The 57,671-nt window shown below is 36.6% G+C and carries 53 protein-coding genes, 2 tRNA genes and 1 pseudogene (1 of these 56 cut by a window edge); 31 read left to right on the top strand and 25 right to left on the bottom strand.

The window, feature by feature from the left end; translation table 11 throughout:
• The 4 genes from lepA to MKJ01_RS03750 form a co-directional block, all read right to left on the bottom strand.
• Nucleotides 1-1,241 carry the 5' portion of a translation elongation factor 4 gene (gene lepA, locus MKJ01_RS03765; RefSeq protein ID WP_241611855.1) on the bottom strand. 556 nt of this gene lie to the left of the window's left edge, so only the first 1,241 of its 1,797 coding nucleotides appear in the window; it begins with the start codon at nucleotides 1,239-1,241; its stop codon lies beyond the left edge, outside the window.
• Between the two features lie 312 nt (nucleotides 1,242-1,553).
• Nucleotides 1,554-2,063, bottom strand: a complete 510-nt coding sequence (locus MKJ01_RS03760) for a hypothetical protein (RefSeq protein ID WP_241611856.1) — start codon at nucleotides 2,061-2,063, stop codon at nucleotides 1,554-1,556.
• 7 nt (nucleotides 2,064-2,070) lie between these two features.
• A complete protein-coding gene (locus tag MKJ01_RS03755) occupies nucleotides 2,071-2,613 on the bottom strand; it encodes a hypothetical protein (protein ID WP_241611857.1) in 543 nt (180 codons plus the stop codon).
• A gap of 17 nt (nucleotides 2,614-2,630) precedes the next feature.
• Entirely contained in the window at nucleotides 2,631-3,182 is a 552-nt protein-coding gene (locus MKJ01_RS03750) for an RNA polymerase sigma factor (protein WP_241611858.1), read from the bottom strand.
• Nucleotides 3,183-3,508: 326 nt separating this feature from the next.
• Between MKJ01_RS03750 and MKJ01_RS03745 the strand changes: the two genes are divergently transcribed.
• From MKJ01_RS03745 to MKJ01_RS03730, 4 genes are all read left to right on the top strand, one after another.
• Nucleotides 3,509-4,258 carry a Rossmann-like and DUF2520 domain-containing protein gene (locus MKJ01_RS03745; RefSeq protein WP_241611859.1) on the top strand — a complete coding sequence of 250 codons (750 nt, stop codon included), beginning with the start codon at nucleotides 3,509-3,511 and terminating at the stop codon, nucleotides 4,256-4,258.
• A complete protein-coding gene (locus MKJ01_RS03740; protein WP_241611860.1) occupies nucleotides 4,248-4,766 on the top strand; it encodes an HAD family hydrolase in 519 nt (172 codons plus the stop codon). The genes MKJ01_RS03745 and MKJ01_RS03740 overlap by 11 nt, the downstream gene beginning before the upstream one ends.
• A 10-nt stretch (nucleotides 4,767-4,776) precedes the next feature.
• Nucleotides 4,777-5,331 (top strand): nucleoside triphosphate pyrophosphatase, encoded by a 555-nt coding sequence (locus MKJ01_RS03735; protein ID WP_241611862.1) that lies wholly within the window; start codon nucleotides 4,777-4,779, stop codon nucleotides 5,329-5,331.
• A gap of 85 nt (nucleotides 5,332-5,416) precedes the next feature.
• Nucleotides 5,417-8,017: a tetratricopeptide repeat protein gene (locus MKJ01_RS03730; RefSeq protein WP_241611863.1), complete on the top strand. Its 2,601-nt coding sequence runs from the start codon at nucleotides 5,417-5,419 to the stop codon at nucleotides 8,015-8,017.
• Nucleotides 8,018-8,073: 56 nt separating this feature from the next.
• Here the strand turns inward: MKJ01_RS03730 and tsaB are convergent, their stop codons facing one another.
• The 7 genes from tsaB to rpiB form a co-directional block, all read right to left on the bottom strand.
• Entirely contained in the window at nucleotides 8,074-8,760 is a 687-nt protein-coding gene (gene tsaB, locus MKJ01_RS03725; RefSeq protein ID WP_241611865.1) for a tRNA (adenosine(37)-N6)-threonylcarbamoyltransferase complex dimerization subunit type 1 TsaB, read from the bottom strand.
• A gap of 48 nt (nucleotides 8,761-8,808) precedes the next feature.
• Entirely contained in the window at nucleotides 8,809-9,585 is a 777-nt protein-coding gene (locus MKJ01_RS03720; protein WP_241611867.1) for an SDR family NAD(P)-dependent oxidoreductase, read from the bottom strand.
• 48 nt (nucleotides 9,586-9,633) lie between these two features.
• On the bottom strand, nucleotides 9,634-10,005 hold the full coding sequence (locus MKJ01_RS03715; RefSeq protein WP_241611869.1) for a YraN family protein: 372 nt from the start codon (nucleotides 10,003-10,005) through the stop codon (nucleotides 9,634-9,636).
• 14 nt (nucleotides 10,006-10,019) lie between these two features.
• Nucleotides 10,020-10,949: an LD-carboxypeptidase gene (locus MKJ01_RS03710; protein WP_241611872.1), complete on the bottom strand. Its 930-nt coding sequence runs from the start codon at nucleotides 10,947-10,949 to the stop codon at nucleotides 10,020-10,022.
• Nucleotides 10,946-11,632: a LysE family translocator gene (locus MKJ01_RS03705; protein ID WP_241611874.1), complete on the bottom strand. Its 687-nt coding sequence runs from the start codon at nucleotides 11,630-11,632 to the stop codon at nucleotides 10,946-10,948. Before MKJ01_RS03705 ends, MKJ01_RS03710 begins: the two co-directional genes overlap by 4 nt.
• Before the next feature lie 70 nt (nucleotides 11,633-11,702).
• Nucleotides 11,703-13,856, bottom strand: a complete 2,154-nt coding sequence (gene rnr / locus MKJ01_RS03700; protein WP_241611876.1) for a ribonuclease R — start codon at nucleotides 13,854-13,856, stop codon at nucleotides 11,703-11,705.
• 290 nt (nucleotides 13,857-14,146) lie between these two features.
• Nucleotides 14,147-14,581 carry a ribose 5-phosphate isomerase B gene (rpiB, locus tag MKJ01_RS03695; RefSeq protein WP_241611879.1) on the bottom strand — a complete coding sequence of 145 codons (435 nt, stop codon included), beginning with the start codon at nucleotides 14,579-14,581 and terminating at the stop codon, nucleotides 14,147-14,149.
• Between the two features lie 564 nt (nucleotides 14,582-15,145).
• Between rpiB and pgk the strand changes: the two genes are divergently transcribed.
• Complete coding sequence (pgk, locus tag MKJ01_RS03690; protein ID WP_241611881.1) at nucleotides 15,146-16,336, top strand: phosphoglycerate kinase; 1,191 nt, start codon at nucleotides 15,146-15,148, stop codon at nucleotides 16,334-16,336.
• Between the two features lie 357 nt (nucleotides 16,337-16,693).
• Here pgk and MKJ01_RS03685 read toward each other — a convergent pair whose 3' ends face one another.
• The 6 genes from MKJ01_RS03685 to MKJ01_RS03660 all read right to left on the bottom strand — a co-directional run bounded on the left by MKJ01_RS03685 (nucleotide 16,694) and on the right by MKJ01_RS03660 (nucleotide 25,443).
• A complete protein-coding gene (locus tag MKJ01_RS03685; RefSeq protein WP_241611883.1) occupies nucleotides 16,694-17,515 on the bottom strand; it encodes a class I SAM-dependent methyltransferase in 822 nt (273 codons plus the stop codon).
• A gap of 102 nt (nucleotides 17,516-17,617) precedes the next feature.
• On the bottom strand, nucleotides 17,618-19,480 hold the full coding sequence (gene mnmG, locus MKJ01_RS03680; RefSeq protein ID WP_241611884.1) for a tRNA uridine-5-carboxymethylaminomethyl(34) synthesis enzyme MnmG: 1,863 nt from the start codon (nucleotides 19,478-19,480) through the stop codon (nucleotides 17,618-17,620).
• Nucleotides 19,481-19,631: 151 nt separating this feature from the next.
• A complete protein-coding gene (gene ybeY, locus MKJ01_RS03675) occupies nucleotides 19,632-20,042 on the bottom strand; it encodes an rRNA maturation RNase YbeY (protein ID WP_241611886.1) in 411 nt (136 codons plus the stop codon).
• Between the two features lie 8 nt (nucleotides 20,043-20,050).
• A complete protein-coding gene (locus MKJ01_RS03670) occupies nucleotides 20,051-22,210 on the bottom strand; it encodes a patatin-like phospholipase family protein (protein ID WP_241611888.1) in 2,160 nt (719 codons plus the stop codon).
• A gap of 3 nt (nucleotides 22,211-22,213) precedes the next feature.
• A complete protein-coding gene (locus tag MKJ01_RS03665) occupies nucleotides 22,214-24,661 on the bottom strand; it encodes a bifunctional UDP-N-acetylmuramoyl-tripeptide:D-alanyl-D-alanine ligase/alanine racemase (RefSeq protein ID WP_241611890.1) in 2,448 nt (815 codons plus the stop codon).
• A 188-nt stretch (nucleotides 24,662-24,849) separates the two neighbouring features.
• Nucleotides 24,850-25,443: a thymidine kinase gene (locus MKJ01_RS03660; protein ID WP_241611892.1), complete on the bottom strand. Its 594-nt coding sequence runs from the start codon at nucleotides 25,441-25,443 to the stop codon at nucleotides 24,850-24,852.
• Nucleotides 25,444-25,504: 61 nt separating this feature from the next.
• Between MKJ01_RS03660 and MKJ01_RS03655 the strand changes: the two genes are divergently transcribed.
• From MKJ01_RS03655 to fabG, 3 genes are all read left to right on the top strand, one after another.
• A complete protein-coding gene (locus MKJ01_RS03655) occupies nucleotides 25,505-27,019 on the top strand; it encodes a hypothetical protein (RefSeq protein ID WP_241611894.1) in 1,515 nt (504 codons plus the stop codon).
• Nucleotides 27,020-27,027: 8 nt separating this feature from the next.
• The gene (gene rsmI / locus MKJ01_RS03650; RefSeq protein ID WP_241611896.1) at nucleotides 27,028-27,702 is read left to right on the top strand and encodes a 16S rRNA (cytidine(1402)-2'-O)-methyltransferase; all 675 of its coding nucleotides are present in this window, start codon (nucleotides 27,028-27,030) and stop codon (nucleotides 27,700-27,702) included.
• A 260-nt stretch (nucleotides 27,703-27,962) separates the two neighbouring features.
• Entirely contained in the window at nucleotides 27,963-28,706 is a 744-nt protein-coding gene (gene fabG / locus MKJ01_RS03645; RefSeq protein WP_241611897.1) for a 3-oxoacyl-[acyl-carrier-protein] reductase, read from the top strand.
• A gap of 130 nt (nucleotides 28,707-28,836) precedes the next feature.
• On the opposite strand, the gene MKJ01_RS03640 is transcribed toward fabG, so the two are convergent.
• Nucleotides 28,837-29,877, bottom strand: coding sequence for a GMP reductase (locus MKJ01_RS03640; protein WP_241611898.1), 1,041 nt, complete (start codon nucleotides 29,875-29,877; stop codon nucleotides 28,837-28,839).
• A 181-nt stretch (nucleotides 29,878-30,058) separates the two neighbouring features.
• Between MKJ01_RS03640 and MKJ01_RS03635 the strand changes: the two genes are divergently transcribed.
• From MKJ01_RS03635 to MKJ01_RS03625, 3 genes are read left to right on the top strand one after another with little or no spacing between them, the layout of a single operon-like run.
• Nucleotides 30,059-30,823 carry a prolipoprotein diacylglyceryl transferase gene (locus MKJ01_RS03635; RefSeq protein WP_241611899.1) on the top strand — a complete coding sequence of 255 codons (765 nt, stop codon included), beginning with the start codon at nucleotides 30,059-30,061 and terminating at the stop codon, nucleotides 30,821-30,823.
• Nucleotides 30,820-31,053: a hypothetical protein gene (locus MKJ01_RS03630; protein WP_241611900.1), complete on the top strand. Its 234-nt coding sequence runs from the start codon at nucleotides 30,820-30,822 to the stop codon at nucleotides 31,051-31,053. The genes MKJ01_RS03635 and MKJ01_RS03630 overlap by 4 nt, the downstream gene beginning before the upstream one ends.
• Nucleotides 31,054-31,064: 11 nt before the next feature.
• Nucleotides 31,065-32,474, top strand: a complete 1,410-nt coding sequence (locus tag MKJ01_RS03625) for a radical SAM protein (RefSeq protein WP_241611901.1) — start codon at nucleotides 31,065-31,067, stop codon at nucleotides 32,472-32,474.
• Between the two features lie 57 nt (nucleotides 32,475-32,531).
• Here MKJ01_RS03625 and surE read toward each other — a convergent pair whose 3' ends face one another.
• Nucleotides 32,532-33,302: a 5'/3'-nucleotidase SurE gene (gene surE, locus MKJ01_RS03620; RefSeq protein WP_241611903.1), complete on the bottom strand. Its 771-nt coding sequence runs from the start codon at nucleotides 33,300-33,302 to the stop codon at nucleotides 32,532-32,534.
• Nucleotides 33,303-33,630: 328 nt separating this feature from the next.
• On the opposite strand from surE, the gene MKJ01_RS03615 reads away from it, so the two are divergent.
• From MKJ01_RS03615 to MKJ01_RS03605, 3 genes are all read left to right on the top strand, one after another.
• A complete protein-coding gene (locus MKJ01_RS03615) occupies nucleotides 33,631-35,964 on the top strand; it encodes a TonB-dependent receptor (RefSeq protein ID WP_241611904.1) in 2,334 nt (777 codons plus the stop codon).
• Between the two features lie 3 nt (nucleotides 35,965-35,967).
• The gene (locus MKJ01_RS03610) at nucleotides 35,968-36,774 is read left to right on the top strand and encodes a DUF4249 domain-containing protein (protein ID WP_241611906.1); all 807 of its coding nucleotides are present in this window, start codon (nucleotides 35,968-35,970) and stop codon (nucleotides 36,772-36,774) included.
• Nucleotides 36,775-37,004: 230 nt separating this feature from the next.
• A complete protein-coding gene (locus MKJ01_RS03605) occupies nucleotides 37,005-39,134 on the top strand; it encodes a carboxy terminal-processing peptidase (RefSeq protein ID WP_241611908.1) in 2,130 nt (709 codons plus the stop codon).
• Between the two features lie 69 nt (nucleotides 39,135-39,203).
• Here the strand turns inward: MKJ01_RS03605 and MKJ01_RS03600 are convergent, their stop codons facing one another.
• Nucleotides 39,204-39,707 carry a superoxide dismutase family protein gene (locus MKJ01_RS03600; RefSeq protein ID WP_241611910.1) on the bottom strand — a complete coding sequence of 168 codons (504 nt, stop codon included), beginning with the start codon at nucleotides 39,705-39,707 and terminating at the stop codon, nucleotides 39,204-39,206.
• Between the two features lie 289 nt (nucleotides 39,708-39,996).
• On the opposite strand from MKJ01_RS03600, the gene MKJ01_RS03595 reads away from it, so the two are divergent.
• The 10 genes and pseudogenes from MKJ01_RS03595 to MKJ01_RS03555 all read left to right on the top strand — a co-directional run bounded on the left by MKJ01_RS03595 (nucleotide 39,997) and on the right by MKJ01_RS03555 (nucleotide 47,584).
• Complete coding sequence (locus tag MKJ01_RS03595; RefSeq protein ID WP_241611912.1) at nucleotides 39,997-40,203, top strand: hypothetical protein; 207 nt, start codon at nucleotides 39,997-39,999, stop codon at nucleotides 40,201-40,203.
• Between the two features lie 13 nt (nucleotides 40,204-40,216).
• Nucleotides 40,217-40,438, top strand: a pseudogene (locus MKJ01_RS18920) (hypothetical protein); the annotation flags it as partial.
• Nucleotides 40,439-40,512: 74 nt separating this feature from the next.
• Nucleotides 40,513-42,750, top strand: a complete 2,238-nt coding sequence (locus tag MKJ01_RS03590; RefSeq protein WP_241611914.1) for a TonB-dependent receptor — start codon at nucleotides 40,513-40,515, stop codon at nucleotides 42,748-42,750.
• A 93-nt stretch (nucleotides 42,751-42,843) separates the two neighbouring features.
• Nucleotides 42,844-43,494, top strand: coding sequence for a hypothetical protein (locus tag MKJ01_RS03585; RefSeq protein WP_241611916.1), 651 nt, complete (start codon nucleotides 42,844-42,846; stop codon nucleotides 43,492-43,494).
• A 136-nt stretch (nucleotides 43,495-43,630) separates the two neighbouring features.
• A complete protein-coding gene (locus MKJ01_RS03580) occupies nucleotides 43,631-44,947 on the top strand; it encodes a 2TM domain-containing protein (protein ID WP_241611918.1) in 1,317 nt (438 codons plus the stop codon).
• Between the two features lie 12 nt (nucleotides 44,948-44,959).
• Complete coding sequence (locus MKJ01_RS03575) at nucleotides 44,960-45,265, top strand: 2TM domain-containing protein (RefSeq protein ID WP_241611919.1); 306 nt, start codon at nucleotides 44,960-44,962, stop codon at nucleotides 45,263-45,265.
• A 71-nt stretch (nucleotides 45,266-45,336) separates the two neighbouring features.
• Nucleotides 45,337-45,906: an isoprenylcysteine carboxylmethyltransferase family protein gene (locus MKJ01_RS03570; protein WP_241611920.1), complete on the top strand. Its 570-nt coding sequence runs from the start codon at nucleotides 45,337-45,339 to the stop codon at nucleotides 45,904-45,906.
• Between the two features lie 289 nt (nucleotides 45,907-46,195).
• Entirely contained in the window at nucleotides 46,196-46,453 is a 258-nt protein-coding gene (locus MKJ01_RS03565) for a 2TM domain-containing protein (protein ID WP_241611921.1), read from the top strand.
• 66 nt (nucleotides 46,454-46,519) lie between these two features.
• Nucleotides 46,520-46,795, top strand: coding sequence for a 2TM domain-containing protein (locus tag MKJ01_RS03560; protein WP_241611922.1), 276 nt, complete (start codon nucleotides 46,520-46,522; stop codon nucleotides 46,793-46,795).
• 45 nt (nucleotides 46,796-46,840) lie between these two features.
• Nucleotides 46,841-47,584, top strand: a complete 744-nt coding sequence (locus MKJ01_RS03555) for a LytTR family DNA-binding domain-containing protein (RefSeq protein WP_241611923.1) — start codon at nucleotides 46,841-46,843, stop codon at nucleotides 47,582-47,584.
• 15 nt (nucleotides 47,585-47,599) lie between these two features.
• Here MKJ01_RS03555 and MKJ01_RS03550 read toward each other — a convergent pair whose 3' ends face one another.
• The gene (locus tag MKJ01_RS03550; RefSeq protein ID WP_241611924.1) at nucleotides 47,600-48,496 is read right to left on the bottom strand and encodes a hypothetical protein; all 897 of its coding nucleotides are present in this window, start codon (nucleotides 48,494-48,496) and stop codon (nucleotides 47,600-47,602) included.
• Between the two features lie 113 nt (nucleotides 48,497-48,609).
• On the opposite strand from MKJ01_RS03550, the gene MKJ01_RS03545 reads away from it, so the two are divergent.
• Together MKJ01_RS03545 and MKJ01_RS03540 are read left to right on the top strand one after the other, a co-directional pair.
• Nucleotides 48,610-49,329 carry a hypothetical protein gene (locus MKJ01_RS03545; protein WP_241611925.1) on the top strand — a complete coding sequence of 240 codons (720 nt, stop codon included), beginning with the start codon at nucleotides 48,610-48,612 and terminating at the stop codon, nucleotides 49,327-49,329.
• Between the two features lie 15 nt (nucleotides 49,330-49,344).
• Entirely contained in the window at nucleotides 49,345-49,689 is a 345-nt protein-coding gene (locus MKJ01_RS03540; RefSeq protein WP_241611927.1) for a hypothetical protein, read from the top strand.
• A gap of 68 nt (nucleotides 49,690-49,757) precedes the next feature.
• Here MKJ01_RS03540 and mnmA read toward each other — a convergent pair whose 3' ends face one another.
• Nucleotides 49,758-50,945: a tRNA 2-thiouridine(34) synthase MnmA gene (mnmA, locus tag MKJ01_RS03535; RefSeq protein ID WP_241611929.1), complete on the bottom strand. Its 1,188-nt coding sequence runs from the start codon at nucleotides 50,943-50,945 to the stop codon at nucleotides 49,758-49,760.
• Nucleotides 50,946-51,060: 115 nt separating this feature from the next.
• Between mnmA and MKJ01_RS03530 the strand changes: the two genes are divergently transcribed.
• Entirely contained in the window at nucleotides 51,061-51,588 is a 528-nt protein-coding gene (locus MKJ01_RS03530) for a hypothetical protein (protein WP_241611931.1), read from the top strand.
• Between the two features lie 246 nt (nucleotides 51,589-51,834).
• Here MKJ01_RS03530 and MKJ01_RS03525 read toward each other — a convergent pair whose 3' ends face one another.
• On the bottom strand, nucleotides 51,835-54,369 hold the full coding sequence (locus tag MKJ01_RS03525) for an ATP-dependent Clp protease ATP-binding subunit (RefSeq protein WP_241611933.1): 2,535 nt from the start codon (nucleotides 54,367-54,369) through the stop codon (nucleotides 51,835-51,837).
• Between the two features lie 151 nt (nucleotides 54,370-54,520).
• On the opposite strand from MKJ01_RS03525, the gene MKJ01_RS03520 reads away from it, so the two are divergent.
• From MKJ01_RS03520 to MKJ01_RS03505, 4 genes are all read left to right on the top strand, one after another.
• Entirely contained in the window at nucleotides 54,521-54,745 is a 225-nt protein-coding gene (locus MKJ01_RS03520; protein WP_241611935.1) for a hypothetical protein, read from the top strand.
• On the top strand, nucleotides 54,745-55,842 hold the full coding sequence (locus MKJ01_RS03515; RefSeq protein ID WP_241611937.1) for a glycosyltransferase: 1,098 nt from the start codon (nucleotides 54,745-54,747) through the stop codon (nucleotides 55,840-55,842). The genes MKJ01_RS03520 and MKJ01_RS03515 overlap by 1 nt, the downstream gene beginning before the upstream one ends.
• 92 nt (nucleotides 55,843-55,934) lie before the next feature.
• Nucleotides 55,935-56,354, top strand: a complete 420-nt coding sequence (locus MKJ01_RS03510; RefSeq protein WP_241611939.1) for a SufE family protein — start codon at nucleotides 55,935-55,937, stop codon at nucleotides 56,352-56,354.
• Nucleotides 56,355-56,356: 2 nt separating this feature from the next.
• Entirely contained in the window at nucleotides 56,357-57,331 is a 975-nt protein-coding gene (locus MKJ01_RS03505) for a glycosyltransferase family 9 protein (RefSeq protein WP_241611940.1), read from the top strand.
• 158 nt (nucleotides 57,332-57,489) lie between these two features.
• Here the strand turns inward: MKJ01_RS03505 and MKJ01_RS03500 are convergent.
• Both MKJ01_RS03500 and MKJ01_RS03495 read right to left on the bottom strand, forming a co-directional pair.
• Nucleotides 57,490-57,564 (bottom strand) — tRNA-Val (locus MKJ01_RS03500).
• 35 nt (nucleotides 57,565-57,599) lie between these two features.
• Nucleotides 57,600-57,668: transfer RNA gene (locus MKJ01_RS03495), tRNA-Val, on the bottom strand.
• Nucleotides 57,669-57,671: the final 3 nt, after the last annotated feature.

The raw sequence follows: 57,671 nt of genomic DNA, 5'->3' as shown, positions 1-57,671 counted from the left end.
TCAGATTTTGTAATAATAGAAGCTTTAATATAAGGTTCTTCCACTCTGTCCAAAAGATTCGGATCAATCATTTCAGACGGGTTGTTGATCAAAATAGCTGTTTCAGGTTCTCTTTTAGAGTACCCGTGATATGAAACGTTGGGAACCGTAGTAATGACATTCATATTAAATTCACGGTCAAGACGTTCCTGAACAATTTCCATGTGAAGCATTCCCAGGAATCCGCAACGGAAACCAAATCCAAGAGCGGCAGAACTTTCCGGTTCAAAAACCAGAGAAGCATCGTTTAACCGCAGTTTTTCCAATGAGAACCTTAATTCCTCGAAATCTTCAGAATCAATCGGGTAAATTCCTGCAAAAACCATTGGTTTTACTTCTTCAAACCCGTCAATGGCTTCAGCAGCAGGATTTTCAAATGATGTAATCGTATCACCTACTTTTACTTCCCTTGCATCCTTAATCCCTGAAATGATATAGCCTACGTCTCCACATTCAATTTTCTTTTTAGGAACCTGCTTCAGCTTCAACGTTCCTACTTCATCCGCTCCATATTCTTTTCCGGTAGCAAAAAATTTAATTTTTTCATTTTTGGAAATGCTTCCGTTCACTACTTTAAAATAGGCTTCAATACCTCTGAAAGGATTATACACGGAGTCAAAGATCAGAGCCTGCAACGGACCGTCAGGATTTCCTACCGGTGCCGGGATCCTGTTGACAATCTGCTCAAGCAAATCATGAACACCGGCTCCTGTTTTGCCGGAAACTCTCAGAACATCTTCCGGTTTACATCCTAAAAGACCAACGATTTCATCCGTTACTTCCTCAGGATTGGCAGACGGAAGATCTATTTTATTAAGAATCGGAATAATTTCCAGGTCGTTTTCCAATGCCAGATATAAATTACTGATGGTCTGTGCCTGGATGCTCTGTGCGGCATCTACAATAAGAAGCGCTCCTTCACAGGCAGCAATCGAACGGGAAACTTCGTAAGAAAAATCTACGTGTCCCGGCGTATCGATCAGATTTAGGATATATTTTTCTCCTTTGTATTCATAATCCATCTGGATAGCATGAGATTTAATGGTAATCCCTCTTTCTTTCTCCAGATCCATATCATCGAGCGTCTGAGACTGTAATTCTCTCTGGGTTACCGTATTGGTATATTCCAGAAGACGGTCTGCCAAAGTACTTTTACCGTGGTCAATATGGGCAATTATGCAAAAATTTCGTATGTTTTTCATTTAAGAACCTTGTAATTGGCAAAGATAGGAAAATGCAAGAGAATTCTTCATCCTTAATTTTATACAGAGAAATAATTTTAATTTGATTGTAGTTTAGTTCATCCCGCCAAAACGGACGGTTGTTTCAAAATGTAAGCTTTCTTATATTGTCCTGTCTTTATATACTCTACTTTCTGTGCTTTCATCAATGCCAGAATAAATTAATAAAATATATTTTCACCATTAAATTTTTGTGAAAACTAAGCATTGCTTTAAAATTAAACGACTCTCACAATACATTGTAAGAGTCGTCCAACATTAAAAAATAAACTATTATGGGTTTTGCCTTGGCCTTGGCGCATTGTTATTGTCGCGGGGCTTTCTTTCATTCATCTTATCTCTCATCATTCCCTCAGACTGAAACAGCTTCAAGACTTTCTGGCAAGGAATAATCTGCTGCATCTTATCAGCATATTTTTTTCTATTATCTAATAACTTCTGTCCTACTTCAAAGCTCTGCTGCAATTTAGCTTTTGCTTCCTCATCAGATAAACTTTCAGCATCGAAATTGGCATTAAACTGACTTTTAATCTGCTTCTGGCTTTCCAGATACTCATTATAAATATTCGTAAATTCATCCTTATCGCTTGAATCTATATTCAGATTATCCATCACCATATTATTACGGAACTTATTAAGAAGTGTTTTCCTTTCTTCAGGAGAAAGATTGTTGATTACTTCTTTTCTCTGTTTAGGATTCATTTTCTTCCAATCGTAATCTGTTTTCTGGGCATTCAGACCAAAAGCATACATTATAAAAAGCGTAAATAATATCTTTTTCATCGTCATTTTAATTATATAAATCCAAGTAAACATCCTGTGTCGAATTACTTGCCAATTCTGAAATTTCAGAATTTGTAAAGGAATCCAGAAAGGCGTTCATCTGGGCTTCATTTTCTTTTGAAACAGGTTTGGCCGTTTGGTTTGTTTTGCCTGTTAAGGTCTTTTTTGCTTTATTTTCCTTTGCTAATGACCTTTTACTTTCTCCGCTTTCCATTGTTTGATTATCACTTTCTACAGAAGTTAAATCAGATTTTAATGTTTCATAAGCAATCTGGCTTTCTGTTTTCTTTTCAGAATTATTCACCATATTCTTAAATTGCGAACTTCCAGAATCTTTTGCTGTTTCATTATAAGAATTAAAAACAAAAGTCGCTCCAAAAATCAACGCTAACGATGCCGCTGCTGCATATACCCAATTTAACTTGAATACAGGCGCTTTCTTATTTGCTTTTACATCATGTATTACCTTCTCCTGAATGGTATTGAAAAGATCATCAGGCATCCGGTAGATATTTTTGCGCTCCAGCTTTTCTATATCAAAATCTTTCATTTCTTTTATTTCAAAAATTATCTTTCGTAATTTTCTTTAATATATTCTTCTATTTTTTGTTTGGCATAATGATAATTTGTTTTTAATGTCCCTACCGACATATCTACGATTTTAGATATTTCTTCATAAGGGAGGTCATCATAATACCGCATCATAAATACCAGTTTCTGCTTTTCCGGCAGGCTTTGTATAGCATTCTGTAATAATATCTGTATTTCCTCTGCATCCCCGTCTGTATTATCAGCAATCAGGTTTTGCATGTAGTATTCAGGATCTTCATCTGATTTCTGCATTCTTTTCAGCTTATTAATCTGCTGTAATGCTTCATTGGTTGCAATTCTGTACAGCCATGTGTACAACTGACTATCGTTTTTAAACTGATGAAAATTCTGATAAGCTTTAATAAAAGTTTCCTGCAAAGTATCCTGAGCAAGATCTCCGTCCACAATAATTCTTCTTATGTGCCAATACAATCTGCTTTGATAAGCATCCATCAGAGCACGAACTCCTTTTTCCTGAGTCCGTGGGTTTTGCATCAACGAAATAATTTCCGCGTCCTTAATCTTCATAAGATGCTTTCATTGTTTTGGATTATAAAAATAATTGAAAGTTAAATTACGTATTCAACTTTTAGTCCAAATAGGTGGACTAAATATAATAAATCTACCACTCTTCTTCTTAATATACGGGCAAAAGATATAAAAAAATAAATAGTATAATTTATTTACAATAGGCATCTCCGTTGAAATAACGAATTATAATAAACATTAAATCTTTAAAAAATAATTATTCTAAGTTTATGTATAATTCCGTAATCCTTACGTTCTGAAAGATAACTTTAATCTTCCTATGGTATACCCTTTTTAAACTAAAGTGAAAATCTTATCTTTGTTCAATGCAAACTGTAATTATCGGTTCCGGAAATGTTGCTTATCATCTTGCTAAAGCATTTGTTTCCAATACCATTCCTTTATTTCAGATTTTTGGAAGAAATGAACAGGAATTAAGAAACTTATCTGAGGAATTACAAGTTCCTTATTCAACTAAAAACCTAAGTGATGCGGATCTTTACATTATTTGTGTCAGTGACAATTCTATAGAAGATGTTTCTAAAATCATTACCAATAAAAACTGTCTCGTAGCACATACTTCAGGTTCGCTCCCAATAGATATTTTAGTAGGAGAGTATAGAAAATCAAGCTTTTACCCCTTACAGACTTTTTCAAAAACAAAGAAAATGGATTACCGCAATATTCCATTTTTCATTGAAACGGAAAACAATGATGATAGTAAAATGTTATGTAACATTGCTTCTTCCATCTCTGAAAATGTTATGGAAAGTACCTATGAGAAAAGGAAATACATCCATCTGACAGCAGTTTTTGCCTGCAACTTTGTCAATCACCTTTTCTCAAGGGCAAAAGAGATTTCTGATACCCAGGATATTCCTTTCAATTATTTCTTGCCACTGATTGATGAAACGGTTCAGAAAATTCATGAATTTGAACCTAAATCTGCCCAAACAGGACCTGCTGTGAGAAATGATAAAAGAATCCTGGAAATTCATGAGCAGCTTTTAAAGGATGAAAGCCTGGAAATTTATAAGACAATGAATCATTCTATTCAAAAAATGTATGAGCTATAAAGAAAAACTAAAAAATATAAAAGCATTTGTGTTTGATGTAGACGGAGTTTTCACGGACGGAAGTGTCTATCTTCTGCCCGGAGGCAATATGTGCAGGGTAATGAATGTGCTGGACGGATATGCTGTGGTTAAAGCCATCAAAAACAATTACCTGATTGGAGTTATCACCGGTGGAAATGATGAAATGGTAAAACACAGGATCCATTATCTGGGTATTGAAGATTATTACTCCAAATCTCCTGATAAGATGATAGATTTCGAAGACTTTAAGAAGAAATACAATCTTAAAAATGAAGAAATTCTGACAATGGGCGATGATATTCCTGATGTAAACATCATGAAAAATTCCGCCATTGCAGCCTGTCCTGAAAATGCAGTGCCTGAAATTAAAGAAATTGCAACTTATATTTCTCCGAAAAAGGGTGGGAGCGGGGCCGTACGTGATGTCATCGAGCAGGTCATGAAAGTTCAGGGAAAATGGCATGAGGACAATACACAATCGGTTTAATTAATTGACTATGAAATTATTACTTGCCTCACAGTCTCCCAGAAGAAAAGAGCTATTATCCAATCTGGGTTTTGAATTTGAAGTGGTGAAGATTGACTGTGATGAAATAGTTCCTGAACATATTACAGTGGGAGAGTCTGCTGCTTACTTATCTGAACTTAAATCAAATGCTTTCAGGCAATTGGAAAAGGATGAAGTTTTGTTGACAGCAGATACCGTAGTGGCTATTGACAACCAATTTCTTGGAAAACCCATGAATGAAGAGGATGCTAAAAAAATGCTGAAGATTCTTTCCGGAAAGATCCATCAGGTTTACACTGGCATAACCATTAAAACTTTAAATAAAACCATTACTAAGACTGATGTAGCCGATGTGGAATTTGATCTCATAACAGATGAGGAAGCAGACTATTATATTGAACATTACAGACCTTTTGACAAAGCAGGAAGCTATGGCATCCAGGAATGGCTGGGAATGGCCAAAATTAAAAATATGAAAGGAAGCTTTTATACGATCATGGGGCTTCCTACCCATTTGGTTTACAAAATTTTGAAAGAAATATAATGAGTTTCCATATAAAATTTTGTTATTTTTACAAAATCATCAAACTACTGATAATAAAAAGTAGTTTAGCGAGTTATATTGAATAATGAAAAAGAATATTTTATTCCTTTTAATCCTTTGCATTGCTGCTTCATGTGCTACCAAAACCAAGAAGCCGGAACAGCGATCGAAGTTCATGAAAGGATTTACCACATATTACAATACCTTATTTAATGCAAAAGATGCATTAAATAACGAGTTTGAAACCAGAGATAAAGCCCATAAAGATAATTTTTATGCGCCGTTTATTCCTATTTTAACTTATGAAGACCAGCCTTTGGGAAGTGATCTGGGACAATCTTCAGCTTTTGCTGAAAATTCCATGAAAATGGCTGAAGTCAATAGGCCTCAGCAAAACGGGAATGGAAGAGGAGGAGTGCAAGGAATGCCTGGAAATCCTGCAATGTCCGGCGCACCTGGAATGGGAGCGGGGAGTGCAGCGGGTGATCCGAACCAGACGGGTCAAAAAGGAGCAAGTACTTTGGAAATTGCAGAGGCAAAAGCTTTAAAAGCCATCAATAAATATTCTGTGATCAAGCATGGTGAAGAAAAGAATAAGCAGATTTTTGATGCCTATATGATTCTTGCGCAGGCAAGGATTTACAGAGGAAAATCATTGGAAGCCCTTGATGCGCTTAATTATGTGTTCACCCATATGAAGGATGATAAAAGAATTCCTCTGGCAAGAATTTATCAGGGTCTTGCCTATGATCAGGTGAAAGACTACCATAAAGCACATGATGTTTTCGCCAAGCTGAAAAGTGAAAAAATCAGTAAACAATATGAGAAGCTGCTCAGTATTTATTATTCTGAATCACTTCTGGATGCCGGAAAGAAAGAGGAAGCCGTAAGGGAGCTGGACAATGCTTTTGAACTCAACACCAACAGAAAACTGAAAAGCAGGATTGCCTATCTGAGAGGGCAGGTCTTGGAAAATCTTAATCAAAATGAAAAAGCCAGAGAAAGTTTCATGGCTGCTTATAAATATGCCAATGATTTTGAATTCGAAGTAAAATCCCAGATCGAAATTGCTAAAACGTTCAATGGAAACGGAGATTACAGCGGAGCCAGGAAATATCTTGAAGACATCAGTACCAAAGGAACATACGGCTCAAGAAAGAACGAATTTTATTATGCTTTGGGACTTATGGCCAATAAAGCAGGAAAAAAAGAAGAAGCCCAGGAATATTTCAGAAAATCCCTGACCGAAAAAGTTTCCGACGGGCAGATCCGCGGCCTGGCTTATTATGAAATCGGAAAAGGATACCTGGATAAGAATGATTATATCGGTGCAGGAGCTTATTATGATTCTGCTTTGGCAGTAATGACGTATGAAACTTCAAAAGTACTTTTGGCAGATCAGTCGGTTTACATTAAAAAAATCTCTAAAAATTATTATCTGATTAAAAAAAATGACAGTATTCTGAACCTGGCCAGGATGTCCCCGGAACAAAAAACTGATTTTTTCTCAAAATATATTGCCAAAATAAAAGCCAAAGAAGAAAAAGAACAGCTGGAGAGAAGACGTGCGGAAAGAAGCAAAGGTTTTGATTCAGGAGATTACAATGCCACCTCAATCTTTGCCAACAATTCAAATTCGTTTGAAGATTTCGGAGTGTCAACCAAAGGGTTTTATTTTTCCAATACAGGAACGGTTTCTAAAGGAACCCAGACCTTTAAACAAACCTGGGGAGACCGGGCTCTGGTTGATAACTGGCGTTCATCAAAAAAAATGGCGACTATTGAAGATATGAAAAATGATGCTTTGGGTACAACCGCTGCACCGAACCCGAGACGTTTTGAGCCGGCTTTTTATATTGAACAGGTCCCATCAGACATCGCAAAGCTAGATCAGCTGAAAAAAGACAGGGATACGGCTTCCCTCGGTTTAGGAGTTATGTATCAGAATTATTTTACCAACACTCCTTTAGCTACTAAAACATTGTATGATCTTGTAGAGGTAAAACCTGAAGAAAAAGTCATGCTGCAGGCATTATATGAGATTTTTGCGATGAATTACCTGAAGAATCCACAGGCTGCAGAAAAGGCAAAACAGATTCTTTTAAAAGACTATCCTTATACTTCTTATGCTGAATTTGCAAGAAATCCGAAAAACAGCACTTTTGTTAAATCTTCTGAAGATGTTGAAAATCAATATAAACAAGCATTTGCATTATATAAATCCGAGAAATTCGGGGAGAGCAGAGACCTTATAGATCAAACGATTCAGAAATATCCGAAAGATGCACTCGTCCCCAAACTGTATCTGCTGAATGCATTCAATTCAGGGAAATCGAGTGGAAAAGAAGTCATGATCCTTCAATTGGAGCAGATTGTTTTAAATTATTCCAAAACACCTGAAGGACAGAAGGCTAAGGAAATGCTGAACTACCTGAAAACCGACCTGTCATTCCAGCCAACGGACAATAAAGGGAATATGCTACCCAAAAATACAGGGAATTTAAGCACTAACATCCCTCAGCAATCCGGGCCAGGTGGCCTGCAAAATTCCGGGAACGGACAAATGAGCAATCCACAGCCAAAGTCTTCCGGCATAAACGGTAACCGGCAAAGAAAGAAAGAAAACAGCAATCAACAGTTACAGCCTATGGATCTCAATTCGGCGGCTCCTGCAAAAGCACAATAAATAAAAAAGCGAAGGATATAATGTTCTTCGCTTTTTTAGTGCAGTTTATCTTTTGATCATATAGAATCTGATGATTTATTTTTTTTTACGCCATGAAAACCTTTAAGATAGAACGGTTCGAAATACGCGATATCTTCAAACTCTTTATCATGAATTTTTTTAATCGTTCTTTGGATCAGATACCGTGCAGAAGGGTAGACGTCTTTATTAAATTCAGCATTGGGAAGCTGTAAAACTTCTTTTGCCTTTTCGGCACCGTCGCCTATAAACAATACTTTTTTATCTTTAAGTTCTCCGAAAGAATACTCATCTAAAATTTTCGCTTCCGTTAAAGACATTTCATCTCCCGTTTTACCGTCATAAGAAGCCGTATAAACCTCCATTCTTCTTGCATCAATCAAAGGGATAACCAGATCATAGTTTTTTCCTAAAAACGGCTCTATCATGCTTTCCATAGAATTTACGGCAATTAAGGGAACCTTTAATCCATAACAAAATCCTTTTGCTGAAGAAGCACCTATCCTAAGACCTGTATAAGATCCCGGACCTTTACCTAAAGAAACCGCTTCAATATCTTTTATTGAGATACCCGCTCCCTCCAAAGCCCATTCTACAAAAGTATGAAGACTTTCAGACTGTTTATAATTTTCAGAGACCTCTTCGGTAAGACACAGTAAATTTTCGTCATCCGAGATTGCTACAGAACAGTTTTTTGAAGAAGTTTCAAGATATAAAATTTTCATTTTTTTAATTTAAGCTGAACCTATTGTGCAGAATTATTTTGAATATTCCTACAAATTTAAGGCATTATTTTGAATCTGATTTCTGTAAATCGTTCTCGGTTCTGCCTGTGCAGCAGGGTAGATGGTCATATCGGAAATGCATACATGCTTCGGTGCATTGATGCAGTAGGCTATAGATTCTGCAATATCTTCAGCTTTTAGCGGCTCATATCCTGCGTAAACCGATGATGCTCTGTCACTGTCTCCTTTAAATCTTACCATTGAAAACTCGGTTTCTACAGCTCCCGGCTGAATATTGGTCACCTTTATTCCGAATTCCGTCAGTTCAAGCCTCATTCCTTCGGAAATAACATCAACGGCTTTTTTGGTTGCACAATAGACCACACCATTAACATAGGTTTGTCTTGCCGCCACAGAACTGATGTTCACAATATGTCCCGAGTTTCTTTCTTTCATTCCCGGAATAATCATTTTCGAGACATATAGAAGCCCTTTTACATTCCCGTCAATCATAGAATCCCAATCATCGGTTTTCCCTGCAGAAAGAGGATCCAGACCATGGGCATTCCCGGCATTATTGATGAGTACATCGATATTCTCCCATTCATCGGGAAGTGAACTGATTGCTTTTTCAACTTCATCTAAGTTTCTTACATCAAATTCCAAACTAAATATTTCGGTAAAAGTAGAAAGTTCAACTTGCAGTGATTCCAAAACTTCTTTTCTTCTCCCGCAGATGATAATTCTGTTTCCTTGCTTGGCCAAAAGCTCTGCGGTAGATTTTCCTATTCCGGATGTGGCCCCGGTGATTAATATGGTTTTCATAAAATATTCCTTTTAATATCAAATACGATAGATTGCTAAATGATGATATCAGTTTGCATCGAACGCTTCAAAAGCATCAATAATATGCTCAATCATTAAATTTTTTCTTTCATCGGGAAGAACGGTAATCACATCAAACCTCACTTCCTGGTGCTTGTTAAACTCTTCCATATAATGGTTGGCTGCTGATACAATAGATTTGATTTTAGTTTTTGTCACTGCTTCCTGTGGCGATATAAAAGCATCGGTAGATCTGGCTTTTACTTCCACGATGACAATCTGATTATCAATTTCAGCAATAATATCGATCTCCGCTTTTTGAAAACGAAAATTCCTGACGAGGATTTTATAGCCATTTTTCTGCAAAAATTCTGCCGCCAAATCTTCTGCTTTTTTACCGAAATCGTTATGATCTGCCATATTCCGAATAAAAATTAAAAGTGAATTTCAACCTTATCTTCAATATTTATTTTTATATCAGCTCCTATGATCAACGGCCTGTTATCTTTAATATGCCCGTTCGGGAAACTGAATATTACCGGGAAATTATATTTTGAAATCCTGTCTGAAATTAACTCGTAAGCTAATTCATCGAAGCTTTCTTTATATTGAACGTTCTCTTTTTCGTCACCCATATTGGTCATTCCGCCAACAATCAGACCCGAAATTTTATTAAAAACCCCGGCTAGCTCTAAGCTCATGATCATCCGGTCAAGAGCATAAAAACTTTCACCTATATCTTCTATGAATAAAATTCTATTCTTAAATTTAAATGAATATTTGGTTCCGAGAAGCGCATAAATCAAGGCTAGATTTCCTCCAACCAGCTGTCCTTTCGCCGTACCGGTTTTATTCAACTGGTGTGATGCAAAAACATAATCCGGTTTTTTTCCTTCTAAAATATCGAAAATCAAATCATAACTTTCTTCAGTGACTCCGAAGCCTGAGGTTTTAACCGTCTGCCCGTGGATGGAAGCAAAGCCTTTTTTTAAAAGGTAACTTTGAATAACCGTATTATCGGAATATCCAATATACCACTTCGGATGATCTTTAAAGTTATTCAGTTCAATGTGCTCAATCAGATGCTGGCATCCGTAACCGCCTCTTGAAGCCCAGACAGCCGAAATTTCAGGCTCGTTAAAAGCCCAATTGAGATCTTGTATTCTTTCCTGCTCTGTTCCTGCATAGGTATATCCTTTGAAAAACTGAGTATATACATGTTCTCCTAAAACAGGTTCATATCCTTTGTTCTTAATCATGCTTATCCCTTCCTCCAACTGAGATGATTGTACAGCTCCTGCAGGCGATATAACCGCAATTTTATCTCCTTGTTTTAGGGAAGCAGGAAATATTATTTTTTTCATTTTTGTTTTTGGTATTTTACTTCGGTTTTTTCAGCTTCCTCCAATCGCTTATCGAACTGATTGAATTTTTTGAAACTCTGTAAAAAGATAAAGAAACTGAAACCGATAAGAATCCCGCCAACAATTTTTCTGATTTTGTTAGCCAGATTTTGTGTCAGCTTATCGTGAAACTGCTTGGCCAGAAATATTTTAATCAGGTCTATAAAAAGATAAGTCCCGATCACAATGCCAATGTATAAAATAAAATTACCGGTATCCGGATATTGATTCCTGACAGAAATCACCGTTACCAACCAGAAGAGGATTACTCCTACATTTAAAAGATTAAAGAAAAAACCATTAATGAATGTTTTAAAATAATTCTGACTAATAATTTTTTCTTCGCCCGGCAAATGCATCTTGGTTTTCGTAAACATCATCACAATTCCGTATGCGAAAATAAGTATGGCTGTAATCCTGTAAAATCCGGGATGTTTATCAATTAAAGTTACAATATCTGCGCTTGCATAATATGCTGCCAATATACACAGTAAATCTGCGGAAATGACTCCTATATCCAATGCTAAAGCATGCTTTGGGCCCCGGGAAAAGCTGGTTTCTATGAGAAGAAAGAAAATAGGTCCTATAAAAACCAGACTCAGCATAAATCCTAATGCGATGGCAGATATTATCAGTTCAAACATTCAGTAGTTTTTTAAATGAAAATAAGAAAATTTTCATTCGATTGTTACAAATTTAAACTTTATGATTTAATTATTCAACAATCTTAAAATCCAACTGCTTCTGAATAAGATTTGCCTTAACCACTTTTATCTTTACCTGGTCTCCCAGCTGGTATCTGTTGCCGGTTCTTGATCCGTAGACAGCGTGGGTCGCCTTATCGTAGGTATAAGAATCGTCCATTAAATCTCTTAATTTAATCAGGCCTTCGGCTCCGTTTTCAGGGATTTCAACCCAGAAACCGAATTCGGCGACTCCTGAAATAACTCCGGTAAAAGTTTCTCCCAGATGTTTTTCCATGAATTTTACCTGCATGTATTTAATGGAATCCCTTTCTGCATCGGCAGCCAGTCTTTCCATGGAACTGCAGTGCTTGGCTTTTTCTTCCAGCTCCGCTTTGTTAGGGGATTTTCCACCATCTAGGTAATGCTGTAATAACCTGTGGGCAAGCAAATCCGGATAACGGCGGATAGGAGAGGTGAAGTGACTGTAGTAATCAAATCCAAGACCATAGTGGCCGATAGGTTCTGTAGAATATACCGCTTTGCTCATACTTCGCATAGCCAGCGTTTCAATCATATTTTCTTCGCCTTTGCCTTTTACGTCATGCAGTAATCTGTTTAAAGATTCAGCTACTTTTTTGGTATTGGCAAGATCCATTTTGTATCCGAACGTAGAAACAAAATCCCTTAAAGATTCTAATTTGGCAGGATCCGGGTCATCGTGTACCCTGTAAATAAAGGTATTCTGGGAAATATCTCCTCTTTTATTCAGGGAGACAAATTCAGATACTTTTTTATTGGCCAGCAACATAAATTCTTCAATCAGGTGATTTGAATCTTTACTGATCTTAAAGTATACGCCTACAGGATTATTGTTTTCATCCAGATTAAACCTGACTTCACTTCTGTCAAAGGTAATCGCACCGTCTTTAATTCTTTTCTGGCGCATAATTTTGGCCAGCTTATCCAATACCAGGATTTCCTCTTTAAAATCGCCTTCGTGGCCTTCTATTCTTTCCTGAGCTTCTTCATAGGTAAACCTTCTGTCGGAATGAATAACAGTTCTTCCGAACCATTGTTTATGTATCTTGGCATCGTCATCCAGTTCAAATACCGCCGAAAATGTGAATTTATCTTCGTTTGGACGGAGTGAGCAGACATCATTACTTAAAACCTCAGGAAGCATAGGCACTACACGGTCTACAAGATAAACTGAAGTAGCTCTCTGATAGGCTTCATCATCCAGAATCGTTCCCGGTACTACATAATGCGAAACATCTGCGATATGAACACCGATCTCCCAGTTCCCATTTTCTAATTTTCTGATCGATAAGGCATCATCAAAGTCTTTGGCATCTTTAGGATCAATGGTGAAAGTAGTAATTCCACGCATGTCCCGGCGTTTTGCCACTTCGTCATCATTAATACTTCTGTCAATCTTATCTGCATCTCTCTCAACATCTTCAGGAAACGTGTAAGGAAGACCATATTCTGCAAGGATAGAGTGAATTTCAGTTTCATGTTCTCCGGGTGAACCTAACACTTGAGTGATTTCACCTTCAGGATTTTTATCGCCCGGTCTCCATTCTGTCATTTTTACAATTACCTTATCACCATCTTCAGCACCCCCGAATTTTCCTTTCGGAATGAAAATATCTGTATTGATTGTTTTCTTATCGCAAACCACAAATCCGAAATCTTTATGGGCAACCACCTGCAAAGTACCTACGAATTCAGTCCTCGATCTCTCCAGAACTTCAAGCACAGAACCTTCCAGCTTTTTTCCTTTGTAGGTATAGGTTACAATTAATACTTTATCACCCTGTAATGCATCTTTAACATTTTTAGAATGGATAAACACATCATCCTCAAGGCCTTCTACATTAACGTAAGCATTTCCGGATTGGTTAAAATCAATGATACCGGTCAGGGTTCCTTTGATATTCATATTAATGATATACTTTCCTTTTTCAGGTTCTTTGATCCTGTCAGCGGCCTGCAGCTTATGCAAAGCTTGTATGACAAGCTCTCTTTGTCTGGGATTCCGATAATCAATTCCGTCTGAAATTTGTTTGTAATTATATATTTTTGTTGAATTTTCATTCATGAAACGCAGGATGAGCCTTCCGATTTCCTGCAACTTATGGTCATTTTTCTGACTTATATATTTTCTTTTTTTTGGCATTTTATTATTGTTTAATGGGTTATAGTTTTAATTAGATTAAAACCATTTAAACCTGGTGCTTATCATCTACAGCATCAATTTTCCTTCCAATCTACTGATGGTAGGAGCATTTAGTTTCTATAAATTTAAAACAAATATGGAGAAGAGCGGAGAAAAACCTTATTTTAATATGATGATTAATAAAACAGGTTACTTGGGAATACTTAGAGTATCATATTCCTTTCCGGATGCAAATATAGACAATAAAAAATAAATAAGGCTTGTAACCAGATTTACAAGCCTTTATCAATTTAGCAAAAAGCGATTTTATCAACTCTTGTCTTGTGTCTGCCTCCTTCAAAATCTGTCGAAAGAAATTTATCTGCAATTTCAATGGCTAATTCTTTAGAGATGAACCTTGCAGGAATGGAAATCATGTTTGCATCATTATGCTGTCTTGCCAAAGACGCTATCTCAGGCATCCAGCAAAGTGCACAACGGATTTTCTGATGTTTATTAGCCGTGATTTGAACACCATTCCCGCTTCCGCATATGAGAATGCCCAGCTCGTTTTCCCCGTTTTCAACAGAAGTTGCCGCAGGATGTACGAAATCAGGATAATCCACACTGTCTGTGGAAAACGTTCCAAAATCCTGAATTTCAAACTTTTCCGATAAATAGTTCTTAACAATCTCTTTATATTCAAACCCTGCATGGTCTGCAGCAATTGCAATTTTTCTTTTCATAACAGCAGTATTAAGCTTTTTTAGATTTATTTCCGGACAAAGGTAAGAATAATAACAAAACCTGTTAGTTGTTAGCGGGTAAATTGTGAGCATCATTGTGAATAACTGTTGATAACTCTGGCAAAATAAATGTTTCGTAACATTGTAAAAATTTGTAATGCAAAGTACGTCCAAAAATTCTCCTGCAATTTTTAAAAAACTTTCAGGTGAGAAGTCACCACTTTTTCCAGAAATCACTTATCCAGAAACCAAATTGGGGAAAAGTTATCAATATTTGTTAATAAGTGACTAAAAAAACAGATTCACAGACTATTATAATGTAAATAAATTGTGAATTGTCCAAAAATAGGATGTTATAAAGATTCTATCCAAAAGTTATCCCCTAAACTCACAACACTCAACAACAATAGCGTATTCTTTTTTATATAAAAAAAAATTGTTGGTTAGTGGATGTTGGTCTTGCGGAGAAAATCGGGAAAAACTTTTCTGAAAACTTTTCCGGGGCTCCAGCACTTTCAAAATTTTAAAATCTTACATTTGTGAAAAGAAAATTCCAGGTTATTTATGAAAACAATCAATGATTTCAATTTTAAGGATAAAAAGGCTCTGGTAAGAGTGGATTTCAATGTTCCTCAGGACGACCAGCTGAAAGTTGCAGATAATACAAGAATTTCAGCGGTAAAGCCTACCGTGGATAAAATCCTTAATGATGGAGGATCCGTAATTTTAATGGCACACTTAGGAAGACCAAAAGGAGAGGCAAAAGACGAGTTTTCACTTAAACATATAACGGGCGAAGTTTCTCAGGTTCTGGGTAGGGAAGTAAAGTTTGTGGAAGACTCTATAGGTGAAAAAGCGGTGCAGGCTGCTTCTGAAATTAAACCCGGAGAGATCTTATTACTTGAAAATCTGCGTTTTCATAATGAAGAAGAGAAAGGAGACCGTGATTTTGCCCAAAAGCTTTCTCAACTTGCTGATGCTTATGTAAATGATGCATTCGGAACTGCTCACAGAGCCCATGCCTCGACAGCTGTAATTGCAGAATTTTTTCCTTCAACTAAATTTTTCGGTTTATCAATGACTGATGAATTAAAAGCTATTGATAAAGTATTGAAGAGCGGTGAAAAACCTGTAACAGCAATTCTAGGAGGTTCTAAAGTTTCAACTAAAATTACCATTATAGAAAATATTTTGCCGGCAGTGGATAATTTGATTATCGGAGGTGGAATGGCTTTTACTTTTATTAAGGCATTAGGCGGGAAGGTAGGAAATTCTTTAATTGAAGAAGACAAGCTTTCCCTGGCTCTTGAAATCCTTGGAAAAGCAAAAGAACATAAAGTAAAAGTATATTTACCTTCTGATGTTATTATTGCCGAAAGTTTCAGTAATGATGCGGAGAGACAGGAATCGGATATTTACACCATCCCGGAAGGATGGATGGGACTTGACGCCGGACCCAAATCACGAGATCAGTTTAACGATGTTCTTCTTAATTCCAGAACTATTCTTTGGAACGGTCCGATCGGTGTCTTTGAAATGTCAAATTTTGCTGCCGGAACTATTGCTCTTGGCGATAGTATTGCTGAAGCTACTAAACTGGGTGCTTTTTCTTTAGTTGGAGGAGGGGACAGCGTGGCCTTTGTAAAACAGTTTGGATATGAAGACAGAGTAAGTTATGTTTCTACGGGTGGTGGAGCCATGCTTGAAAGTCTGGAAGGTCTTGAACTTCCGGGAGTGGCTGCCATTAATAAGTAATAATTAAAATTCAAATATTAAAAAACTCTGCTGATGGTTTTAGCAGAGTTTTTTATTTGCAATTATCAATTGTAAATTTTACATTTTAAATAAGCTTAGGATAAGAAAAACAAATAAGTTTAATATGTATATACCTGATCATATTTAAATATATTTATAATTATCTCTCAACTTAGTTTTGAAGAAAACATAATCTGACTAAATTGAGATAATAAAATACAGATTTAAATTTTAATAGAATCTAAAGATCTTTGGTAGAATTTTAAATAAAAAACTCGTGCAAATTTGCATGAGTTTTTTAATTTTTATAAAAAAGCGCTAAATCCTGCCTTCATAAATAGGCTTAAAATCTAATTTCTATTTTTTTTCGATAATATATATCAAACTTGAAAATTCGTTCGAAAAAAGGGCTTTTACGTTAGAAATGGTTCCGTAAAGGAGTGCATTTAACCAAAAAAGTGGTGATTTTTTATATTTTTCGCTTAACATGGAAATGTAATAGGAATCTAAAACCAAAGGCTTAATTTTTCTTAATTTCCAGTTTGCTTTTTTTGAAATTAAATTTTCCATACCATTTTTTGAAAAATGATAAATATGTCTGGGAACATCATAAGCTGCCCAAAATTCTTTATAGTGCTTTGCATCATAAGAAGTAGGGTTGGGAACAGCTATAATTAATAGTCCTTTTTCTTTCAATTTTTTACTGAAAATTTCAAGCATTTCATCCTGGTTTTCAATATGTTCAAATACATGCCATAAAGTGATAGCATCCAAGGTATAATCTTCAATGTTATTGATATTATCCAGAATAGCAGCTTTTGAGATCTTACTTAATGCGGAATTTCTTGCATCAATATCCGGCTCGAATCCTAATGTTTCAAAATCATTTTCTATATATTTTACAAATTCTCCAGCGCCACATCCATAATCTAAAACTTTAGAGCCCTTTTTGATACGGTCTAAAAGAATTGTTTTTTTATATTGTAAATTGAACGACTGTAAAAATTTATAAAGCTTTTCTTTTAAACTTCCGGAATCCTGATGATGGGAAATGTAATCTTCACTTTCATAATATTTGGAAATATCGAATGGAACAGGAGAGGTCTTATAAACTCCTTGAATTTCTGTTTCTTTAATTTCAAATATTTCCTGAGAGAGAAAATGATCCTTAATTTTCATTGTATGTGATAATTTAAAATGAAATTTGAAGCTGTTCTGAGCCTCAAATTTCATTTAACTTTAGTAAAAATGGTTTAATGTTTCACGTGAAACATAATCCCGTTAACGTCCTAAATAAACTAATAAAACATTTATATCTGCAGGAGATACACCACTTATTCTTCCTGCCTGTGCAATAGTTTTTGGCCTTACATTACTCATTTTTTGCTTCGCTTCTAAGGACAGACTGGAAATTTTAGTATAATCAAAATCATCAGGAATTTTAATATTTTCCAAACGATTCAGTTTCGCTACATTTTCCTTTTCTTTTTCTATATATCCTTTGTATTTAATATTAATCTCGGCCTGTTCTTTTATTTCATTATTGTATTGAGATGCCTTATTCTTAATAGCTTCAATTTTTTCCAGCTTTTCCAGAGTCATATTAGGTCTGGTAAGAATCTGTGAAGCTCTGTATGCCTGGTCTACGGGACTGCTTTCTATAGTTTCAAGAATAGGATTGATCATTCCGGGTTTTAAAGAAGTTTCACGAAGAAAGCTCTCAAGTTCTTCACTTTGAGCTACTTTCTCATTAACTTTTATGAGTCTGTCTTCTTTCGCTAATCCGAGATCAAAAGATCTTTGAGTTAACCTTATATCTGCATTATCCTGTCTTAAAAGCAACCTGTACTCGGCTCTGGAAGTAAACATTCTATAAGGCTCTTCTGTACCTTTTGTAATAAGATCATCTACCAAAACACCGATGTAAGCTTCATCCCTGTTAAGAATGAATTCATCTTTTTCGTATACTTTGTTATGGGCATTGATTCCTGCAATTAAACCTTGCCCGGCTGCTTCTTCGTAGCCTGTTGTACCATTAATCTGGCCTGCAAAAAATAAATTATCAATCAATTTTGTTTCTAAGGTATGCTTTAACTGAGTAGGAGGGAAGTAGTCATATTCAATAGCATAGCCCGGACGGAATACCTTTACATTCTGAAATCCCGGTATGTGCTTCATTGCTTTAACCTGTACATCTTCCGGCAAAGAAGAGCTGAATCCATTGACATAAATTTCCACGGTTCTCCAGCCTTCCGGTTCTACAAATAACTGGTGCCTGTTTCTCTCTGCAAAACGGTTGATTTTATCTTCAATACTTGGGCAATATCTTGGTCCTAAACTTTGAATTGTTCCATTAAACATAGGACTTCTGTCAAATCCTTCACGTAAAATATCATGAACCGTCTCATTAGTATATACGATATGACAGCTTAATTGTTTTGTTAATTTCGGTGTATCTGAATAACTGAATTTCTGAGGATTTTCATCTCCTTTCTGTTCTTCCATTTTAGAATAATCCAGGCTTCTTCCATCTACTCTTGGTGGAGTACCTGTTTTCATTCTTCCTGCTTCGAAACCTAAGGATACCAATTGCTCAGTAATGCCAAAGGCTCTGGGTTCACCCATTCTTCCGCCTCCTAACTGTTTGTCGCCAACATGGATCAATCCGTTAAGGAAAGTACCATTTGTCAAAACTACCGAATGTGCTTTTATCTCAATTCCTAAAGAAGTAACCACTCCGGCAACTTTATTATTTTCTATAATAAGCTGCTTTACCATATCCTGGAAAAAATCAAGATTAGGGGTATTTTCTAAGGCCAGACGCCACTCTTCAGCGAAAAGCATTCTGTCATTCTGTGTTCTTGGAGACCACATAGCAGGACCTTTTGAAAGGTTGAGCATTTTAAATTGAATAGCAGATTTATCAGCAATAATTCCTGAATAACCTCCCATGGCATCAATTTCACGAACGATCTGTCCTTTTGCAATTCCGCCCATTGCAGGGTTGCAGCTCATCTGACCGATGGTCTGCATATTCATAGTAACCAAAAGTGTTTTTGAACCCAGGTTGGCTGCAGCGGCTGCAGCTTCACATCCTGCATGTCCAGCTCCCACTACAATAACATCATATATTTCTGAAATCATTTTATGCTTATTTAAGCCTTAATTTTTTTTAATTTTTAATTAATGTTTCACGTGAAACATTCTTCCGGAACAGGTGCTTAAATGGCGTGTATTCCGGCAAATTCAGAAGATGTTAGCGTATAATGAATTCATTTTATTTAAATAAAAATCCTTAATTCTTATACTTGGCTAAATAAAAATCTTCTTTACTTCGCATTGTCTTTTCTTCTGCCTCAGTTTTATCTTTATATCCGGAGAGATGAAGTACACCATGAGCCAATACTCGTCTCAGTTCTTCTTCATATTCTCTGGATAGGGCAGAAGCATTGTCAGAAATGCGCTGCAAAGATACAAAAATCTCACCGCTTATCGTTCTGCCTTTTACATAGTCAAAAGTTATAATGTCTGTGTAATAATCATGCTGTAAATAATCCTGATTTACTTTTAAAAGATATTCGTCATCGCAGAAAATATAATTGATTTCACCCAGCTTTTTTCCTTCCGAAAGGATAATATCTTCCAGCCATGCAGTATACTGTATGTTTACAGATTCGGGTACGTTTTCGTAAAAAAATTGTATCATGATGTAATTTAAAACCAGTGTCCTAAAATAACACTGAATATTCCTTTTTGATTATTTTTGAGTGAATGACTGAAATTGATTTTAATCTGTCCGAAAGGCGATTTATATCCTGCGGTAAGTCCAAGTGAACTGTAATTTAATTTTACAGCATCCTCAAAACTTATATCATTTGACAGATTGGCTAACGAAAAGTTTCCGCTTAAGAAGTAGTTTTTATTGAATTTAAACTGAAGATCATTTGATATCAGAACTACATTATTTGTACCGAGCTGTCCAAAATAAAATCCTGAAAAGTTTCTAAAGTTTACGATGTTTTGCTCAAAGATTCCTCCAAGTTTATATTGATAAAACTGAGGGAGATTTTCTCCAATCGTAATTCCACCATATAAATTGAGACGGTATGCAAACTGCTTGGTAAGTGGGAAATTAATTCTAATGTCTGCCTTCACTTGAACCAGTCTTTTTTCAACATCAGATTTAAGAAGATCTATCACTTTTCCTTCAGCATTAATATAAATTCCCCGGGTAGGAAAATCCTTGTCATCCTGGGTATCACTTTTCAAAGATAAATAAGGATTTAGAAAACGGCTGTATTGCTTGTTATTTCCATTAATTTCTGTTTCAAAATAATCATGGCTTATTCCACCTCCAACAGCGAACTTATCTTTCCAGATCGACTGGATATACACTTCATTTCTTAACCACATCCAATTTTCAACATCATTATTATCTGCATTTTTGAGGTTAAAGCTCATACCTGAAGAATAGACTCCAAAGCCAGGAATGTATCCATTGTCTATAAAATAATTTAAATAATATCGCGGTTTATCTCCTACAATAACATCGAGGGATAGATTGGAATTTTTAAATAAAAGTCTTTTGGCTGAATAATTCAACAGAAGACCGGTTTTGAAAATTTCGTCATAATGCAAACCGAATTTTACAAAATGCCTGGAATTGTCTTCCGTGACGTAAAGCTTAAGGTAATTGGCATTATTTTCTGTAATGATATCGTAATTGATGAATCTATAATTGTTTGTCGCAACAAGTTTATCTATTTTTTTATTGATGCTTCCATAGGTTTGAAGAGAGGGGAGGCGTAATCCCATTTTTCCGAGTATATAGTTTTCTCCGTAAATACGGCTGCCTTCTATTGAAATGCTGTCAATCTTATAAACATTTGAATAAATAGGGTTCATATACTGCCGGAGACGTTCAAAGGGACGCTTCGGAAGCTCATTCAGAATCTTTGAATATTTAAGACCTTCTGCATATCCGCTGTCAAGAATTTTTTTCTTTTCGTCATAGCTGGTGGCCGTCATTCCTTTCAGATCCGGCTTGATATTGATGTCTGTATATTTATACTGTCTGCGGGTATCTTTTTTAATTCCAAAATCAATGACCTGGTTTAAGATTGCAACAATGCTGTTCAGATCTTCACGTTTGGAAAGATCCTGGTTAAGATCCACACCAATAACAATATCAATCCCTTTATCCTTTAAAGGTTTGGACGGATAATTGACTGTCATCGCACCATCAATATAAATACTGTCTCCAATCTTTACTGGGTCCATCAAAGATGGGAAAGCAGAACTTGCCATAATTGACTGTACAAGGTCCCCTTTTTCAAAAATCTGCATATTCCCGCTTTCCAGATTGGTAGCGACACACATAAAAGGAATTGGGAGCTTGGAGAAATCATTGATGTTGGAAACATTCTTAAAAAGCTCTTTTAATAGATAAACGTTTTTCTGGCCTGTACTTATAGAAGAGGGAAGGGTTATTTTTCCGTTCTTAAGAGGAATAGATAAAAGGTATTTATCAACCGATTTATTGAAGAAAGTGGCTTCCTGTCTGGTGGCTTTCGGATCCAAGATCAAAGAATAAAAATCCGTATCCATAACGATTTTTTCTATTTCTTTCCCTGAATATCCTGAAGCATATAAACCGCCTACAATAGCACCCATACTTGTTCCGGAGATATAGTCTACCTTTACTCCCAAAGAGTCCAGTACCTTAAGCACTCCGACATGAGAAAATCCTTTAGCTCCGCCACCGGCAAGGGAAAGCCCGATTCTGGGATTATTAGGAATCTTCAGATCTTTCTTTACCTGAGAATGAATCAAAAGCATTTGAAATGCAAATAAGAGTATCAGGAGCTTTCTCATAGGTTAATCTTTTATATATATACGCTTCACGCGTGGTGAAATAGAAGTTAATACTTCGTAGGTGATGGTTTGGCAATAGGCTGCAAATTCTTTCAGGCTTGGCTTAGAATTGAAAATCGTTACAGGATCGCCCTCTTTTACATGAGGAATATGATCGATATTGATCATCATCATATCCATACAAATACTTCCTACGATAGGAGCTAATGTTTTATGTATACCTACATTTCCAGTCTGGTTCCCGATCATTCTGGGAATTCCATCTGCATAGCCAACAGGAATGGTGGCAATTTGGGTAGGCTGATCTGCTTTAAACCGCCGGCTGTATCCGACCGATTCGCCTTCTTCTACAGTTGAAATTTGTGAAATAACCGTTTTAAAGCTTACTACAGAATGCAGTTGTTTCTGTATTCTGCTGTTTGGTGATTCTCCCAACATCCCGATGCCGATTCTGACCATATCATATTGGTGGTCTGTATAGCTTGTAATGCCGGATGAATTCAGCACATGGCGGATAGGAACGTAACCTAATTTTTGTATAAGGTAAGCTGAATTTTGTTCAAAAATCTTTAGTTGATTCAAAGTGAACTCTTTTTCATCCGGTAGATCTGATGATGACAGATGACTGAAAATACTCTGGACTTTAAGATTTTTATTACTTAAAATATTACTTAAATGATCCAATTCATTGTCTTTAAAACCAAGGCGGTGCATTCCGGTTTCCAGCTTAATATGAATTGGATATTCTCCATCATATCCCGATTTCCGGATGGCCTCATGAAAGAGTTCCAAAACCCTGAAGCTGTAAATTTCCGGCTCCAGATTATACTGGATTACCGCTTCATAGCTATGCTGTTCAGGATTCATTACCACAATAGGTACGGTAATTCCTTTTTTTCTAAGTTCGACACCTTCATCTACAAAAGCTACGCCCAGATAATCGATATGATGGTGCTGTAAAAACTCCGAAATTTCATAACTTCCCAATCCATAAGCATTGGCTTTTACCATAGCCATCATTTTGGTTGAGGGCTTTAATAACGATTTATGAAAATTGATATTGTGAAGAACAGCATTTAAATTAATCTCTAAGACCGTATCATGCTTACGGAGTTCAAGAAGATCTTTAAGCCTTTCAATTTCAAATTTTCTGGCTCCTTTAAGAAGGATGATCTGATTTTCTATTTCGTTAAGATGTTTACTGTCAATTAATTCCTGGGTGCTAACAAAAGTAAACGTTTTACCTTTGAATAATTCACTAAATTTTGATATTTCATCACCGATAAGGAAAACATAATCGAATTTCTGTTCATTGACCAGCTCTGAAACTTCTTCATACAACTGATGATAATCAGAACTTACACCAATCATATCCGTGAGAACGAGCGATCTTTTTTGCTTTTTGTATTCATTAAGAAATTGCAAAGCAGTTTTAAGAGAATCCAAATCGAGATTAAATGAATCATTAATGATGATATTGTTTTTAATCCCTTCAATAGATTCAAGACGCATCTCTACGGCTTTTAAATTGTTGATTTTTTCAACTATTTTTTCATTGCCTATATTCAATTCCTTCAACAAAGTAATTAGTGAAAGGACATTCATTAAAGTGGCTTCAGATCTATGATGAACCGGAAAGCTGATTTCTTCATCAAAATAAAGAACAACAACATTTTCATTTTTAGAAATATCGGCTTTAAAATAAACCTGATTGCTTTCAGCAAAACCGTATGAGATTAATTTTTTACCTGAATAAAGCTGTTTTATTTTATTTTCAACCAATATATTATCTCCATTGTAAATGATTACTTCGGACTTTTTAAAAAGCTTAAGCTTTTCATCAATCAGTTCTTCCTCATTTTCAAAATTTGCCAGGTGGGCGGTCCCGATATGAGTGAGTAAACCGATTTGCGGATGGAATATATGCTCCAGTTTTTCCATTTCGCAGGGCTTGGAAATGCCGACTTCAAAAATGCCCAGTTCATACGCACTGTCAATTTGAAGCAGTGAAAGAGGAAGACCGATTTGAGAATTAAAGCTTTTAGGACTTTTTACTGTAATATATTCATTCCAGAGACACTGATAAAGCCATTCTTTTAAAACCGTTTTACCGTTGCTTCCTGTAATGCCGATGGATTTGAGGCGGGAATTTTCAAAATGGTAACGGGCCAGTGTCTGAAGAAACCGGATGGAATCTTCAATAATAATCCATGTAATATTTTCAAACTGATCATATCTGTGTTCGGAAATAATCACGTTAATTCCCCTGTCAATGGCAGCTTCAATGAATTTTTCACCGGAATTTTTATGGGTATTAATGGCAATAAAGGCAGTATCCCGGATGGAATAAATAATTCTGCTGTCAAAAGCAATATTTTTGATAATCGATTTATTATCTCCAATAACTTTTGCATTGGTGATGTCTGCAATTTCTTGTACGGTGTAGTTCATTGGTGCCTTTCTGCTATATTGCTATTTGGATTTATTTTAACGCAAAAAAGTTGCTTTTTGCTACGCTTTAAAACTAAAAAAATAAAAAGTTTTCAAAAAGCTGATGTTATGGAATTATGTGAGATATATCCTCATGTAGTATTTAATCCTCAGGCTTCAATAAATCAACTCTTTAATTTCAGCCTAATTTAAGTATTTTTTCTTTTTAAAAGTACTTCATCGATAAAAACACGGCGGCTTACTGCTTCGTAGCTCTCTGTTTCACCCAACTCTACCAGATTACTTCCTTGGGAAATCCTCATGGAATAATTTGCCAGATTGCCGGTTCTTTTACAGATGGCATGTACTTTTGTAACATATTCTGCAGTGGCCATCAGGTTGGGCATCGGACCAAAAGGTCTGCCCAGGAAATCCATATCCAACCCTGCAATTACAACTCTTATCCCACTGTCTGCAAGCTCATTGGCTACATAAACAATGCTCTCGTCAAAAAATTGCGCCTCATCGATTCCCACCACATCACAATTGGAAGCCAGCAAAATAATTTCATTGGGATTCTCTACTGGTGTACTGCGGATTTTGTTCTGATTATGAGAAATCACGTCTTCTTCAGAATAGCGCGTATCCAGTTTCGGTTTAAAAATTTCTACATTCTGCCCCGCCATTTCTGCCCTTCTCAGCCTTCGGATTAACTCTTCGGTTTTCCCGGAAAACATGGAACCACAAATAACTTCCATCCAACCGCTTTGTTTGGAATGATTAATTGTATTTTCTAAAAACATTTGTTAAATTAGCCGTATATTTTTAAGATCAAAAGTAAGCAATTTTAATAAGATTCTTAATATGCATAACATCCAAGATTTAAAGGAAAAAATTTTTTTCGACTCCAAGAATATGATCAGTATTCTGGGCAAAATTAACTACATTGATGAGTTAATTTCCAAGCAGGATCTTGTAGATGAGCTTGCGGACAGGATTTCTTTTTTACGTTTGCTCGAAAAAAATATTGAGTATTACGGAAGCCAAAATTTTTCTCAGGATTTTGCTTCGGATCATGTACAGGAATTAAGAAATGAAGTAATAGAAGAAGAAGCCATTTTTAATAATGAGCTCAACGAAATCAATGAAGGTGCCCAGGAATCTTTTTCAGTGGGTGCTACTGAAGAAGAGGCCATTTTTAATAACCAGTTGAATGAAATTGTCGAAGGCGAGCTCCATGAGACTTTAATTAATTTCGCCGAAGAGAATGGGGAAGGAGGAATTGATGAAATTTCTGAAAAAGGAAACCTGGATGAAGTAACGGAAGAAGAAGCAATTTTCAATAATCAGCTGAATGAAATTGACCAGAATGAATCTTCTGAGTATAGCGGAGGCATTTTAGATTTTGTTGATGAAGAAAGAATCCTTGCAGATTCCGAGCCTGAACATGATAAAGATATCGATGAGGACATGTTTAATGAAAAAACTACTCAGGAAGAAGCTCTTTTTAATAACCAGCTGAATGAGATTGATGAATTTGAAAATGAAATTTCTGATCACGAGGGAAATGTCTCAAATGATTTTAACGAGGAACAAAAAATCCAAGACCACTTTCAATCTGAGGTAAAAAATGATCAGAATAATTCTCAAACCGCCGCCCATCAGATTCCGAGCATTTTTGATATTGAACCTTTGGAGGATGAAGATTTGTTGATTGAAGAAAATGAAGAACAGTTTACATTATCGGACAGGTTAATAGAACAGGGCGAAATGCCGACGGATACTACAAATGCCGAAAATATAGTCATTGAAATTAAAAATGAATCAATGGCTGAAGAAAAACAGGAACAATCAATTTTAGCGGAAATCAATGACAGAAGAAAGATAGTTGAGATCAACAGAGGATCTCATGATACAGAAAAAGATACGCATGCCTCTGATGAAAGCTTTGAAAACCTGGATGCTTATCAGCAGGAAAAAAAGATAAAACTGGCCAATATAAAAGGCTTGAAAGCTGTTCAGTCACTTTTCGGAGATGATCATTTGGAAATAAAATGGCCTGAAGAGAAGACTACTTCTACAGATAAAGAAGACAACGTCGGAAGTCTCCTTAAAACCAATATTTCAACCGGCTTTATGGAAGCGGAAAAGAAAAAGCCAGAGTTTAAGCTGGACCTGAATGACAAAATTGCATTTTCAAAGACACTGTTTGGGGGAAGCCAGTCTGAACTGAACGAGGTAATAGCGCGGCTTAACAGCTTCAAAACACTGGAAGAGGCGAAAGAGTACCTGAGTGATCTCTACTATTCCAGAAAATGGAATAAAGTAGATGAATACGCACAGAGGCTCTGGATATTGGTGGAAAATAAATTCTTATAAATTACATTTTGAGCGGAATCCTATATTTTGTTCCTACTCCGGTAGGAAACCTGGAAGATATGACCTTCAGAGCAGTGAAGGTATTGAAAGAAGTCGATTATATTTTATGTGAAGATACAAGGACTTCCGGAATACTTCTGAAGCATTTCGAGATCTCCAAACCGTTGAAATCCTATCATCTGCACAATGAACACCAGGCAACGGAAAAAGTAATTACAGACCTTAAAAGCGGACAGAACATTGCTATTATTACGGATGCCGGAACCCCGGGCATTTCAGATCCCGGCTATCTTTTGGGAAAAGCAGGGGCTGACCATCATATAGAGATGATCTGCTTACCGGGAGCTACCGCTTTTGTTCCTGCCCTGGTTGTATCAGGACTGCCGAATAATGAATTTTTATTTGCCGGATTTTTACCACAGAAAAAAGGACGGCAGACAAAGCTTAAACAGCTTGCTGAAGAAAAGAAAACCATTGTTCTGTACGAAAGCCCCCATAAAATTAATACTACACTGGAACAGATCAAAGAATTCTTTGGAGAGGAAACCAAAATTAGCCTGAGCCGTGAAATCTCCAAAAAATTTGAAGAAACAAAGCGCGGAACCATCAATGAACTGATTGAATTTTCGAAAAGCAAAACATTAAAAGGGGAAATTGTTCTTATTGTAAACAATTCTATTTAGTTAAGAATTTATTTTTGTTATCTGCTATGTATTGAAATCCTATCATACAGGAATAAGGCAAAAATTAAAGATTTACCTGCTATATTAATCAATTAGAACACTAGAATTTACAATAAGAAGAATAAATTTTGCTAAAAAAGTGATTTCAAATGTATTGAATAATATTTTGTAATATCTTTGCGCACTGTTAATTCAGTATAATTAATGTTTATATCGGTCATATAAGAAATGACTGGTAGTTTACAAGAAAACGTCAATATATGAAACTATTAGAAGGAAAAGTAGCACTAATAACGGGAGCTACAAGAGGAATCGGTAAAAGTATTGCTGAAATGTATGCTCAACAGGGAGCAAAAGTAGCATTTACGTATGCCGGATCTGTAGAAAAAGCCAAGGAATTAGAAGCAACTTTAAGTTCTGTGACTCAAATTAAAGGGTATCAATCTGATGCATCAGATTTTGATGCAGCTCAAATTTTAGTTGAAGAAGTAATGGCAGAATTCGGACAGATTGATATTCTGGTTAATAATGCAGGAATTACGAAAGATAATCTTTTATTGAGGATGGCAAAAGAAGACTGGGACAAAGTTTTAAGAGTGAATCTGGATTCTGTATTTAATCTTACCAAAGCGGTTATTAAGCCGATGATGAAGGCAAAATCAGGCTCTATCATCAATATGACTTCTGTTGTCGGAATCAGCGGAAATGCAGGCCAGGCAAATTATGCGGCTTCTAAGGCAGGAGTGATAGGATTTACAAAATCTGTTGCTTTGGAATTGGGGTCAAGAAATATTCGTTGTAATGCCATTGCACCGGGATTCATTGAAACAGAAATGACAGCTGCTATAGATGAAAAAGCGACTCAGAAATGGGCAGAGGCAATCCCGATGAAAAAATTAGGGAAAACGACAGATATTGCTAACGCATGTGTGTTCTTAGGAAGTGAGATGGCTTCTTATATTAACGGTCAGGTATTGAATGTTGACGGTGGCCTTTTAACATAGATCAAAAATCAACAAAAAGTAAGATTTTATTTTTTACTTTTAATTATAAATCGGTCTGATATACATCGTAATACATGTATTTCAGACCGATAATTGTATAGTTTCAGCACACTTAAGGATGATAGATATATTATTCTTTAAATATTTGATTTTCCTGCTCCTGTACTCTGATAAAAGTCGTTCTCTTTGAAAGCTGTTTTAACGTTGAAGCTCCAACATAAGTACAGGTTGACCGTACACCGCCTAAAATATCCCTGACCGTTTCCAAAACCGGACCTTTATAAGCTACTTTTACGGTTTTTCCTTCAGAAGCGCGGTATTCAGCAACTCCTCCTGCATGTTTATCCATTGCCGTTTTTGAGCTCATTCCATAAAACATACGGAATTTTTTACCGTTTTCTTCAATGATTTCGCCGCCGCTTTCGTCATGTCCTGCAAACATGCCACCCAGCATGACAAAATCTGCACCGCCGCCGAAAGCTTTTGCAACATCTCCCGGAACTTTACAACCTCCGTCTGCAATGATGTGACCGCCCAAACCGTGAGCGGCGTCAGCACACTCAATAATAGCAGAAAGCTGCGGATATCCTACACCGGTTTTCACGCGGGTTGTACATACAGAACCGGGCCCGATACCCACCTTAATGATATCGGCACCTACCAGAAGCAGCTCTTCCACCATTTCTCCTGTTACCACATTACCTGCAATGATGATTTTATCCGGAAATTGGGTTCTTGCCCTCTTTACAAAGTCTACAAAATGCTCAGAATACCCATTGGCTACATCAATACAGAGAAATTCTATTCTGGGATGCTTTTCAAGGATGACTCTGATCTTTTCTTCATCCGCTTTTCCGGTTCCGGTACTTAAAGCGATATACTGGTGAATATCTTCGGGTTGGGAATTCAGAAATTCAGACCATTCCTCTATAGTGTAATGTTTATGAACAGCTGTAATGATTTTATCCTTAGCGAGTTCAACAGCCATTTCAAAAGTCCCTACCGTGTCCATGTTAGCGGCTATAATCGGAGTTCCCTTCCATTTCTTTTTCGTGTGCCTGAAGGTAAATTCCCTTTCCAGATCAACTTCCGAACGGGATTTCAATGTGGAACGTTTCGGACGAAACATCACGTCTTTAAAACCCAGTTTTATATCATATTCTATTCTCATAATGTGAACTATTTTAATTAAAATTAGGAAAAAGATTTGACGGAACTTTTAATTTGAAAGATTTTATAAGTAATTTATACATTTTCTACCTGTAATAGAGTATGGCTATATAACAGAAAATGTCTATTTCTTTTTCATCTTTTAATTTTCTGTATTATAAAATAACCCTACTTTTGAATTCATGGATTTTCCTGTTACTTTCCAACTGTTCGGCAAAACGATTTTTGCCCATCCTGTTTTTGAAACACTGGGGATGTTTATCGGGATGCGATATTATTTTTATTTAAAGCGTATATCCAAAGAAAAAGTTTCATTCAACACTTCGGCAGCCATTTTAATCGGTGCAACTGCAGGGGCTTTGATCGGGTCTAAATTAATAGGCAATCTTGAAAATCCATACAGGCTTTTTGAGCATTTTCATTTAAAAACATTCTGGACAAACAATACTATTGTCGGTGGTTTAGCTTTCGGATTAATAGGCGTAGAGCTAGCAAAAAAAATAGTAGGACATAAAGAAAGTACGGGAGACCTGATTGTGTATCCTTTGATACTGGCGATGATTATCGGAAGGATCGGATGTTTCCTGACCGGCGTTTATGAAGAAACCTATGGTCTTCCCACCAATTCAATGTTTGGAATGCATTTAGGGGATCAGTATCTCAGGCATCCGGTGGCATTGTATGAAATTGTATTTTTGATTTTCCTTTGGGTCTGCTTGAAGATGTTTCAGAAAAGGAAGAAGTTTCCTTCAGGATTTATATTCCAGCTGTTTATGCTGAATTATTTTATATTCAGGTTGATGCTGGATTTTATAAAGCCCAGAATAGAACTCATCGGTAATTTAGGAACCATTCAGATCGTATGCATTGGTATAATTATTTATTATATTTATAAGATTAAAAATGAGATCGGTTTATTGCCTAATAAAAACACCAAAACAATATGAAAACTCTAACAATTTTAGAAGTCGGAGGCCTGGAAGGTTTTCTTGCGATGATCATTCTGATGATTATCGGTGTCGCTTTCTTTGTTTCATTGGTTATTACCGTTTTTGTAAAACTTATCTATGAGAGCAAAGACGGCCGGAAATTTTCAAAAAAGCAATTTTGGCAGACTATGCTGATCTCTATGTTAATTTTCGGACTGATAAGCGGAGTAGTCTGCGGAGGAATGTAAAAAAATAAACTATGCCTGTAAGAAATTATACCTATTACGATTACACCATCAGCCTTTGCCCGGAATGCCTGAAACGGGTCGGTGCAAAAATTATCATCGAAGACGAAGCGGTTTTTATGACCAAAAGATGTCCTGATCATGGGTTCTTTAAAACAAAAATTGCTTCAGATGTTCATTATTATAAAAACATAAGGAACTATAATAAAGCTTCAGAAATGCCTGTACACTTCGGAACGGACGTAGAATATGGCTGTCCCTATGATTGCGGACTGTGTGTAGATCATGAGCAGCACAGCTGCCTTTCCATTGTAGAAGTAACGGACCGATGCAACCTGACATGTCCTACCTGTTATGCGATGTCATCACCACATTACGGAAGCCACAGAAGTTTGGCGGAAATTGAAGCCATGTTCGATATCATTGTTAAAAACGAAGGGGAGCCGGATGTGGTACAGATCAGTGGAGGAGAACCCACCATTCATCCTGAGTTTTTCAAAATTATGGATATCGCAAAGTCGAAACCCATTAAACATCTTATGCTGAACACCAATGGGATAAGAATAGCGAATGATCCCGGTTTTGCCGAAAAGCTGGCTACCTATGCACCGGAATTCGAGATCTATCTGCAGTTTGATTCTTTTAAACCTGAAGTATTGGAAGATTTCCGGGGAAAAGATCTTACGGATGTACGGATGAAGGCCTTGGAAAAGCTCAATGCTCTCAATCTTTCTACCACATTGGTGATTGTCCTTCAGAAAGGCAAAAATATTGATGAAATCGGTAAGATTATTGAGTTTGCCTTGAAACAGAAATGCATCCGCGGCATTACTTTTCAGCCTGTGGAAATTGCCGGCAGAAACAGGCAGGATTCTGTATATGAAAAAATTACATTAACGGAAGTAAGGCAGGAAATCCTAAACCAGTTTCCGCTTCTGAACGGAGATGATATTATTCCGGTTCCCTGTAACCCTGATGCGCTGGCTATGGGATACATATTGAAACTAAAAGATGAAACGATTCCTTTAACGCGATATATAAATCCTGCCGACCTGCTGAATAATGAAACGAAAAATACCATCGTGTACGAACAGGATACAGGACTGCAGATGAAGCTTCTGGATATTTTCAGTACAGGAATTTCAGTAGATAAAGTACAGCCGAAAGTTAATCAGCTATTATGCTGCCTTCCCGAGGTGACAGCTCCTGATCTGGATCTTGATTACGATAATCTGTTCAGGATTATCATCATGAATTTTATGGATGCCCATGATTTCGATGTCCGTGCCGTAAAAAAATCATGTGTTCATATCGTCAATAAAGATTTAAAATTGATCCCTTTTGAAACAATGAATCTCTTTTACCGGGACGATAAAATCAAATATCTTGAAGAACTGAGAAGAGAGGATAAGGTTTTGTTTTGACCTCAATTAGGAAAATATTAAAATTAAGGCGTAAATTCATTACGCCTTAGTTTTTAATTAATTAAAATTCATGACTTCCTCCAGTGTTTTCATATACTCATATGCTGTCAAATCAAACTTGATAGGGACTATTGAAATATAGCCATTGGCAAGAGCCGTTTCATCAGCATCTTCAGATTCATCCATATTATTGAAGTACCCGGTCAGCCAATAATACTTTTTACCGTGTGGATTTATCCTTTCATCAAAACTTTCTTCCCATTTTGCTTTGGCCTGCTTGCACACTTTAATGCCTTTTATTTCTTCCTTAGAAAGTTTCGGGATGTTTACATTTAAAACGATTCCTTTCGGCATCGGATTTTCCAGTGTTCTTTTAACAATATTCTGAATATGCTCTTTCGCCTGCGTAAAATCCGCTTCCCAGCTGAAATCAAGTAATGAAAATCCGATGGCGGGAAGATTTTCTACTCCGGCTTCAACCGCTGCAGACATGGTTCCTGAATAGATTACATTGATAGAGGAATTGGCTCCGTGGTTAATTCCTGAAACTACAATATCCGGTCTTCTCGGTAAGATTTTGTCGAGGGCCATTTTTACACAGTCCACCGGTGTTCCACTGCAGGAAAAATCGGTCTGCGGTCCATCAAGCTGTACTTCTTCATAACTTAAAGTAGAATTGATGGTAATCGCATGGCCTTTACCGCTCTGTGGAGAGTTGGGGGCCACCACAACAACTTCTCCGATTTCGTTCATAAAACTGACAAGATTTCTGATACCAGGTGCTGTAATTCCGTCATCATTCGTAACCAGAATAAGGGGTTTTTCCATATTGAAATTTAGTTTTAACAAATATACGATGTAATATAAATATTCAGTGATAATTTTACCATGACAAAGGATATTATCTATATCGGACAGCCAGAATTGGGATTGATGTAAACAGCAGGATGAATTTTTTGTCATTATCTGATAATGTGGGAATATTTTTATATAATCCAACAGTTTCGTACTGCAGTAATATATTATTAAATCGTATTATTGCTGATCATTTGCAGTGAGAATATTTTTTTACGTCATTTGACTGTTGATTTTTAATATCCATACTTACCACTGATTTAAAATTATTATAAGCTATTTTACCATAAAAAATAAATTAATGCAGATATCCCTTTTCAAGATAGCCACTTCCGCAGCAGCAGTCTGTTTCAGTACCGCTGTTTTTGCGCAGCAATACTCAGTAAGTGGTACTGTAAAAGACAGGAAAAACGGCGAATTGCTGATCGGAGTTACGGTAAAAGTTGCTGAGGATCCTACCGTTTCGGTTGTGGCCAATGAATACGGCTTTTACTCGCTCTCGCTTCCAAAAGGAACGTATTATCTAATTGTTTCCAATCCCGGGTTTAAGGATTTTCAGCAAAGCATTACGGTTGAAGATAATATCAAGCAGGATCTGCAGCTGGATTCCGGAGAAGCAGAAGAAAGAACCGGAAAGATTGATGAAGTGGTGATTTCAGGAATTAAAAAAGACAAGAACCTGACTTCCGCACAGATGGGAACAGAAACCTTAAGCATCAAAAATATTGAAAAGCTTCCGGTCTTATTCGGTGAAAGGGATGTTATGAAAACCATACAGCTTCTTCCGGGAATTAAGAGCAACGGTGAAGGAAGCAGCGGATTCAGCGTGAGAGGAGGAGCTACGGATCAGAACCTTATTTTACTGGATGAAGCAGCAGTATACAATGCGTCTCATCTTCTAGGCTTTTTCAGTACTTTTAACAGTGATGCCCTGAAAGATGCCAGCATTATTAAAGGAAACAGTCCTGCGCAATATGGAGGAAGGCTTTCTTCGGTTTTGGATGTCAAGATGAAGGACGGCAACAATAAAGACTACAATGTCAACGGAGGAATCGGGCTCATTAGCAGCAGGCTGAGTGTAGAAGGCCCTATCCAGAAGGAAAAATCTTCGTTTATCGTTTCAGGAAGAAGAACATACGCTGACGTATTCCTGAAAGCAACCGATGACTTCAAAGACAGTAAGCTGTATTTCTATGATCTGAACCTTAAAGCAAATTATCAGATCAATGAAAACAACCGTCTTTATTTGTCAGGATATTTCGGCAGGGATGTTTTAGGACTGGGAGACACTTTTTCTACAGACTGGGGAAATACAACGGCTACTTTACGGTGGAATAGCATCATCAGCAGTAAACTGTTTTCCAATACCTCATTAATTTACAGCAATTACAATTATAATGTAAGCTTAAGCAGCAATAACAACACGTTCGGGCTTGATTCTGTGATTGAAGACTGGAACCTGAAGCAGGATTTCACCTGGTTTGCAGGCAACAGGCATTCAGTACGTTTCGGTTTACAGTCTATTTATCATACCATTACGCCAAGCAGTGCTTCCGGCACAAGTGTAAGCAGTTTTCCTAGAAATTCCAGATATTCCTGGGAAAATGCATTGTACATAAATGATGATTTTAAGGCAACGGAAAAGCTGACCATCAATTATGGGATGAGGCTTTCGTTATTCAGTGTTTTAGGAGGTGATACTTTTAATACCTATGAAAACGGTATAATAACCGGATCTCAATTTCTGGAAAAAGGAAAATTCGGAAAGACATATATTAATCCTGAACCGAGAATCACTGCTAATTACAGGATTAATGAAGTGAGCAGTGTAAAAGGAGGTTATTCCCGGAATACCCAGAACCTGCATCTGCTAAGCAACAGCGGAAGCGGAAACCCTACCGATCAGTGGATTGGAAGCAGCTATACGGTAAAACCGGAAATTGCCGATCAGATCAGTGCAGGCTACAGCAGGAATTTTAGCAATAACAATTACGAACTGAATGCTGAAGTGTATTATAAATCGATGCAGAATCAGATTGACTATAAAAACGGGGCACAAATCTCATTTGATACTGCTGCAGACGTAGAAAGTGAATTGCTTTTCGGAAAAGGAAGAGCTTACGGGCTTGAAATAATAGCCAAAAAGAAAACCGGCAAACTGATCGGCTGGATCTCTTATACCTTATCTAAGACAGAAAGAAAAATAAACGGAATTAATGATAATGACTGGTACAATGCGAGAATGGATAAGACCCATGACCTTTCGGTAGTAGCTACCTATCAGCTGAATCCCAAATGGTCTTTTTCAGGATTATTCTTATACAGTACAGGAAATGCAGTAACATTCCCAACCGGAAAATACGAACTGAATGGGCAGACGATTTTTCAGTACAGCAGCCGGAATGCGGACAGAATGCCAGCCTATCACAGAATGGATCTGAATGCTACCTATGAACCTGGCGGCAACAAGCGCTTTAAGGGCTCGTGGTCATTTGGTATCTATAATATCTACGGCCGCGAAAATGCCTACACCATTACTTTTGAAGACAATCCTGACAAACCCGGAACGACACGGGCAGTGCAGACTTCGCTATTCCGCTGGGTACCTAATATCACCTATAATTTCAAATTTTAACTGATGAAAAATATAATTCTAATCCTACTGTCTCTTATTTTAGTAATATCCTGTGAAAAAGAGATCGATCTTGATCTTGAGGATAAGAGCGGAAAAATTGTAATCGAAGGAAATATAACCGATCAGGCCGGACCCTATTTTGTAAGAATTACAAAATCGGTGGCTTTTACAGAAACCAATCAGTATCCGGCTGTTGCCGATGCTCAAGTCGTTTTGAGTGACGATGCCGGACAGACAGAGACGATGCAGTACGTCGGAAACGGGATGTATCAGGCTTCTTCATTTACAGGACAGCCGGGAAGAACTTATACCTTGAGAATCAATACTGAAGGACAACAATACATTGCGCAGAGTACCATGCCTCAGCCGGTAGATTTCGAAGGGCTGGAGCAGGATTCCTTTATGGTAGGAGGACAGACAAGCTATACTCTTTTGCCGGTCTTTACAGATCTTCCAGCTCTGGGAAACCGATATCTTTTCATTTCTACGGTAAACAATAACCCTAAGAAATTTTTCTCAGAATTTTCTGATAATGTAAATAATGGACTCCCGAATCAGCGGCCTCTGCTATTACCTAATGAGGAGGGGGAAACAGATGATATTAAGGTAGTTAAAGGAGATGTAATACATGTTGATATGCAGTGTATTGATCATAATATCTACACTTTTTATTCCGCTCTTCTGCAGCTTTCAGGCGGAGGCCCGGGAGGTGGTATCACACCTGCCAATCCGCCGGGCAATATCAGTAATGGAGCGCTTGGTTATTTTTCTGCTCATACCGTCAGAACGAGAAACATTACAATCCAATAAATGTGTTGCTGAAAGTTTTCATTTTACAGTAATAAAAATATCTTACACGCTATGATTTAATTTGTTAAATAGCTGTACAAAAGAATGAACACCCTGCAAATCATCTATTTTAACAAAAGTCTTAAAACTATCTGATATTTATAAATAAGGTATTAAATTTGATAGTTTGTAACAGTAATTTAAAAATTACTACTAATTAAAAATATTATTTAAAAATACACGACAGATTTATGTGGAAAAATTTTAAGCTGAATAAATTTTTACTCCTCATTCCATTAACAAGCCTAATTTTTTGTTTCAACTCGCCAAAGAATGATGACGAAAAGATGCAGACGATAATGGTGAGCGTGAAAAATACACTTTCCTACTTACATTACAGTCCGAAACCTATTAATGACGCCTATTCAAAGGATGTTTACAAACATTATTTTGAATTGGTAGATCCTGGAAAAAGATACTTTGTCCAGTCGGATATGGATGAGTTCGGTAAACATGAAACCAAGCTTGATGATTATATTAATCAGGGAGATCTTACTTTTTATAAGCTTACAATCGACAGATTATACCAGAGAGTAGATGAAATAGATAAAATTACACAGGACATTTTCAGCAAACCGATCAATCTGGAAGAAAATGAAACGCTGGTTCTAGAGCCTAAACTTAAAAAAGTTCCTGCCAATAAACAGGAGCAGTACAATGAGTGGAAGAAGTTCATCAAGTATAATATCCTTCAGGAGATAGAATCTATGAACAGTAAGGAAGAAGCTCAGAAAGAGAAGAAAGATTCGGTCCAGAAGTACAATTTAAAAGATACCATCAAATATCAGCCGCTTGCGGCAGATCAGAAACTTAAAAAAGCTACTGATGAGGTAAAAGATCTTGTAAAAGAAACCTTTACGAGATTTAAAAAGAGAAAGAAAATGGATTGGTTTACGGTGTATATGAATGCTTATACTGAGGTTTTCGATCCACATACCAATTATTATTCTCCCAAAGATAAAGAGGACTTCGATACCAATTTCACAGGAAAAGTAATCGGAATCGGTGCCCTGATCCAGGAGAAGAAAGGGAATCTTTATTTAGGAGCTCTAACGATTGGCGCTCCGGCATGGAAATCGAAACAGCTTTCTGAAGGAGATAAAATCTTAAAGGTAAAATCCAAACCAAAAGAAGATGCGGTAAATGTTGTTGGGATGCTTTCTGATGAGGCCGTGCGTTTAATCAGAGGAGAGAAAGGGACACCGGTGACATTAACGGTTCAGAAAAAAGACGGAACGATTAAGGATGTTACGATGATCCGTGAAGAAGTGGCAATTGAAGATACTTTTGCAAGAAGTATCGTAGTAAACTCTCAAAACGGCAAAAAGTATGGGTTTATCAATCTGCCAAGCTTTAATGCCGATTTTGAAAATCCAAACGGAAGAAATGCTTCTGATGATATCAAAAATGAGATTATCAAATTAAAAGCTCAGAATATTGAAGGGATTGTACTGGATTTGAGAAATAATGGAGGAGGATCACTTACGGAAGTAGGAGATATTATGGGACTTTTTATGCAGGCAGGACCTTATGTACAGGTAAAAGATGGAAACGGGAAAATCCAGACCCTAAAGAATAAAAATGAAACTCCGATCTGGACAGGACCTCTTGTCATTATGCAAAATGAACTGTCTGCTTCCGCTTCGGAAATTCTGGCGGGTGTAATGCAGGATTATGGTAGAGCAATGATTATAGGTTCGCCTCAATCCTTCGGAAAAGGCACGGTTCAGACTTTTGTAGATCTAAACAGGTTTTTAAATACGGAAGATGATTTCGGATCGTTAAAACTGACTATCCAGAAGTTTTACAGAATTACGGGTGAGTCTACACAAAGAAAAGGAATTGTGTCTGATATTCAGATGAAAGACTTCTTTACGTATGCTGAAATCGGGGAAAGATATGATGACTATGCATTGGCTTGGGATAAAATCCCATCAACAAGTTTCCAGAAACTTAACTATTTTGATATTAAAGCCTTAGAAGCTAAAAGTTCAGGCAGAATGGCTAAAAATAGTAATTATCAGCTGTTACTGGAATCTGCACAATGGAGAGAACAGTTGGATAAAGAAGAAAATATTACGCTGAATATCAATAAATTCAATGAACTAATGAAGCAGAGAAAAGCTCAGATCGAAAAGTTCAAAGTACTGACGAAATTTGATAACGGACTGAAATTCATGATGTATCCTTCAGAGATCGAAAGAGAGAAAAAGGATGAAGCTTTTAAGAAAAAATCTGAAATGTGGATCAAAAATTTAAGAAAAGACACTTACCTTCAGGAAGCAATGAATATTATTGCTGATATGAGTGTAAAATCATAAGTGAATCAATAGAAATAAAAGGACCGATAATTTTTATTACCGGTCCTTTTATTTTACTATTACTGTAGATTATTTGATCTCGACACAGCCTACTCTTCCTCCGGCATTACCGGTTGGCTGGGTATGGAAATCATCTGCAGCGGCATGAATGATCAGGCCTTTTCCTATGATGTTTTTAGATTCATCCGTACATCCCAGGCACCATTTATCAGTCTTGAAAGTCAGTACCGCATTTCCGCTTTGGTCAGCAGATAGATTACCGATATCTCCCATATGGAAATGTTCAGCACCCCACTTTCCGTGGTCATCCTTCGCAGGATTCCAGTGGCTGCCCGTTGAGGTTCCGTCTGCAGCAGAACAGTCGCCTTTTTCGTGGATGTGAACGGCATGGATTCCCGGGGTGAGATTGGTGACATCCAGCTTCATGACAACTTCATTCCCTTTCTGTGTGAATTTCGCAGTTCCTCCCGTTTGGGTATTGCTTTTGGACATAACCCGGTAGGTATGGGTTGTTCCGCATGAAACAGCAAACAGCGCAGAGGCGGCTAATAATGATAATGTTTTACCTTTCATTTTAAATGATTTAAGTGATTGATTGTTTTATAAATTAATAGTTACAATAACTCATCTGATTTTCACATTAAATGTATGAAATTTTAATGTATCGCAGGATGCTGAATCTCTCATGCAACATTTCCAAGACTGGAGTATTTAGAATCAGTGTATCAGTTAATGTGTAATATGTTCGGTTAGAACACAAAAAAACACCTGGCATGACAGATGTTTGCTTATTTGTTTTTTTAGCAATAAAAGACAAATCATTTCCATTCGATATCAATATTTTTGCAGCAAATCAACTGTTGTGGAAGAATATAAAAAAAGAATTGTTAAAGCCATCCGGTATATTGATGATCATTTAGATACAGAGCTTACACTGGAAAAGATTTCAGAAACAGCCGCTTATTCACCATTTCATTTCACAGGATTTTCAGATGGGTTACCGGCGAAACACTGCAGCATCATATTATCAGAAGAAGACTTGAAAAAAGGGCTTTTTATCTGGCTATAAAAAAGAAGATACCTATAAAGAGATTTACCTCCGGCCCGGGTTTTCCAGTCACTCTTCTTTCAATAAAGCCTTTAAAAAACATTATCACGCTTCTCCTTCCGCATTCAGAAATTCAGCTCCTGAAAGCTTCCCTTTTGAGATTTACCATTCTAATTTTAAGAAACACCCCAAAGGAAAAATGATCGTAGATTTCTGTATTCCTGTAGCGAATAGCAAAATGTACGATTCAGATTAAAAAAAATACGGTTCAGCAATAAAAATTTAGACCCGATAGAATTTCATCATACTTTTGAATTGAAATTAATGACTATGAAAACAAAATTAATATTTCTCATCACTCTATTTTTATTTGCTTTGAGCTTTGCTCAGGTGAAAATATCAGGCAGAATAACTTTTAAAAATAAAGGAGTAGGAGAGGTAAATGTAACACTTAAAGATACTTATGACGGAGCAACAACTGATACCGATGGGAATTTTTCTTTTGAAACTTCAGAAAAGGGAGATAAAGTATTGACATTTACACATCCGAAATATATTGATGTTGAAAAGCCTGTTTTAATTAAAAATGAAGATGTTTCTGTAAATGCTGAACTGAAAGAACAGATTAATGAAATTGATGCAGTGGTAGTTTCCGCAGGCTCTATTGAGGCAAGTGATAAAAAAAGAGCCACTGCATTGCTGACGCCGATTGATATTTATACAACAGCGGGAGCAGACGGACAGATTTCTTCAGCCCTGACCTATCTTCCGGGTGTACAGAAAGTAGGAGAAACGGAAGGACTTTTTATCAGAGGCGGAACAGGGACGGAGTCTAAAATTTTCATGGACGGAAGCCTGATTAACAATTATTTTTCCAATTCAGTTCCGGGAATTGCAGGGAGAGATCGTTTCAATACTTCACTTTTTAAGGGGAATATATTTTCAAGCGGAGGATATTCTGCTTTGTACGGACAGGCTTTATCCGGTGCTTTAATGTTGGAAAGTGTTGATCTTCCGGATCAGAGTTCTTACGATTTCGGAGTTTCGCCGATCTTCCTCAATGGAAGTTTTCAGAAGCTAAGTGATAATAAAAATTACTCTTACGGAGCAAGCTTAGGATATTCCAATCTTAAACTGATGCAGGAAGCACTGCATTTTAATACCAGCTTTACCGATGCCCCCAGTGGCCTAAACGGGGATTTTAATGTCAGGATTAAAACCAAGTCAGGCGGATTTTTTAAATATTACGGAATGTACGATGCCAACAGAATGGGGGTGAAGATTGAAAGTCTGGAACCTGAAAATAATTTTTCAAAAGTAAATTTAAAAGGAAAAAATACATATCATAATGTATCATTCAAACAGAAATTCGGTAGATATTTATTAAACACGGGGGCTTCCTATTCGTTTAACAGATCCGACCTCGGTTTTTCAACAGAAAAAAATGATCTGATAACAGGAAATACAAAAATCCTCACAGATGGAAACTATATCAATTTTAAAGCGGTACTGGAACGAAAGATCAATAAAATCAGTGCATTGCGTGGAGGTTTTGAGTTAAACAGTACCAATGAAAAAATGAACTTTAATGATTTTGTTGAAAAAAACTATAAGGATCTGATTTCAGCAGCCTTTGTGGAGACAGATCTGGGTTTCAGCAATCAGTTGTCTGCTAAAGTAGGAGTAAGGGCAGAGCATTCATCCTATCTGCGAAAGAATAATATAGCACCCCGTATTGCTTTGGCTTACCGTCTTGCTAAAGACTGGACCACCTCTTTTGCCTACGGGCTTTTCTACCAGAATCCGGAAAGTAAATACATTAACGGACCGGCCAGCCTGGATTTTCAGCAGGCACAGCATTATATTTTCCAGATTCAGCGGGCAGCAGACGGGAGAAGCTTACGCTTTGAAGCTTTTTACAAGAAATATGATGATCTTTTGAAAGTGAAAAATTTACCTTTTAAAGACGGCCAGAACCAATATGTTCAGACTGCAGATGCAAATAGCGGATATGGCTACGCCAAAGGTCTTGAGCTGTTCTGGAGAGATAAAAAAACGTTTGAAAACATAGATTACTGGATCAGCTATTCGTTTCTGGATTCCAAAAGGGATTTTATGAATTATCCGGTCAGTTTAAAACCGAACTTTGCTTCAGAGCATACCCTTTCCGCAGTGGCCAAAAGATTTGTTCCGAAATGGAAAACCGGATTTAATTTTTCTTATACGTATGCAAAAGGACGCCCTTACTATGATATTTCAACACAGGACATTAATGGTCAGCCGCAATATTATGTGAGGCATGAAGGACAGCTGAAAGATTATAACGCATTAAACTTCAGTGTCAACTACCTTCCTAACCTGGGAAAGAAAGATGCAAAAGCATTTACCATACTGGTTTTAAGCGTGTCCAATATTTTAGGGTCAAAGAACATCTACGGCTATAACTTTTCAGGAGATGGAGGAAGAAGATCAGCAGTGGTTCCGCCGGTAAATACCTTTGTATTTGTAGGCGCTTTTATCAGCTTTGGGGTTGATAAAACTGAAGATGCGATTAATAACAATTTGTAAAAACCATATAAAACACCATTTTTGGTAATTTAATTATATAAATTAATACATATCTTTGAATAAAATAAAATATAACCTTAAAAATTAGAAAAAATGAAGAAATATCTATTAAGCTTTGCTTTAGCTTTTATGAGCTTATCGGTTTTTGCCCAATCTGATTATGAAAAAGTGATGAAAGAAAACATCGCAAAAATAGAAACGGCTAAAACACCTGAAGAATTTACAGCATTATCCAATAACTTCCATAGGATTTCAGGAAAAGATGAAAACAACTGGCTTCCGTTTTATTACGCCGCCTTGGCGAATATCCAGAAAGGGAGATTGCTTATGCAGCAGGGGAAAACACAAGATCTTGACTTTATTGCAGGAGTGGCTGAAAAATATATTGGTGCAGCCTCCCACGTGGCACCTACAGATAATGCAGAGATTCATTTGTTGAGCAAAATGATGTATTCTTTAAGGATGATGGTTAATCCTCAGCAAAGATATATGACTGACGGAGCAAAAGCCACAGAAGAGCTTACTAAAGCTGAAAAGCTGGATCCTAACAATCCAAGAATTGCTTTGATTAAAGCGGAGGATACTTATTTCACTCCGGAGCAGTATGGAGGAAGCAAAGTAAAAGGAATGGAGCAGTTTAAAGATGCTTTGGCAAAATTTAATGCTTATACTCCAAAATCTGCATTTGAGCCGAACTGGGGAAAAGCAGAAGCACAATATTTTATCAGCGGAGCGAAAAAATAATATAAGTACATCTATTGAAACCTTCCTGCTATGGAAGGTTTTTTTTTATGCCGTTCGGTAGTGAAAAACAACAGGTCAGCGAAAAATAGTTGATCATGCTTTTAATATCCGTTATTTTTGAATTAAGAAAATCAATATGAAATATAAGAATCTTATTAATCTATGCTGGATATCACTGGCAACAGCCATGTTCTTCTTTTTTGTTTTTACAGATGAGAAAACGGTGGGAAATTTTCTGCTTACTATTATTATATCTTTTATGTATTCCTTCGTATTGAGTATGGGTAATGGCTTGATTAACGATTTTCTCAATAAAAAGTTTCCCTGGTCTGAAGCAACGACCAAAAGAGCAATTATAAGCATTGTTTCGATTCTGATCGCCAATATTATTATGGTGTATTTCTGTAATTATATGAATTTTGTGGTTTTCCAGAAAGTGGCTACTACAGAACAATATTTTTCCGGAAAATATAATTTTACCAACTGGTTTACTATCAATATTGCGTTGTTGATTTCAGCATTTCTCCATGCAAAGGGCTTTATGGAGGAATTAAAAAAGACCTCAAGGAAAGAGGTGGTAGAGCAAAAACTCATCGCAAAGTCCGCTAATGCACAGTTTGAAAGTTTAAAAAATCAGTTGGACCCGCATTTTTTATTTAATTCGCTCAATGTTTTAAGCTCATTAATAGACGAGAATCCGAAACAAGCTCAGAAGTTTACTGCTTCCATGTCAAAGATTTACAGGTATGTTCTTGAGCAGAAAGACAAAGAGCTGGTGACCGTAGAAGATGAGCTGGAATTTGCACAGACCTATTGTGATCTGCTAAAAACAAGATTTGAAGACAGTGTTGATTTTGAATTCAATGTCAGAAAAGAAGATTACCGCAGATTTGTTGTCCCGCTTTCATTGCAGCTGTTATTGGAAAATTGTATTAAACATAATTTTGCGACTTCCTCAAAACCTTTATTAATTAGAATTTTTTCTGAAAATGATACACTTTGTATAGAAAATAACCTTCAGGTGAGGGAACAAATCAAAGAAAGTTCTGGAATCGGTTTAGCAAATATTGTTCAACGTTATTCTCTACTGACGAAACGAAATGTTTTCATCGAAAAATCTGAAGATTATTTTAAAGTAAAACTTCCGATTTTGTCTGCTAAACCTAACGTGGTAAATGATATAACTCAAGATAAAGATAAAGCTTACGAAAGAGCACAGAAGCGTGTAAAAGAGATTAAAAGTTTCTATGGAAATTTGATTTCTTATTGTATTGTGATTCCTTTTTTAATCATTATTAACTTGATAACAAATCCGGATAATATCTGGTTCTTTTTCCCAATGTTAGGTTGGGGAATAGGTGTTGTGGCACATGGAATGAGTGTTTTTGAAATTGGTAAAAACTGGGAGGAAAGAAAGATCAGAGAAATTTTAGAAAAACGGCATAAGCAATAACAAAACAGATCAATGGAAAATATCAGTAAAAATGACATCAGGTACAAAGAAGCGGAAAAACAGGTAAAAAGAATCAAGCAATTCTACATTTTTGTTTTCATCTATATTGTAGTAAATATTTTTATTTTATTCCTGAATTTCAGAGAATTAAAACCAGGTGAAACCATCTGGCAGCTGAAATATTTTTCGCTTCCCTTGTTTTGGGGAATTGCGGTTGTCATTCATGCGATGAGAACATTTATTCAGGGTTTTATGTTGGGAAGTAATTGGGAAGACAGGAAGATCAGAGAATTCATGGAAAAAGAAAAACAAAAATAAAATAATCAAGCTGAGATGAAAGTATATAACCATCTTAGCTTTTTTTATGATCTAAATAAAAAATAACACCAATGAAAACATTACAAATTCTATTTACAATTTCTATGTCTGGCTGGTTCCTGAGTGAAATTCTTTATAAGAACATCTTAAAATCCAACGAAAAAGATAAAAAGAACAAAGATAAATCGACTTTGAATCTTCTGTGGATTGCTATTCCGTTTTCAATTGTAAGTTCGGTTACGATTTCTTATCTGATAAAGTTTCCAATTTCCGATGAGCTTTGGATCTACTATTTGGGCATAATTTTTCTTTATGTTGGAATTATTTTTAGATTTATCATTATCAGATCTTTAGGGAAATATTTTACAGTTGACGTAACCATTCGAGAGGATCATAAAATAAAAAAGGAAGGCTTTTACAAATATCTGAGACATCCGTCGTATGCTTTTTCATTATTAACTTCTCTTGGGTTAGGGTTATATCTAAATAATTGGTTGTCATTGGTTTTGGCTTTGGTTCCACCGTTTATTGCTTTCAGCTATAGAATTACAATTGAAGAATGTGCTCTGGTTGAACAATTCGGGGAAGAATATCTGGAATATAGAAGGAAAACGAAGAAGTTGATTCCGTTTATTTATTAGTGGCAAAAATATCCTCAAACATCTGCATAATCTGTTAAAAAAACATATTGTCATTTCGATGAAGGAGAAATCATTTAAATCATAGATTATTCACTATGTTGCCTCTCTGTTCAGAATAAAAATGATTAGATTAAGAAAAACACAAATCCCAGTTCTCCATTGAATGGGAGTTTTTACAATTCAGTATCCATATTCTACGGTTCGGTAACATAAAATTGATTTGAGGTAGTCTCTTGCCATACATTTGTCTCAACAAAAACAAACAACTCAACCTTTTAAAATAAATACTATGGAAACATATACGAACAACGAAGATGTAGCATACAGAAAAGCTGCCAGGAGAGTAAAAGAACTGAAAGGATTTTACGGAAATCTTACCTCTTACTGTTTGGTTATCCCTTTTCTATTGATCTTAAATTTATTGACTTCTCCTGAGCATTTGTGGTTTTACTGGCCAATGTTGGGATGGGGAATCGGAATCGCGGCTCATGTAGTGAATGTTTTCGGGATTGGAAAAGACTGGGAAGAGAAAAAATCAGAAAGCTGATGGATGAAGAAAGAAAAAATACGAAAACACTATAATTAATAACAATAACTTTAAAATTCATAAACAATGGACTACAATCAGGCACAACAGAGGGTAAAAGAACTGAAAAGATTTTATAAGAGCTTTTTATGGTTTGTGATTGTCACTGCTATTATTTTCTTTGATAATCTTTTTGAGAAAGGAATTTTTAATTTTTCACTCTGGAACGGATCTGTTATCCTGATGATCTGGGGGATTATCCTGATGGCGAAGGCTGTAAAATTATTTATCCTGAATTCTGAATGGGAAAAAGAGTTATTGGAAAAAGAAATGAATAAAACAAAGAAACCCATCCAGTTCTAATTTGCTCAATTTTAATTAATTTTAATCCGAAGAAAATAAAACTCAATGATCAAAACCGTCATTATCGAAGATGAAAAACCCGCTTCAAGGAAATTGGAAAGAATGCTGAATGAATTCCCTGAAATAGAGGTTGTTGCCAAGATAGAATCTGTAGAAGAAGGAGTCCGGTGGTTTTCAGAAAATGAACATCCGCAGCTTATTTTTTCAGATATTGTACTGGGAGACGGTTTGTCATTTGATATTTTTGAAAAGGTTCCGACAAAAGGTTTTATTATTTATACAACAGCTTTTGATCAGTATACCCTGAAAGCATTTAAATTAAACAGTATTGACTATCTTCTTAAACCCATTCTGGAGGAAGACCTTTCGGGAGCTGTTGAAAAATTTAAATCTTTTCTGCCTTCAGATAATTCTGTGAGCTCTAAGGAAATTAAGCAGTTAATTAAAACGGAGAAAACGACACTTTCCAGAATTCTTGTGAAAATCGGGTATAATCTGAAAATTGTCCAGACTCATGAAGTGAGCTGTTTTTTCAGTGAAAATAAAATTGTGTACCTGCAGACCCGGGAGCGTGCATATCCTTCCGATTTCACTTTGGATGAACTGGAAGATGTTCTGGACCAAAAGAATTTTTTTCGGGTAAATCGGCAGTCTATTGTTAATTCAGATTACATCAAGAATATCCATACATCACCTACTTACAAAGTAGAACTGGAATTTCAGCCACAGGAAGAAATCACGGTAAGCCGTGACCGGGTAAAAGATTTTAAGGACTGGCTGGTGGGTTGATTCCGCTATCAATAACTATTTGTAATCGATACGGTTAGATTCTGTATCTTCAAGCTGTTTTACAATAGATACCGGGATTTCTTCACTGTCTATCGGGAAGCTCACAGAATCCTGGATAAATGTTTTTCTGTCAGCCTTCTGAAAAATTTCAAACAGGGCAATCGGTTCCTGGTTAAAACTAATACACGTACTTATAAAATGCAATTCATGGAGCTTATATTCAGGATTCTTCAGTTTCTCCTTGATATCTTTTATTCTTGAAATAAAATGTCGCTGACGGATAAATGTATTGCTGTTCATAATGATGAACACATAATCTGAATATGCCGTTATTTTCCCGAAATACTTGTGTCGGTCCCCGCCGCTTCTCTCGATAAAATATTCCCCCGATGTTTCAGATTTATAAATTTCCGTGGCTGAACGCCAGATACGGTCTTCTTTAGCCTGCGTAGGATTTTCCGGAAGGTTTCTGTTGTAAGAATACCAGTATCCAACAATCCTGTCCAGCAGTTCTGTATTCTGTTTTACATTATCCATATTAATCCGCAGATCATTGAAATTAAATGATTCTGTATTGGAATTGATAAACTCAATATAATTTGAGTATCCCAAAACTCTTACAATCAGGCTTAGTTTGGCAAGATTGGGCTTGCTCAGGATGGTTGTTTCATTTCGGTAATATTTCTTGAGTTTGTTGATAATCAAATGTTCATAGAGGTAATTTGATCCCAGCAGATCCGGATTCTTTTCTATATTCTTTTGTGTATTTTCACGAATAATCAGATCATTAAGCTCCTCAACAATATACGCCCATTCAGTTTTTGAAACATCTTCCCAGTGATTTTTCTTTAAGAAATGCCGGCTCAGAAAGTTCATGAGTTTCTCAAGATGGAGGATGTCTTCTTTTTTCATAATATTATTTTGTAAGACTAATTTAAGATATTTTTAAAACCAAAAAAGATTTTTGAAAGACTTTTATATTTTTATTTTAATCCAAATTTGAGTAGAAACTAAAAGTTAACATAATGGAATCCAACAACGTATTAAAAAATGATGCACTTTGGAACAGGCTTCAGAGATTTTCACCGGATAATCCGGATGCTGATTTTCCTTTTTCAAAAAAGCTCGCGAAAGAAGAGAACTGGACAGAAGCTTTTACCCGGAAAGCCATCGAGGAATACAAAAAATTTGTTTATCTGTGCTGTACTTTACCGAATGGAGCCTCTCCGAGTACAATCGTAGATAAAGTCTGGCATATGCATTTAACCTATACCCGAAATTATTGGGAAGAGTTTTGCCCAATCGTACTTCAGCAGAAACTTCATCATCATCCGTCCAGCGGTGGCAAAAGCGAGACTGAAAAACACAGCAACTGGTTTATTGAAACTTTGGAAAACTATCGCCAAGTGTTCGGAGAAATGCCACCGGAAGAAATCTGGCTTAAAAGAAAACCATCCGGTCTCCATCCTTTCTTCCGGAAATATTTTCATTTAGCGAGTCTCTTGCTTCTGTTGTTCACGGTAATATCGTGCTCGGGAAAAGGCAATATAGCTTTTACCGGAATTTTTTTCATTATGATCATTTGGATAATCATTAAATCTTTAAAAGGAAATAATAAAGACAATGACTCTGGTGGAAGTTCCTGTTTTTCGGGGACCTGCAGCGGGAATGATTCATCTGGTTCCAGCGATTCTTGCGGAAGCAGCTGCGGAGGGTGTGGTGGTTGCGGAGGAGGAGGTGATTGATTTAAAGCAAAAAGTATGAAAAATACAGTCATTCACACCATTCCGGTTTCCGTAAGCTTTCTATGGCTTTTCTTTATCCACCATACATGGAATCCCGTGTCTTTAAAAGGTCCTTATTTCCTTACATTTTATTTAATGATGATTTTAGGATTTTACATCTCTGTTTTTATTGTTAGAGTCCATAAAAGCATCATTCCGGAAATAACTTTTTATTTTATGATTTCTATTTTTATATTGGGAATGATCAAGTTGATTAAAGGAATTTCATTAGGAAAACCGGTAGGATTTTTAATCATGATTTTAATGATTGAACTAACAGTAATCCTGTATGTTAATCATAGCAAGTTAAAGAAAAGATAAAATAATATTTATCATTAAAATAAAAGCCCGGAACAAAATGTTCCGGGCTATATGTTTTATTGGTTTATCTATGAAATTACACCGCTTCCCAGCAGTTCATCATCCTGATACCATGCTGCAAATTGACCTTCTGCAATGGCAGACTGAGGTTCTGCAAATTCAATATAAGAAGCTTCTTGAAACTGGTATAAAACAGCTTTCTGCAATGGTTGACGATAGCGTATTCTTGCCATTACTTCCATCGAACTTCCATTTTGTAACCGCAAATCTTCACGGACCCAATGCAGTTCGGAATTTTCAATTTTCAATGCTTTTTTCAAAAGCCCCGGAAACTGATGGCCTTCTCCAACAAACAGTATGTTGTTCTCCATGTCTCTGGAGATGATAAAACAACTTTCTTTATGGCCTCCGATCCCAAGTCCTTTGCTTTGGCCAATCGTAAAAAACTGGGCACCCTGATGCTTGCCAATAACTTTTCCGTCGGTTTTTATATAGCTGATTTTCTGACTTAAAAATTCAAGCTCTTCCTGTTTTGATGAAAATTTCGGAGCTTCCTGTGTAAATAGGGAAGAATCTTTGAAAATTTCAACAATTTCGCCTTCTTTCGGAACCAATTGCTGCTGTAAAAATTGAGGGAGGCTCACTTTTCCGATAAAGCATAATCCCTGGGAATCTTTTTTATCGGCTGTTACCAGTCCAATTTCTTTGGCTATTTCCCTTACCTGAGGCTTTGTCAGTTCCCCGATCGGAAAGAGGGCTTTTGATAACTGATCCTGAGATAATTGACATAAGAAATAAGACTGATCCTTATTATTATCTTTCCCAGCTAAAAGATGAAAAATTTCTTTTCCATTTTCATCAAAGGTAGAATCTACTCTGGCATAATGTCCTGTGGCCACTTTATCCGCACCTAAAGACATTGCTGTTTTCATAAAGACATCGAATTTTACTTCCCGGTTGCACAAAACATCAGGGTTGGGAGTTCTGCCGCGTTGATACTCATTGAACATATAATCGACAATTCTTTCTTTATAAAGTTCGCTCATATCGATCACCTGAAATGGAATCCCTAATTTCTGGGCAACCATCAGAGCATCATTGCTGTCTTCAATCCAGGGACATTCATCTTCCAAAGTCACGGAAGCATCATTCCAATTTCTCATAAACAAAGCCACAACTTCATGACCCTGCTGCTGGAGCAGGTAGGCGGTCACGCTGGAATCCACACCTCCTGATAATCCTACAACTACTTTCATCTTATTCAATTTTACGAAACTCTTAACGGGAGTTCTTAGTTTGATGCGGCAAAAATACAATTTAAAAGATTCGGAAAAAAGCCATAATTTTAAACATCGACAAAAACAATATATTATGAAAAAAATTATTATTCCTTTGTTTCTATGTATTTCAGGCTTTGTATTTTCCCAGGCTGCCGTAGAGAATTCAGGTGAAAATAGTAACCGTTGGACTTTCGGAGGCGGAATCGGCTTCGGCTTCGGGAGCAATAATTACTTCAACCTTTCAGCAGTGCCAAGAGTTGGATATATGCTGACCAATGATCTTGAAGGAGGGATATTGGGAAGTGTTTCCTGGCAGAAATCCAATGCCTACAGTTCAACGATGTTCGGGGTAGGGCCGTTTCTGAATTATTATATTGCCAGAACTTTTTTTGTAAGTGCCAATTATCAGCATTATTTCATCAATTATAAAGATAAAATTTATGATGTTAAAGCCAATACCAATGAGGATGCTTTGTATTTGGGCGGAGGCTATATGCAGAGAATTGGAAATAATTCTTTCCTGCAGTTGGGATTAATGTACAATGTATTATGGAAAGAGAATTCAAGTGTTTTTTCAAGCGGACTCGTGCCCAATATTGGTTTTGTGGTCGGACTGTAATATCAGATTCCCGGAAAAACAGATCCGGGAATTTCTTATTACTTCAACTAATCTCTTGATTAATAAAGACCGGTCCACGTATCCTTCCAAATATCAATAAAGTACCGTTGAACGGTGTTAATGGATTTGAACCACAATCTGAGACGGAAGTTCTCAGCTAGAACTTAGAACCCATCCAGGTTATTACTAAAATAAAAAAGCACCGGAAAATCTCCCGATGCATTTTATTGGTATTAAAATTAATTTTTAAGATTGAGACTTTTCAGCCGCTGATTTTTTCGGTTTTGAAGTCTTGCCGGCTAATCCGTCTTTGGCTTCATTAAGATCAAGAACAACAGTTTCCCCTTCAGATAGTTGTTTGTTTACCAGCATTTCAGCTAATAAATCTTCAATATATTTCTGAATCGCTCTTTTCAGTGGTCTTGCTCCGAAATCTTTATCCCAGCCTTTCTCAGAAATAAAGTCTTTGGCTTCATAAGTCAATTCAACTTTATATCCTAATTTTTCAAGTCTGCTGTAAAGCTTGTTTAATTCAAGATCAATAATTTTCTTAATGTCATCCTTCTCAAGAGAGTTGAATATCACAATGTCGTCAATCCTATTCAGGAATTCCGGAGAGAATGCTTTTTTAAGTGCATTTTCAATAGTGCTTCTTGCTCTTGAATCTGAACTTGTTTTCTTAGCCGATGTACCGAATCCTACACCGTCCCCGAAATCTTTAAGATCTCTTGTTCCGATATTGGATGTAAGGATGATAATTGTATTCCTGAAGTCGATTTTTCTACCTAAGCTGTCGGTTACGTGACCTTCATCGAGTATCTGAAGCAAGATATTAAATACATCCGGGTGAGCTTTTTCAATCTCATCCAGAAGAACCACAGCATAAGGTTTTCTTCTTACTGCTTCTGTTAACTGTCCGCCTTCTTCATAACCCACGTATCCCGGAGGAGCACCTACTAATCTTGAAACCGCAAATTTTTCCATATACTCACTCATATCGATTCTGATTAATGATTCATCAGATTCAAAGAGTTCTCTTGCCATTACTTTAGCCAATTCTGTTTTACCGACACCGGTTGTTCCTAAGAAAATAAATGTACCGATAGGACGGTTAGGATCCTTAAGACCGGCTCTGTTTCTCTGAATAGCTTTTACTACCTTTTTAACAGCATCTTCCTGTCCGATTACTTTTCCGTTCAACTGTCCGTCCATTCCCGCTAATTTGTCAAGCTCATTTTTGCCCACTTTAGTTACAGGAACACCACTCATCATAGAAACCACTTCGGCAACATTTTCTTCTGTTACGGTTTCTTTTTTCTCTTTTACATCCTTGTCCCACTGATCCTGTGCAGAATTCAGTTCCATCTGAAGCCTTTCTTCTTCATCTTTCAGTTTTCGTGCTTCGAGGTAATCCTGAGCTTTTACCGCCTTTTGTTTTAATTCCTTGATATCTTCAATTTTCTTTTCAAAATCAATGATTTCAGTAGGAACTTTCATATTTTTAATATAAACACGGGAACCGGCTTCATCCATCGCATCAATCGCTTTGTCCGGTAAAAAACGGTCTGTAATATATCTTGATGTCAAATTGACACATGCCAGAATTGCTTCAGGAGTATAAATTACATTGTGATGTTCTTCATACTTATCCTTAATCTGATTCAGGATCTGAATGGTTTCATCAATAGAAGTAGGTTCTACCATCACTTTCTGGAATCTTCTTTCCAAAGCACCGTCTTTTTCAATATACTGACGGTATTCATCCAAAGTGGTAGCTCCGATGCATTGAATTTCACCTCTTGCCAAAGCTGGCTTAAACATATTTGAAGCATCTAAACTTCCCGTAGAACTTCCGGCACCGACAATGGTATGAAGCTCATCGATGAATAAAATGACATCCCTGTTTTTCTCCAGTTCTGTCATAATAGCCTTCATTCTTTCTTCAAACTGTCCGCGGTATTTTGTCCCGGCTACTAAACTTGCCAGATCCAGAGTGATCACACGTTTTCCGTATAAAACCCTTGACACCTTTTTCTGCTGAATCCTTAAAGCCAATCCTTCTGCAATTGCAGATTTACCAACTCCCGGCTCACCGATAAGAAGCGGATTGTTTTTCTTTCTTCGGGATAGAATCTGGGAAACTCTTTCAATTTCTTTTTCACGGCCGATTACCGGATCTAATTTTCCGTCTCTGGCCAAAGAAGTAAGATCTCTTCCGAAATTATCCAATGTCGGAGTTTTGCTTTTTGCACCTCCTAAATTGCCGGTAGGCTTTCTCATCTGTTCAAATTCCTCTCTTTCATCATCGTCATCATATGCGCTCATCTGTGGGGCCTGCCCGGAATTTTTGAGCATTGTCTGGTATTCTTTTGAAACGCCTTCATAATCAATATCATAAGCTCCTAATACATTTGAAGTGGGATCTTCATATTTATAAAGAATACCTAAAAGCAGGTGAACGGTATTGATCTCATTGCTTTTATATTGCCTGCATTCCAATTCTGCACGCTTGATTGCATGATCTGCCATCTTCGTGAAAGATATATTGGTAACTTCTTCAGAAACAGGATTAAGACTTGATGTATTTAGAGTTTCAATTTTTCTTCTGATCTGTGTTAAATCCGCATTAAGGTTTTGAAGGATTTCTTTTGCAGAGTTTTCTGTTTTTATAATACCTAAAAGTAGATGTTCTGTATTAAGAAATTCACTATTCAGCCTCTTCGCTTCGCTTTTGCTTTGTTTGAACACCTGGCTCAAACCTTGTGAAAACTTATAATCCATAATGTATCTCGTTAGAATAAAAGCAACATTGCTGTTTATCCGTTATCTAAATTACAAATATTTTACCAAAACCTAATAAATGACTTTATGGCAGAAAAAATTTTATTATCTTACTGAAAATGATTAAGTTTGTTACCTTTAAATTTTTCTAATGAATCCTGAAACTGCTGCCTATATAGGATATTCTGCCTCATTTTTTATTGTATTGAGTTTCATCCTGAAAGACATAAGGAAAATCAGGATTGTTAATATGATCGGCTGTATCTGTTTTGTGGTTTACGGTATTTTCAGCGGAATGCTCTGGCCTGTTATTTTCCCGAATGCTTTAATCTGTTTTATACAGATTTATCATCTTTTAGCCGATAAAAAGAAATAATGCAGCAAAAAAAAATCATTATTTCTGCTTTCAGTAATCTGTATACAGACCAAAGGATTGAAAAGGTCTGTCAGACTTTACACGAAAACGGCTATCAGATTGAACTCATAGGAAATGACTGGAACGGAGCCGGAGATATGGTGCGGCCTTATCCTTTTTCAAGAATTCATCTGATTTCTAAAAGCCTGAAAACTGCTTATTTTGAATTCAACTGGAAGCTTTATCAGGAACTAAAGAAAAAAGCAGATAAAAATACCGTCTTTTATGCAAATGATCTGGATGCATTGCTTCCCAATTATCTTATCGCTAAAAAATTAAATTCACCGCTTGTTTTTGACAGTCATGAGATCTTTTCAGAAATGCCGGCTGTTCAGGGCAAAATGTCACAAAAATTGTGGAGGACCCTAGAAAAATCGGTCATTCCGGACCTGGTGCTGATGATAACAGCCAGTGAAAGCTATGCAGAATGGTTTAAAAATAAATACGGAATCGATGCGGTGGTTATACAGAATGCTCCCAGAAGAATACATCCCCTTAAGATTATTCCTGAAAATCATCCGAAGACTCTTTTATATCAGGGAATGATAAATCCTTTTCGCGGAATTGATAAGGCTATTTTGGCCATGCATCATGTTGATGATGTCATTTTCAAGATTGCCGGCGATGGTCCCAAGAAAAAAGAGTATGAAAAACTGGTGTTTGATGAAAATCTTCAGGATAAAGTTCGTTTTTTAGGTAAACTGTTGCCTCATGACTTAAGAAAAATTACTTTAACGGCCGATTGTGGTATGAGCATTGAGGAAAACGGAGGCGAAAGTTATTATTATTCTTTACCCAATAAAGTGCTGGATTGTATTCAGGCACGTGTTCCGTTGATTCTTTCCAATCTTCCGGAACTAAATAAAATCAATCAGCAATTTGATATTGGTGAAGTTATTTCGGATTATCAGCCTGAAAATATTGCTGAAGCTATCAAAACCGTAATAAATAAAGGAAGACAAGGCTATCAGCCTGAACTTGAAAAAGCAGCGCATTTTCTTTGCTGGGAAAATGAAGAAATTAAATTGTTGGAGGTTATTGAAAAAGCCTGTCAGTAATATATAGTTTAATGGTCATTAACCGGATAAATTGATTTCAGCATTAAATCATCTTTTATAAATTGGTTATCTTTGCCGAAAGAATAATTAAAATGACCATTAAAGAAAAACAGCAGGAAATCATTGACGAATTTGCGTTTCTCGAAGACTGGGAGCAAAAATATGAATATATTATTGATCTTGGAAAAGAGCTCAAAGGGCTGCCGGATGATAAAAAATCTGACGAAAACCTGATTAAGGGCTGCCAGAGTAAAGTCTGGATCGATGCTGAATTCAGAGACGGGAAACTCTTTTTTAATGCAGATTCTGATGGAATTTTACCGAAAGGGATTGTTTCTCTTCTGGTAAGCATCTACAGCGGTCATTCCACCCGGGAAATTTTAGATTCTGACTTTGATTTTATTTCTGAAATAGGTTTACAGGAATTTCTTTCTCCTTCCCGGGCTAATGGATTAATGGCGATGACCAAACAGATTAAATTTTACGCAGTCGCTTATCAGTTGAAATCGTAATTGTGACAAGAATTTTAGCATACCGCTTCTCGGCTTTTGGTGATGTTGCCATGACTGCGCCGGTGTTCCGTGAGTTTCTGGAACAGAATCCTGGTGTGGAAATTATTATGGTGTCCCGGAAAAATTTTGAAAGCCTGTTTGCCGGTATTCCGAATGTCATATTCAAAGGGATTGATCTTGATGATTACAAAGGAATTTTAGGGCTGAGAAAACTGGCCAATGAATTAATCCGTGAGTTTCATCCGGATCTGATTGCCAACCTTCATGATGTGATCCGGACAAAAATTTTAGATAAAATTTACCGCAGGAAGGGATTAAAGGTTTTTAAGATTGATAAGGGCAAGGAAGAAAAAGAACATCTGACCGATATCTGGAACCTGAATAAAAACCAATTAAAAAAGACCGTTGAGCGTTATGCTGATGTTTTCCGTGAAATGGGATTTAAAGTTGAGCTGTCTCATCAGTTAAGACCTGCTTCTGTACATAAATCAGGAATCGGCTTTGCTCCTTTTGCACAGCATCGCGGTAAAATGTTTCCTTTAGAGAGGTCTTATGAACTGGCAAAAATTTTAGCTCAAAGCCATACCCTTTATTTTTTCGGAGGTGGAAAAAAAGAAACAGAGGTACTGGAAAAGTGGCAGCTTGAAATTCCTAATACATTCAGCCTCGCTGGCAAACTAAGTCTCACTGAAGAATTAAATAAAATTGCTGAATTGGATTTGATGATTTCCATGGATTCCGCAAATATGCACCTGGCCAGTCTGATGGGGACAAGGTGTATTTCTATTTGGGGGCAGACCCATCCTTACGCTGGATTTTTAGGCTTCGGACAGAATGAAAATGATGTGGTAGAAGTTAAAGATCTTACCTGTAGGCCGTGTTCTGTTTTTGGCGACAAAGAATGTTTCCGGGGAGATTGGGCCTGCCTGGAAGAGCTTAGTGTTCAGAAGATTGTTGAGAGAATTGGCGGCATATAAGTATTTCGTGCTGTTAAAGATGTTTATATGATAGCGGATTTTCTGCCAACATTAAAGCTTTCTTTCTATCTAGATTGACTAATTTTTTTGCTTAGTCCCCAATTTTTGTCAAATTATTATAAAAATAAAAAAATCTCTCAGGAAACTGAGAGATTTTGTGGGCCCTGAGGGATTCGAACCCCCGACCCTCTGGGTGTAAACCAGATGCTCTGAACCAACTGAGCTAAGAGCCCTGAAATTTTTTTAAAGGCTTCAGTATCCTTTTTTGTGGGCCCTGAGGGATTCGAACCCCCGACCCTCTGGGTGTAAACCAGATGCTCTGAACCAACTGAGCTAAGAG

The organism is Chryseobacterium sp. SSA4.19 (assembly GCF_022601875.1).
In the GTDB taxonomy this organism is placed as follows: Bacteria; Bacteroidota; Bacteroidia; order Flavobacteriales; family Weeksellaceae; genus Chryseobacterium.
Note: the sequence above shows the minus strand (reverse complement) of the source record. Positions and strands in the feature narration are given on the sequence as shown.

Excerpts from the sequence above, each read along its gene's own strand:
- MKJ01_RS03615 (WP_241611904.1), top strand. The coding sequence starts at position 33,631 with ATGCAGATATCCCTTTTCAAGATAGCCACTTCCGCAGCAGCAGTCTGT.
- MKJ01_RS03760 (WP_241611856.1), bottom strand. The coding sequence starts at position 2,063 with ATGAAAAAGATATTATTTACGCTTTTTATAATGTATGCTTTTGGTCTG.
- MKJ01_RS03685 (WP_241611883.1), bottom strand. The coding sequence starts at position 17,515 with ATGAAAATTAAGGATCATTTTCTCTCTCAGGAAATATTTGAAATTAAA.
- MKJ01_RS03600 (WP_241611910.1), bottom strand. The coding sequence starts at position 39,707 with ATGAAAGGTAAAACATTATCATTATTAGCCGCCTCTGCGCTGTTTGCT.
- MKJ01_RS03580 (WP_241611918.1), top strand. The coding sequence starts at position 43,631 with ATGAAATATAAGAATCTTATTAATCTATGCTGGATATCACTGGCAACA.
- MKJ01_RS03740 (WP_241611860.1), top strand. The coding sequence starts at position 4,248 with ATGAGCTATAAAGAAAAACTAAAAAATATAAAAGCATTTGTGTTTGAT.
- ybeY (WP_241611886.1), bottom strand. The coding sequence starts at position 20,042 with ATGATACAATTTTTTTACGAAAACGTACCCGAATCTGTAAACATACAG.
- MKJ01_RS03550 (WP_241611924.1), bottom strand. The coding sequence starts at position 48,496 with ATGAAAAAAGAAGACATCCTCCATCTTGAGAAACTCATGAACTTTCTG.
- MKJ01_RS03560 (WP_241611922.1), top strand. The coding sequence starts at position 46,520 with ATGGACTACAATCAGGCACAACAGAGGGTAAAAGAACTGAAAAGATTT.
- MKJ01_RS03510 (WP_241611939.1), top strand. The coding sequence starts at position 55,935 with ATGACCATTAAAGAAAAACAGCAGGAAATCATTGACGAATTTGCGTTT.
- MKJ01_RS03605 (WP_241611908.1), top strand. The coding sequence starts at position 37,005 with ATGTGGAAAAATTTTAAGCTGAATAAATTTTTACTCCTCATTCCATTA.
- MKJ01_RS03635 (WP_241611899.1), top strand. The coding sequence starts at position 30,059 with ATGGATTTTCCTGTTACTTTCCAACTGTTCGGCAAAACGATTTTTGCC.
- MKJ01_RS03570 (WP_241611920.1), top strand. The coding sequence starts at position 45,337 with ATGAAAACATTACAAATTCTATTTACAATTTCTATGTCTGGCTGGTTC.
- MKJ01_RS03555 (WP_241611923.1), top strand. The coding sequence starts at position 46,841 with ATGATCAAAACCGTCATTATCGAAGATGAAAAACCCGCTTCAAGGAAA.
- rpiB (WP_241611879.1), bottom strand. The coding sequence starts at position 14,581 with ATGAAAAGAAAAATTGCAATTGCTGCAGACCATGCAGGGTTTGAATAT.
- MKJ01_RS03590 (WP_241611914.1), top strand. The coding sequence starts at position 40,513 with ATGAAAACAAAATTAATATTTCTCATCACTCTATTTTTATTTGCTTTG.
- MKJ01_RS03575 (WP_241611919.1), top strand. The coding sequence starts at position 44,960 with ATGGAAAATATCAGTAAAAATGACATCAGGTACAAAGAAGCGGAAAAA.
- MKJ01_RS03515 (WP_241611937.1), top strand. The coding sequence starts at position 54,745 with ATGCAGCAAAAAAAAATCATTATTTCTGCTTTCAGTAATCTGTATACA.
- MKJ01_RS03640 (WP_241611898.1), bottom strand. The coding sequence starts at position 29,877 with ATGAGAATAGAATATGATATAAAACTGGGTTTTAAAGACGTGATGTTT.
- MKJ01_RS03565 (WP_241611921.1), top strand. The coding sequence starts at position 46,196 with ATGGAAACATATACGAACAACGAAGATGTAGCATACAGAAAAGCTGCC.
- MKJ01_RS03710 (WP_241611872.1), bottom strand. The coding sequence starts at position 10,949 with ATGAAAAAAATAATATTTCCTGCTTCCCTAAAACAAGGAGATAAAATT.
- mnmA (WP_241611929.1), bottom strand. The coding sequence starts at position 50,945 with ATGAAAGTAGTTGTAGGATTATCAGGAGGTGTGGATTCCAGCGTGACC.
- MKJ01_RS03585 (WP_241611916.1), top strand. The coding sequence starts at position 42,844 with ATGAAGAAATATCTATTAAGCTTTGCTTTAGCTTTTATGAGCTTATCG.
- MKJ01_RS03520 (WP_241611935.1), top strand. The coding sequence starts at position 54,521 with ATGAATCCTGAAACTGCTGCCTATATAGGATATTCTGCCTCATTTTTT.
- MKJ01_RS03720 (WP_241611867.1), bottom strand. The coding sequence starts at position 9,585 with ATGAAAACCATATTAATCACCGGGGCCACATCCGGAATAGGAAAATCT.
- surE (WP_241611903.1), bottom strand. The coding sequence starts at position 33,302 with ATGGAAAAACCCCTTATTCTGGTTACGAATGATGACGGAATTACAGCA.
- MKJ01_RS03715 (WP_241611869.1), bottom strand. The coding sequence starts at position 10,005 with ATGGCAGATCATAACGATTTCGGTAAAAAAGCAGAAGATTTGGCGGCA.
- MKJ01_RS03705 (WP_241611874.1), bottom strand. The coding sequence starts at position 11,632 with ATGTTTGAACTGATAATATCTGCCATCGCATTAGGATTTATGCTGAGT.
- rnr (WP_241611876.1), bottom strand. The coding sequence starts at position 13,856 with ATGCCAAAAAAAAGAAAATATATAAGTCAGAAAAATGACCATAAGTTG.
- mnmG (WP_241611884.1), bottom strand. The coding sequence starts at position 19,480 with ATGATTTCAGAAATATATGATGTTATTGTAGTGGGAGCTGGACATGCA.
- MKJ01_RS03660 (WP_241611892.1), bottom strand. The coding sequence starts at position 25,443 with ATGTTTTTAGAAAATACAATTAATCATTCCAAACAAAGCGGTTGGATG.
- MKJ01_RS03745 (WP_241611859.1), top strand. The coding sequence starts at position 3,509 with ATGCAAACTGTAATTATCGGTTCCGGAAATGTTGCTTATCATCTTGCT.
- MKJ01_RS03530 (WP_241611931.1), top strand. The coding sequence starts at position 51,061 with ATGAAAAAAATTATTATTCCTTTGTTTCTATGTATTTCAGGCTTTGTA.
- MKJ01_RS03730 (WP_241611863.1), top strand. The coding sequence starts at position 5,417 with ATGAAAAAGAATATTTTATTCCTTTTAATCCTTTGCATTGCTGCTTCA.
- MKJ01_RS03735 (WP_241611862.1), top strand. The coding sequence starts at position 4,777 with ATGAAATTATTACTTGCCTCACAGTCTCCCAGAAGAAAAGAGCTATTA.
- MKJ01_RS03630 (WP_241611900.1), top strand. The coding sequence starts at position 30,820 with ATGAAAACTCTAACAATTTTAGAAGTCGGAGGCCTGGAAGGTTTTCTT.
- pgk (WP_241611881.1), top strand. The coding sequence starts at position 15,146 with ATGAAAACAATCAATGATTTCAATTTTAAGGATAAAAAGGCTCTGGTA.
- MKJ01_RS03750 (WP_241611858.1), bottom strand. The coding sequence starts at position 3,182 with ATGAAGATTAAGGACGCGGAAATTATTTCGTTGATGCAAAACCCACGG.
- MKJ01_RS03525 (WP_241611933.1), bottom strand. The coding sequence starts at position 54,369 with ATGGATTATAAGTTTTCACAAGGTTTGAGCCAGGTGTTCAAACAAAGC.
- MKJ01_RS03625 (WP_241611901.1), top strand. The coding sequence starts at position 31,065 with ATGCCTGTAAGAAATTATACCTATTACGATTACACCATCAGCCTTTGC.
- MKJ01_RS03665 (WP_241611890.1), bottom strand. The coding sequence starts at position 24,661 with ATGAACTACACCGTACAAGAAATTGCAGACATCACCAATGCAAAAGTT.
- fabG (WP_241611897.1), top strand. The coding sequence starts at position 27,963 with ATGAAACTATTAGAAGGAAAAGTAGCACTAATAACGGGAGCTACAAGA.
- MKJ01_RS03610 (WP_241611906.1), top strand. The coding sequence starts at position 35,968 with ATGAAAAATATAATTCTAATCCTACTGTCTCTTATTTTAGTAATATCC.
- MKJ01_RS03755 (WP_241611857.1), bottom strand. The coding sequence starts at position 2,613 with ATGAAAGATTTTGATATAGAAAAGCTGGAGCGCAAAAATATCTACCGG.
- tsaB (WP_241611865.1), bottom strand. The coding sequence starts at position 8,760 with ATGAAAATTTTATATCTTGAAACTTCTTCAAAAAACTGTTCTGTAGCA.
- MKJ01_RS03545 (WP_241611925.1), top strand. The coding sequence starts at position 48,610 with ATGGAATCCAACAACGTATTAAAAAATGATGCACTTTGGAACAGGCTT.
- MKJ01_RS03670 (WP_241611888.1), bottom strand. The coding sequence starts at position 22,210 with ATGAGAAAGCTCCTGATACTCTTATTTGCATTTCAAATGCTTTTGATT.
- MKJ01_RS03655 (WP_241611894.1), top strand. The coding sequence starts at position 25,505 with ATGCATAACATCCAAGATTTAAAGGAAAAAATTTTTTTCGACTCCAAG.
- MKJ01_RS03540 (WP_241611927.1), top strand. The coding sequence starts at position 49,345 with ATGAAAAATACAGTCATTCACACCATTCCGGTTTCCGTAAGCTTTCTA.